This window comes from Bacillus cereus group sp. MYBK245-2, assembly GCF_051916145.1.
In the GTDB taxonomy this organism is placed as follows: domain Bacteria; phylum Bacillota; class Bacilli; order Bacillales; family Bacillaceae_G; genus Bacillus_A; species Bacillus_A pacificus.
On sequence record NZ_JBQAGB010000023.1, the window covers coordinates 1 to 57,671 of the forward strand.

The following is a 57,671-nucleotide window of genomic DNA, read 5'->3' on the forward strand; positions in this document are numbered from 1 at the left end:
ATACGAAACGGATTAAGGCAAAATTAAAAATGAGCCCGGTACAATACCGGACTCATTTGGATCAAGCTGCCTAATGAAATAACCGTGTCTAACTTTTAGGGGTCACTTCATAACAGTTACTCTTTCCTATATATCAAAAAAATCATTATTTATTTCGTTATTGCTTTTAAATTTCAACTTCTCTTTCCCGCACTTCTCACACCTATACACATAAGCTACACCTAACTTACCACTTTTGAAATCTTCATTATCCTGCATCTTAATAAAACTATATTTATGTTTACAGTGAGATTCGTCTAAAAAATTTTCAAACCATTTTTTCAACATAGAACTGTTCACCTCTATGAAAGAATCTTCATCTTGTCTTATTACATACTTTTACTTAAATACTCAATCTCATGTTGCAACTTTTTAAATTGTTCAAAATGCATAGTGATAGATTGACTGTTTCCATACTCAGCACTATGCTTCACCAATAAAACACCCGTGTCATGAAAAAACGCGTCGAGCTCTTTTCTGATGGATACTTTCATTATATGCGCCGTTTTAATAGCCGATAAAATTGCAATTTCATTAAACTTTAATTTTATTTCATTTGGACAAAATGCTTCTTCAATCAATATAACTTCATTGCTATAAATAAGTGCAACAAGATTACTTGACTTTGCATCTGTTAAATCTACTTTTTTTATAACATTATTCATTACATTTTGCCTCCTTTGTTTTCATATATGATAATTATACAATTTTCATTTTTAATTACGTAACCTTACATTCAGTTTAACACACTTTTATTATGGGATTAAGCTACACTTCAAACGTTTTACTATTCCGCAATTTTTGTTAGATGAACCATTTGGACTATAAGACCATATAGTAGTGTTAACAAATGATTGTAAAGTGGGTGAAAACTATGCCCTCAGTTGTAGGGAATTTAGTTGTACAAAATAGTAACGGTTCATTTAACTTAGGTGATTTCTACAACGTTTCTCCAAAAGAAAATACGAAGGCTTATAATGGATCTGGCGCTTCCAACGTTGGTTTTGTTGTTAATACTTTTAATGGTGTGAGTGCGACTAATACGTTTGATTCTGACCTTGCGGATCAAAACCAAGTCGGTACAGCTTAACCCTATTTTTTCATCGTTCTGTTTAAGAATTTTAAATTTGTCCATACTATAATCAGGCTGTTATACAGCTATTGTTGATTTTTGGAGTACCCTATCTTTTTCTCCCTTTCCCTGGGGCTTAGCAGCTAGTATGAAGCTAGCTGCTTTTCCGTTTCATTTTTTCTGTTCCACATCTAACATAACGTAAAGTAAGCTAAAAGTTAAATTTTAGCTTACTTTACGTTATTTCAATAATATCCGTAGTATTAAATACGTAAGTTTTATAAAACGCGTCAGTACACATTACAATGCGCTTTAGCGGATTTATATGTACAACTGTCATATAGCTTGTAAGTATGTACCCATCTTCAAAATATGTCACCAATATTTCTTTCTCAGACAATAATGACATTAATAATTTATCAGAAATTCCCTCTTTTGCTTCTTTTGTTAAGAATGGTTTTTGTACTTTAAATTTCTCTCCAATAACCTTTCGCATACTTAATAACTGTTCCGACATTACTGTAAATGGAACCCATTCTCTTTTTGCTCTTTGCATCTTTACATCATTCATTTCTCTATCTCCTCGATTATTTATCCATTCTATTTCAAACATATTGTGCTTCGATTATTCTTTAATAATTGCTCGGCTCATATTTCTCCCGCATGAACAGGTAAGAAATCTCCTACCTCAAAATTCAAGACATACAAGGAAAGTAAGTCGAAAATCAACTCCCCGTAAACACCCGCTAATTACAGTTTCACTTTATTTCTAAATCTTATACTATCTACACTAAAAAGAACATTCGTTCTAATTATACACGAACTTACGTTCTTTTGAGAAGAGATTTATTTTTTCTTCATCAAATGATCTTTTCACTTCCTATTAAATGGGAGGTGAAAAGATCAACTAAAAAGTTTTAATTTTTTCGAGTTTATTAACCATCTATAAATGAAAGCATATATTATAAAGAACGAACTCACAAAATTTAAGGGATTTATAACGGACCTCCATTCGTTCCTTATGAATTTCTATGAAAAGAGAGCAATTTAAACACTCTCTTTTCGTACATACTGCATAAAACTATTCATTAATAATTCACTCTAATTATTAAATATATTTTGGTTGTACTATTATATGTAACTCCCTCTCTGTTACTGCTTTTTTCGGGTTTCGAAAATACTCTAATTCGTATTTTAATACCTCATATTCAACCATCCCGATTTTAATCCCTTTCGTTTCTTTTAAAATAGCTAATAGGTTATTTATATCTTCATCATACGATTCAAAAATTTTTCCTCCGTCTTCTCTTTGAAAAATTACTTTCACATTTTCTCCCCCTACATAATTTATTTATCTATTCAATAATTCATTTAAAAGTATTCATTCTTCTCCTTAAAATTTCATACTAAAAAGAACATCCATCTTAATAGAATGCTCTGCTTTTCACTTCATTTAACGTCAATATATTTCAATCTTATTGTATGTTTCATTCTGCAAATTATGTTTATCCACTTCTATAAAATGAAACTTTAATCAGTGGGGGTTTTCTTCATCCCCCACTGATTATTAGTTGAACCAATCGGACTTTTATGGGCAGTTGATCCCCACCTAACTTCTTTGCTTTCGCTGAATTTTGAGATGGGGGTCTTACTGCCCATTAAAGTGGGGTAAAGTGAAACTTTAATCCACTCAAGCTTTGTTCATTCCTGACTAATAATTAGCCTACGCAAATCTTACTGCCTACAAATAATGGGCTAAAATTAATTAATTCGTTTTATATTTAATGAGATGAAACAAAACATTATAATATCAATATTCTACGAAGTAATGATTAACCTACTCCAAGACAATTACATAAATTTCCATTGTAATTCTTAATATTTATATGTAATATTGTATTGTCTTACTATCTATTTATAACTCACACACTAACTAGAAAAGGGAACCTTTAAAGGTTCCCTTTTCTAATTACAGTCATTATTTCTTTTCTAGAAATTCAAATGTCTTTTTAAACTCTTTATCATTCACCTTAATATCAGCATCTTTCAATAAATCATTGACTACTTGTTGCTTCCATTTACCTGTCGTGTCTTGTAGTCTTTGCTGTTCTAAATCTTTACGAATATCATCTTTCACTTCATCAAATGGCTTCAATTCTTTTTTATCTGTCACTTTAATAATATGGTAACCGTAAGTTGTTTTTACTGGATCACTTACTTGTCCTGCATCTAATTTATATGCAGCTTCCTCAAATTCTTTCACCGTTTGCCCTGGTGCAAAACCAGCTATTTCTCCGCCTTGTGCTTTGGAACCGGTATCCTCTGAGTATTGCTTCGCTAAAGCCGCAAAGTCTTCACCATTATTTACTTTCTCTTTCACTTCTTTAGCAGTCTTTTCATCTTTCACTAAAATGTGACTTACTTTCAGTTCTGGCTTATAGTTATCTTTGACATCTTTTTCTGTGACAGTAGCTTTAATCGCTTTTTCAAATGCAATTTCTGGCTTCATTTTCTCTTTTAATTCATCTTCATTTTTCAATCCAACTTGCTCTAAAGTCGATTTGAAATTGTCACCCATTTTATCTTTTGCTTCTTCTACTTGTTTTTTTGCTTCTTCATCTGAAACTTTATATTTATCTAGCAATGCCTTACTTAACACCATTTGATATAAAGTACTTTCCCCATATTTTTGTCTTAACTCTTTACTTAACTCTTTCTCTGTAACATTTCCTACTTTTGATGTTACTACGTTACCTGAGGAACCACATGCAGATAATGCCAGTACTACGCATGAAATAATTGTTCCTAAAAATAGCTTTTTCTTTTTCAATCCAAAATACCTCACTTTTATTATTATATAAAAATAACTATACAGTGTTGTTGTGTATACAATGTGTTTTCTAGATGTAATTCATTTCATGTGAAAAAACTATGTATCAGTAGATAACATTAGTTAATCAATCTATCTTTTGCGCTAATATTAGAACCATTTTCTCTATTACTAATCTTCGTTTTTTGTAATTAATCTTCTTTATACTATGAAACATATGTATGAAAGTTAATTTACTGTATTTTTTGTGATTATTCTATATTAACGAAAACAATTTATCTCTCATTTCTTTTATATTTCAATTCAAAAATACTATCTTTACACTCTATATAAGATTCAGTAACAATTTTATCAGTGGAAGCCTCGTTTATCGTCCGCAATAACTCTACAAAATAACGTTAATGCATACGAAAAAGACATTTTCTATTAATGAAAATGTCTTCTCACAATTTAATAAAACAGTTTTGGTGTTAAATCTGTATTTTGTAATTGTGCACTTTCACTGCTCGGAACACAGCTTGTGGAGAATAATATTGGGATACCACAAACATCATCGTTCATTACATCATGAAATACATTTGCAGCAACACCAGTAAATGTTTGACATAAATTTGAAATGTCATCATTAAAAAATTGAATTACTTTTGCAGCAAAAACAGGAAAGACAACATTTGCCCCACCAGGGAGTTGAGGCTGTACAACAACTTGTTCGAAATAAGGATTATTTTCTAGCGCCACTTGAAATAAATGGGCAATTTCAAATGCATCTAGTGGACATGGCAGTGGATTTACAATGTCATTTTCATTATTAGTTACAATAACTGTTACACTTACATTCCCAAATTCCACAAAAGATTTTAGAAGCGTTGCTAACGCTCTCGCTTTTTCATCACTTAACGCGTGCACTAAAATAATATAATTCCCGCCAACTGGAATTAGCGGACCAACTGTAACTGTTGGATCAGCACCAATTGAATTTTTCAACTCATTGAAATATGTGATCCATGGTGGTGAAAGCTGAGGTTGAGCTTGTACATTTTCTTGCAATCTTTCATTACCTCCTAATACAATTCTTACTACTATAATATGTAGCAAGAAAAAAAGCGTATTAGATAAATTACTTATTTTTTACTTTTACCTATTATATTGATTATACATTGTATAGAACATTCTCAGTTTTTACTGTATTTTCCACATTTCCCCATGCCATAGAACTCCATATCATTATCAACTCAACTAAAAGTTCATATTATATTAGTACGTCTTTATAATTATGAACGAAAAAACGCAGTATACAATACTGCATCATAGGAGCTGATTTCATGGAGAAAAAACCTATTGTTTTCAAAGTTCCACCAAATTCAAAATTAAAAGTTACATTTTTCGGCCCTTGTAACGAGGTAATTACAAATGTTTCTATAATTAATCAACTTTCCACACCTAAATGTCAAACTATTACGCAATATCCAAACTATACGAAATACGAAACTGAAGTACAATCATTATCGAGTTGTTAATCCGTTCTATACACAATCCTTACAATTTGGTTAACTACACAACTTGATTAATAGACTAAAATTACTTATTTCATGATATTCCATTGATAATTTATTGATTTTTCACACATTTTCATTAACCAAGCATATATTATCGTATGGAGATTATCCACTCATAAAACCTATCTTTCTTTAGAGCGTACTTTTTATGTATGCTCTTTTTTTATTTATCCCTTATTCTGTACATATAAATCTGATTACTTTTATATTTCACGTAGTGTAGTAAATCGACCTGCCCTTTATAAACAATCTAGTCAAGGTGCCCCCATACTTCTTTATTATACATTCACTACTCTTTTAAATTAGTGTATCCATTCAAGCACCATTCACCTAATATATTTTCCTTCTAAATTGACCAAAGATGTATTAAAATTCTTTATATACTCAAGGAGGTCAAATATGTTCAAGTTGCACCCCATACTACTCATCTTAGGATTTATTTTATTTTTATATAGTGTACTTGCCTTAATGTTATTCCTTTCCATACAATAGTAATACCTGCGCAAACCGATGTTAAATATGTAATTTCTATATAGTAATGAAAAAGCCTGTAATTATACGGACATAAATTAAGATGTCTTTTTATACCGTTAGGCAACTAGCAAATGTAATGCCAAAGAACTTTTACAACCTTGTTACTTACTCTTTGTATTACCTGTAGAAGATCTCATACTTAAAATAAGATAGCCCTTTCGACATCAAAACTGTAAAAAATAATTTTAAAACTTTACCTTTCATCATTACATCTTTAGCATGTGAAATTTTCATGAAACAAACTATGTTTAATCGATTTACTTATATATTTTTAAAAAACAATAATAATCCCCCACCATTCGGTACAGGGGATTAACTAGACCTACTGAAAAGTATTTTATTCTCTTCGTTATTTAATTGGAGAAGGGAATCTTGCTGCTTCAAAATGTGAGACGTCTTCCGAAGTACTTAAAACTCCGTCTATGAAGCCAATCGGTGCTACATATATCCCCTCATCATTTATTTGCTTCTCCTCTAATCCTGTATTAACGGCATACCAAACGATATCAATAGTAGGAAACATATTTGTTACCTCTCGTCCTGGTTCGCGTTAGTAAATGTTCATGTATCCTTTCATATAGTGTCACTATCCATCATTTGTCATGATAAGATAATTCTCATTCTTTCTTCTATCGATATTTTCTTATCAAAAAAACACTTGTAGAGTATGTATAAAGTTTCTCTCATCAGCTATTTACAAATTGTAGATGGAACGATTTGACGCTTACATATACACTCATCCCCCTCAATTGTTTCCGCTATTTGCGGCTACCTAAAAATTCGGCATATGCCATAAAGGTAGGTGGGAGCTGGGTTTCCCGTATATATCCAATTGATGATGGTTAATACTCGGTTTGAGTTACCAGCTCCCTACTAATTAAACTTTCCATTTATAAATTAAATACAGTTCCATATGGGATTGTAAGAAAAGAACTTCCATACGGTGTGATTTGATACACTGGATAAAAATACTCCATGGATGAATAATAAGGCTGGATACCTTGTTGCTGCATTTGCATTTGTTGTTGCATTTGTAACGCTTGTTGAACAGCTTGAACTGTACTTTGTGCTCCGCTAAACGTGATTGATGTACCATACGCTGGTCGCATACTAGGTTGATTAGCAAAATATGAATAAAACATTATTTTCAACTCACTTCCATATAAGCTATTACAAATCATAGTATGATTCTTTTTTTAGGAAGTGCTGAAAACTAGTACGTTAACTTTTAGTAAGTTTCTCATTTTATTCTTTCTTTTAATATCTTCAATTTCATATTTCAATTACTCGTTTCAATTATTAAACATGATTGAATTTTTAAAGCATAATAAAAAAATGAATAACCTTACATAAAATTCTAAATGGAACTTCATTAGACTCTAACTTAATTAACCTTATAATTATCATCAAATTTTTACAATATTACTAGTCTCATAAGAACACCTCCATTTTATTTACATATACTTAAAAAAAATGTTCCTGGGTATTTCACATATAACTTATACTCATAAACACATTACAATTAGAAGCAAATATTGATTATCAAATGTACTTACTATTTAAATTTTTTAAAAGGAGGTAATTATGAAAAACAATCAAAACTCAAACGACCCGTGCAAAAAGTTCCAATTTCCCTGTTTTATTTCTATATCCTCTTGCAATCAAAGTAATTGTTGTACACCTGTTTTTTTCTCATTTTCTCAACAACAAGAATTATTGTCCCTAATTAACCGATTAAACCAAGCTATCCTTTCTTTCTTTACCACGCCAAATCCGACAACTATACAAATACTCCAATCTGCATTACAGGCATTAAACGATTTAATTATTACAGTGCAACCAAATACTCCAAATAGAAATTTAGTTATACGAACTATAACTCAATTAATTAATTCCTTACCTACTGCATCGCTTACTCAAATCTCTGCGTTATTTCAATTTCTATTCCAAAATTTATCTTCGCTCATTAGTTGTTCCAATATATCAGACCCATTGTTACAACAAACATTCAACTTAATTTTGCAAGGAATATTGAATAGTTCTCTATTAAATATTACCGGAATACCCGGTCCTACTGGCGCGACTGGACCTAGAGGATTTCCAGGACCTAAAGGAGCGACTGGTCCTCAAGGTGTCCAAGGTATTCAAGGGCCAGAAGGACCAGAAGGAGCGACTGGTCCTCAAGGTGTCCAAGGGCTTCAAGGGCCGGAAGGAATTGCAGGAGCGACTGGTCCTCAAGGCGTGGAAGGGCTTCAAGGGCCAGAAGGACCACCGGGACCGACTGGGCCCCAAGGTGTGCAAGGTATTCAAGGACCACCGGGACCACCAGGGCCAACTGGATCCGGAACCGGAATGGGAGTTCCTGGACCACCAGGGCCGACTGGACCTCAGGGGGTACAAGGAATTCAAGGGCCGGAGGGACCAGAAGGACCAACTGGACCTCAAGGTATCCAAGGTCTTCAAGGGCCAGAAGGACTCGAAGGGCCGACTGGACCTCAAGGTGTCCAAGGTATTCAAGGACCGGAAGGACCACCAGGGCCGACTGGACCTCAAGGTGTGCAAGGTATTCAAGGACCGGAAGGACCACCAGGGCCAACTGGAGAGTGTGAATGTCCACCTGGACCGACTGGGCCGACTGGACCGACTGGGCCGACTGGACCGACTGGACCGACTGGACCTGCATGTAATTTCCTTGTTTATGTTACAAATGCAGGAGCCATAGATGATCCAACAAATGATACAGTATCTGTAATTAATACCGGAACAAATACAGTTGTTGCTACAATCACTGTAGGTAATGCACCTCTCGAAGTAACCGTTTCTCCAAATGGGACTCGCGCTTATGTTACTAATATTTTTTCTAATACCGTTTCTGTTATTAATACGGCTACGAATACAGTTATTGCTACCATCCCTGTTGGATCTAATCCAATCGGTGTAGCTGTTTCTCCAAATAACACAACTGTTTATGTTGGAAATCACGGTAACAATACGGTCTCTGTTATTAATGCTGCTACTAACACAGTTGTTGCTACCATTCCTGTTGGCAACGCTCCACAAGGAATCACTGTTTCTCCAAATGGGGCCTTTGCATATGTTGCAAACGAATTAAGCAACAATATTTCTGTTATTGATACTGCTACGAATACAGTTAGCGCTACCATTCCTGTTGGCATTCGTCCTAGAATAATCGTCTTTACACTAGATGGCACTCGTGCCTATGTCACAAATCAAAATAGCAATACTGTTTCTGTTATTGACACCACTACGAATTCCGTTATTAATACAATTAGCGTAGGTTCTGAACCGGTTGGTATAGATATTACACCAGATGGCACTCGTATTTACGTTGTAAATAAAGTAAGTAATAATGTATCAGTAATAAGCGTGGCGACAAATACTGTAATCGATACAATTCCTGTTGCTTTATCCCCGGATCAAGTAACGATCATACCAGACGGCACTCTCGCATACGTTACAAACCAAGGTAGTAATACTGTTTCTGTTATCAATACTGCTACAAATACGGTTATAGATACGGTTCCAGTAGGTGTTGCCCCAACTGGTATAGCAACCGGAACTATTTGTGAATAATATAAAAAAACAGAGGGACAAAATATGTCTCTCTGTTTTTTTATTTTTTGTGCTCCTTAAAAATTTCATATTTATAGCCGCCTTCTCTACGTACTTCTTGTTAATTGTAATATACATGAAGAGGATATTATTCGTCTCATTTCATATTATCTTATGTATACTTCTATACATTTGTTTGTAAACCCCATTGTATTAAAAGAAGTAACCGAGTATCTTTACGAGCTTAAATACATTCACAAATTCTCTATATCACGCTCTAACCTTATTTTCCTAACCTCCTATTCACCACCCTATAAAATTTCACAAAATAAAAAAGCAGCTATTATGCTACATTATATTCGTTTTATCCCCAAGAAAAATGATAAATATATTCTCCCGTTACACTTTGATTAATCCCAATAATTCTAGCAAACCTCATTAAGTCCGCTCCTTGAAGAAAATACATCGCAAGTGTAATTGGCACTTGTGACCACATGAATTGATAAAACTCTTCGACTCTTTGGTTTGTTGAAACAATTAAATCAGTTACAGGCCCTTGATTCCATGCAGAAGTTCTAACTGAATTAAACGGAAGATCTTTCCCATTAACCACTATTCGCGCCATACTTTGAGTTATGTCCACATCAATTCCCTCCATCATTACAAAAATCGGACCTGTGTATTTACTCCTTTCTTTATAAATATTCTTAACCTTCATAAATGTCTAAGGCAAACCTCTATTTTTGCTTCTATTCAAATGAATTTATTTCACACAGTAAACAGGCAAATGAAATTTCAGTATTACTCTCCTTCAACTTCCGTATCATTTACCCCCTTATTCAGCTTGACAATCCGGTATGCAAAATTACATATCTTATTATCTCAATATCACTTTATTTACTACAAGTTGATAGAAAAACATTCAAACCAATTGATAAATCAACGTTTGTAATTTAATTCCTTATTTTAAATTCCACCCCTTTATTTTTAAACACTATATTCGAATAATTATATTGGAATTTCTTGTTGTATACACATCTATCTTTTTCATGTATTATATACGAGAAGAGTAAGGTAAGAGTTACTCTTTGCCATTTTAGGAAAGGTCTTGTTGGAAATAACAGGACCTTTTTTCGTATTTGCAAAAGCAATCTTAATTTTCTCATTCCTTACATCTATCGCTTCCCTAAATACATTTTCAACCATTTCAGATTTAATCTCCCAAATATAAGATGCTATACGGACTCTTCTGAGTAAACGGCTACTCGTACTATGTGGGCTTCTCTTTACATACCCAACTTTACAATCCATCCCTACCGATTTATTGTCGTTAATCTTTTTAATTACCATAGATTGTTTGACTATTTCTTGAACATGATTTGTATCAACTTTCATTACTAATTCCTTTCTAACATAATTACTCTCCGTGTTAATTCATTAATCGTTTGTTGCAGTCCAGTAACTTGAATTCTTAATTCAACAATTGCAAATTCCATTTTTTTATTTTGATTATCCATCCTTCATTCTCTTCCAAAATTACTCTAATTCAGTCTTGAAATTCTCTAAAACTCATTGTATTATATTTTTGTATTTTCTCAGTTCCCAAGCCGAGAAAACATCATCACTTCTGAAAAGGACCCGAACTCCAGCGGGTTCTTTTCATTTACTTGAACTCATTTTCAAATCATTGTATTATATTTTCGGGTCTTACTTCATAAATCATTATCAGGAGAATCTGCATGTTTGCAGGTTCTTTTTGCAAAATAAAAAGCATCCACTACGTGAACACTTCATGTTATTGTGCTTCAGCTGCTTTAATTCAGATTGATATGCAGGTGAAACGAATGGAAAATAAAGAACATGAACAAAAATACGATTTAAGCAAAATATACACATACGAAGAACATCCTGATAAGATTTAAATAGACTAAACTAATAAGAGGATAGTATGTTCAATATAAGAGCATGCTATCCTCTTTCTCGTATATATTAGAATTATTAACATGATATTGGAAATATAGTTTAATATGTTTAAAATATCAAGCAAGAATCTGTGTTCTTTTTATGGAGGGTGTAGTGTACATTGAAAGGTGTACTGAAGTCTTTAAACTGTAAATTTCGTGATTGAGGAGGAATTGTTATTAGAGTACAAGAGGTTCTTATAGAGGGTAAGAAGAAAAGATATATATTGCTGAATCAAGATGGATTTCCAGTGGTACCAGTTATGAAGTATATCAAATATTTAGATAAGACTGGGAAAAACCCAAACACTCAAAAAACATATTGTTATTCCTTAAAACACTTTTTTACGTACCTGGATGAAACCAAAAAAGATTATAGCTGTACAAGGTTCGAAGATTTAGTTCAATTTGTTGGTTGGTTAAGAAGTTCTTATGAAAGTTCGAAAGCTATTCCCTTTAAGAAGGAAAAGGCCAAACGAACCGAAAGAACCATTAACTTAACAATCACTGTTATTGCTAACTTCTACGACTATTTATTTCGAAATAACGAAGTACAAAATGACATTATAGAAAAATTAATAAAACAAGTATTTGTAGGGGGACGCTCACATTATAAAAGTTTCTTACACCATGTCAATAAGGATAACCCTTCAACAAGAAATGTACTTAAATTAAAAGAACCAAGCAAGAAGGTAAAAACTTTGACAAAGGAACAGGTGCAGCAAGTATTAAAAGCAACAACCAATATAAGGGATACGTTTTTGATTCAGCTGTTATTTGAAACTGGTTTGCGGATTGGAGAGGCATTATCTCTATTTATTGAAGATTTTGTTTTTGACCATGCAAAAGGACACCGCATTCGTTTGGTAGATAGAGGAGAATTAGAAAACGGTGCTATGTTAAAAACAGGAGAACGGGAAATTCATATATCACAAGCTTTAATGGATTTATATGACGATTACTTGTATGAAGTGATCGATGAATTAGAAATTGATTCAAATTTTGTTTTTGTGAAACTCTGTGGGGTAAATGCCGGGAAACCAATGGAGTATTGGAACGTGAATTCCCTTATTAAACGGTTAAAGAAAAAAACAGATTTTAACCTTTATCCACATTTATTTCGTCACACTCACGCTACAATATATTATCAGAAAACAAAGAATATTAAACAAGTGCAAGAACGTCTAGGGCACTCTCAAATTCAAACAACAATGAACCTTTACCTTCACCCTTCAGATGAGGAAATAAGAGACGAATGGAAAAAAGCACAGAGTGCTTTTCAAATTAATCAATAGAAATGATGTGAGCATGATACAAATACAACAAATCAACCAAAAACGAGGATTTCACGAGGTTTTACTATCTGAGATGCTGAGCTATCCTAGTAAAACCATACAAGACGATGGATTAATAACAACTCATCAAATTAAAGATGCTTATTTTATAAAAAATAATACTTGAAATCTTAGTTTCTTGAAAACTATTCCTCAATTTAAGGAACCAATAAAGAATTATAAAAGTAATGGCCAATATCTGCATTTTAACATCAAGAACCCTGCCATTAAGCTTGAAATAAAATTTGTGTTTCATCAGAAGTTATTTAGGGAGATGTGGTCAATTACGACTATTTTTAATGCGTACAAATCCAACTTAAACAAGTTATCGGTATTTATTAATGAAACCTACCCAAACCTTTCTTCTCTTCAAGATTTGGATATAAATGAAGCTGAACATGAATGGATTATTTATTTAGAGCGAAATGGCGTTGTCACAGAGCAAACTAAAAACGATATAACTTACGGGAAAATTATATCTAAGAATTCTACTTCCAAGTTCTTACGAACTATTTATATTAATTTTATTTCATTAATCGATGTTCGAGAAGAATGGGAAAAAGATCGCTGGGATGTACGAATACTACATGATAAATATGGCATTTCCTATAATAAGAGTAGATCTGACTATTATTTAAATTTCACAAAAATTAAACATGAACATATACGTCAACAAATAAAAAAATATATTCGTCAACGTTTACTTATAGATTCATTAGCTCATAGTACGGCAATAGATTATTTAAAAGTCATAAGTATGTTTCTATCTTTTATACTTAAAAACGAACCAAAATGGAATGATTTAAAGAGTTTAGAACGATCCCATATAGAACTATACTTAATTTGGTTATACGAATATTCTAATAGTAATTTAAAGCAAAAAAATGCAAACCCTAAAAACTATATACGTCTGTCTTTAGCTTATATTGGGAAATTTCTACAAGATATACAGCGATTCGAATATGATATTGCGCCTAAGACGCCTTATCAGCAACTACTTTTTCCTGAAGACAGACCAAAAATAGCAAAGAAGCCAATAGAACAAATTGATTATATTCCTGATTACGTGTTGTCTCAACTTTATGCTTGCCTCAATGATTTGCCTGAAGAAACCATACCAGTGGTATGGATAGCCTTTAAAACTGGTTTGCGAATTTCAGATATATTAGGTCTAAACCAAGAGTGTCTAATACAATTGAACGGTAAATACTCAATTATAACTGATATTGAGAAAACATTTGTCAAAGGCCATCGAATTCCTATCGACAAAGAACTTGCAGATATCTTGGCAGTTCTCATTCAGCATTCTATAGAAAAAAGTAATAAAGATAATAATCCTGAAAGATATATTTTTATTCGCTACAAAGGTGTAAGGAAAGGTAAGCCATTTAATCAAAAAACTATTCGTGATCACCTAAATAAATTAGCACGTAAAAATAAAATTCTCGACGAAAATGGTGATATTTTTCATTTTAAAATCCACCAATTTCGTCACACATATGCTGTCAAAATGTTAAACGGCGGTGCAGATATTCTAACAGTACAGGAGTTATTGGCTCATGCTTCTCCAGAAATGACATTAAGGTATGCAAAACTTTTAGATGATACTAAAAGAAAAGTCTTTGAGTCAGTCATAAAGCAAGGTGTTTTTAGCTTTGACTTAAACGGTGAAGTACAGGAAATTAAATCAGGAGAAGATATTCCAACAGACATATTGGATGCATTATGGCAAGACCACAAGCTAAATGCGATGGACAACCCTTATGGAACGTGTCACGCTCGTTTAAACGGAAACTGCCCTCATATGGAAGCCCCGCCCTGTCTAACTTGTGGTGATAATCAAACTCCTTGTAAAGACTTAGCGGTTGGTTTTTCAGAGTTAGATAAACAAAAATATGAACTTCACATTAAAACCACTATGAAAGCAATTGAAATAGCAAAACAACGTGGTAGAGAGGATATTGCGGAGAGGAACCAAAAGAATCTACAACGTTACCAAAATATCTTAAATACCCTCCAAGATGGAAATGTTATCTTTGGTAGACAAGATCGGATGAAACGAAAGTTAGGTGTTAAAAATGTCTGAATATGACCGTTCTACACATTTGAAAGAGATTCACGCCAACCGTAAGGCTAACACCTATCAGAAGGTAGATGAAGCTATTAAAAGGCTTATAAAAGCTAATGAAAAGATAAACTTTAACAGTGTATCCAGTGAAGCGAATGTATCAAAAGCAACACTCTATAACAACAAGAACTTCCGTTCCATAATTGAAACATTACGAAATCAACAATCACAGGCACCTACACCGAAACAAGTAAAGCGAGAAATGAATGAAAGCAATAAGGATGCACTTATAGCATCACTTAAAAGAAAAAATCAAAAGCTGGAAGAGGAAAACAAGCAATTAAGGAAACAACTGAAAGTAGCTTACGCAGATATTTACAACAAACTATAAGGGGTACCACCACATCACCATCAAGCTAATATTTTAAAGTACTCCCAAAATAAAATTGCTATCTCTCCACAGTTATTTACGTGAGTTCAGCTCGTGTTTTGGGGTTGACCTGTTTTCTTAACTTGATGGTCATGGGGGAGCGTCAGAAAAATGCGGGTTTAAAACGTTAAACTAAATTGAGAAAAATCGATTCCTTTACAAATTTCAGGAGTCGATTTTTTAATTTGGTACTTTAAGCTAACTTCTCGGATTGTTTAAGTGTAACCCACAACAATCTCTTCTACACCTCGATATAACTTATACAATAATGACCAGTTGTGTTATCTTTGTAAAAGCATATCGACGTGAGGGATATTATCTTCTAAATATGTCTGGGAAATGGTTTGAAAACCAAAGGAACTATAGAATTTTCTCAAATAATCTTGGGCTTGAATTTTAACAGTTTTTTCTTTTAATTCGTTTTGGATAAAATCTAACCCTTTATTTAAAAGCTCCTCCGCAATTCCTTGTCCCCTGTATTCTTTCTTTACAAAGACTCTTCCAATAGAAATTTCTTGATAAGAAACACCTGCAGGTACAATCCTTAAATATGCAATAATTTCTCCATTATCTTCTTTAAAAAGATGATATGAAAAAGGATCTTTACCATCAACTTCTGGGTAAGGGCAATTTTGTTCAACCACAAAAACTAAAGTTCTTTCTTTTAAAAGATTGTATAGTTCAATATTTGTTAACTCGTCAAATTTCTTTAAATTCCAACTCATAAAATTTCACCTCTTGATTTTTCGTTGCAAATGCAACGAATTTCATATAATTAATAATTTCTTTTGTTTCCTTTTTTAACAAAATTCCAATCAACTTCCACATTTCCCCTTACTCTTTGAAGAAGGTTAAAGAGGGTCTTCACTTCCATATCTGTAAATCCATTTAATGCAACGATATTAGAATAATCATTTTCTCTTTTTATAAAAGGATAAACATTCTTGCCCTTCTCTGTTGGGAAGAGTTTTTTTATTTTTTTGTTATGCTCATCATTTTTCTTATCGATGAATCCATTTATTTCTAGTTTTTTTATAGCGCGTGCTGCTGTTGTTCGGTCTACTTTTATCATCTCAGCTAACTTTTCTTGAATAATTCCGGGATTTTCACATATTCGTACAAGGTACAAATATTGTCCTTTTGTGAGGTCATATTCTTTAAATTCCATATTACTAATAGAATCTAATGCCCTTGCGATCATTCCAATTTCACGAAGAATTTCTTTCATAATTAACTCCTCAACCGTTTTTTATTGCAAATACAACAAAAATTCTGTGTATTAAATGTAACTCATTATTATTGTATTTGCAATAAAAATATAAAGAGGTGAGTAAAGTGAAATATATTTTTATGTATTAGGGGGCGCCATACATACCCATCAACTTAAAGGTTTTATAACACCCCAAAATGAAAAAATGGCTTTTTTAATACAAGTTAGCACAAAATTTCGTTTTGGGGGTAGTTGTATTTTCTTAGCTTGATAGTGATGTGTTGTTACCACATATTAAGAAAAATTTAATAAAAATCAGCTAAAAAAGTATTGTAGGTTTAAAAATTTTATGTTACATTATCATTACAAAAACGTTACAAAATGTTGTTTTTGTTTCTAAAAGATTTCTTATTGTTTTCATTTTGTTACAATCTATAAACTTAAAATGTATTTCTATGTGTATAAGAGTATGTGTAGTAAAGCGACTGAGTTAAAACCGTTCTGCATATTATTAAAATTCCTTTCTGTCTTAAATGAAGAATACCAACTATCTAGGAATTTTTAAGTAATGGCATTGAATAAAATGTACTTCCTTTCCCACACACACAATTTAGTACAGATTTATAATTCGGCCTAATTGCTACACGAACTCTTATACATATAAAACGTTTTATTGGAATAAAAGAAAGAATTTACAACAAAAATAGCGTTAGTTAGCTAAACTAAAAAAATATCATCTAAGCATTTTTATTAATCTTTGAAATGCTTAGATGATATTTTTTGTGGAGGGATTTATCTAATGATAACTGGTTTTTAGAAATTTTATTGTTCTTATCCTTTTTATAATCGATAAAACCATTTAAATGATTTTATCGATGGTTATATATTCAAAATTAACTTATATATGGTGAATGAGGTTTTTAATATGAAGTATAGTTATAAAGTGTTTGTATTTATTTGGGCAATTATTTTATTATTTTTTCTAATTTATTATGGCTACAAAAAAATTTCTGATATTAATCAGGTACCTGTAGTAACAAAACCAGTAAAAACTGAAAATCAAGAGATATCGAAAGAACCTAATGAGAAAAAAACAGAAACATTGGAAATACTACCACAGGAAGTTATTAATAATACGGAGTTAGATGAATTATTAAAAGGTAAAAACTTTAATGGTACAGCAGTGATTGTAAAAAACGGTAATATCCTTATAAATAAAGGATATGGAATGGCAAATCAGGAACAGCAAATCCCTAATAATTCACAAACATCGTACTATCTTGGATCGCTAACAAAGGCTATAGTAGCAACGGCTATTATGCAATTGAAAGACCAGCAAAAGTTACAAGTTAATGATGAAATAGCTAAATATATTCCCGATTTTCCAAGGGGAGACGAAATTACATTAAAACACCTTCTTACACACACTTCAGGAATTCCAGAGCATGATGAAGGAGAAGAAGAAATTTCGCATGATGAACTTATAAAAAAGATTGGTAAACAAAAGTTACTATTTGCTCCTGGATCTAAATGGAAGTATTCAGATTCAAATTATGCTATTCTTGCATATATCTTGGAGAAGGTAAGTGGGCAAAATTCAGAAGTATATATACAAGAAAATATATTCAATGCTGCAGGTATGAAACATTCGGGATTTGGAGAAAAATTTACCCAAGAAAAATATCCTTCAACTGGATATAAAATAAAAGACGGTACAATAAAAACACCATCCTTACCCCATATGTCACAACTTTTTGGTTCTGGAGATATTTATACTACTGCACATGATTTATATTTATTCGATGAAGCTCTATATACAAATAAATTGATTTCTAAAGAAAGTTTTACTGAAATGTTTACACCAGTAAAAAAAGATTATGGATATGGTTGGTATGCTGAAAGTAGTTATTCTGCTCATGGTGTTATGCCTGGTTGGAACCTTTTAAATAGCTTTACTAGAAATGGATCTGTTTATGTTATATTGCTTTCTAATATACAAAATAACCTTAACTTAGGTTCTTTAAATAATGATGTATATATATCCTTACAAAATATAGCATAATTCATATGATTATTTTTTTGTTTTACAGGTTTAATTAAGGCAAGCTTATAGGTTGATAATTAAATCACTACAAAGATATGCCTCAAAATTTATAAGAAAATGTTCTACAAATCCGCAATTTGAGGCAATATTATGTTTCAAACTGAGGTGATTTTATAGTTCAAGTTACATGGGATAGGGATGTTATTTATACTAGGGGTATCGTCACATCGCCATCAAGCTAAGGTTTTGCACTATCCATAAAAAAAGACGTTATCCTTTCTGTAGAATTATAGGAAAGGATGGCGTTTTTTTATGGGGCTTTCGATTCTTAACGAACTTCAACCGATTGCCGAAAAATTACAACGATATATGTCTCCTCATGTTCTAGAACACCTAGCTAAAGAAAAAGGATTCGTTCGGCGAAAGAGTAAATATCAAGCAAAGGAGTTAGTTGCTTGATGTATTTGGATTAATCAGGATATAGCAAGTGATTCTCTCACTCGATTTTAATTAATTTATTTGAGTTCAAAATTGGGAAAGAGCAATTAATCCAATGTTTTAAGGATTTAAATGAAGGTAAAGTTAATCCATTAAAAGTTTTAATAGAATATTAATGAGAACTTAATATCTGTTTTTATGCTTTTTTAAATTTTTTGAAAGAGTGAGCTTTAGTTTCAGAAGAAAGAGCATAACATATTAGACATATAAAATATGTTATGCTCTTTAATTTATTGACTTTTTTCAATTTAGGTCTTGATAATAAAATCAGCGGTCGCTGTGATAATTGTGGTAATTCCGTATTCAAAAGTTCCATTAAAAATTTCATCTTCTCAAGAGAATGCCGTCATTGTAGCATGAAGAAAATCATCTAGCCCCAGATAGGGCTTTTTTCTTTATAAAATAAAAAGCAGCGAATTCGCTACTTTATAGTAAATGATTTAATCTTGAATTTCCTTTACCTTCCTTCCCAGTTAAGGAGTACATTATATCTTGATGTTTAATCATCCTTTTATAATTCCATGGTACTTTAAACCCTTTTCTATATTCTTTAATTGTAATTATAGTTTGGCAATCTATATTCAATGCTTTCGATAACAAGTAAGGGTTATATCCACTATCTATCAATGAGATAACCTCATAAAACATAACTTTCCCATCAACCATCCTTAATAAATCTTTTTTTTATTTTTCTCTTTTTCTAGCTCTTTTGTTTTATAGATCACGTACTTCTGCTGCGAACTTCTGTCTCTTTTCCTCTTCTAACCTTTGTTTTGCCTGTTCAATTCGTTGAGTTCGTTTGTTTTGTTTAAATGGACTAATCTATCAATTCTATAAAATCAATTAATTCAACTATTACATATTAATAATCCGTTCATATACTATAGTAGATTGCTAGAAAGGAGGCGTAACCATGGATAGTTGCGTTGTGTTTGTAAATGGACAACCTTTTTTAGTTCTTTCAGTAGCTGGTATCGAAATTGCTAGATTAGAGATTTCGCTTCAAGTAGCATTGGCTCTAAGAGTGCTTGGAATACCAATTTGTGATTAATTACCACATCCAAAAAAAGAGAGCATTAGCTCTCTTTTTTTATTTTCCCTATTATCCCTGAACAAAAAAGAGCGCTTTTCTTCAAAGCACTCTTTCCAAGGAATTTACCAATTTCGACGATCATCATGATCATGATCACGATCACGTTCATGATTACGTCTGCGACGACACTCATCACAATCGCAGTCACGATCACGTCTACAACGACGGTCATCACAATCTCTGTGTCTGCATCTGCCAAACATTAAATCATCCCAAAATCTATCACAATCTCGAAAATTATTATTCCATCCCATAAATATGATTACCTCCTCTATAAATAGAATTCATTATATTCTATGAATAAAAGGGGAAACAGCTTGTTTACTAGCCTATGTTTTGTGTTTTAAACTAATAATATTCCTATTTATTCTTCAAATTGCTAGTCTACCTCTTTATCTTTCCTTAACAACAAACAAGACGCCCACCAGATCACAAGCAACGCCTACGATAATTGATATTGTTTTAACCATTATCATCATTCCTATCTCCTAAATGAAACTAAATCAATGGCTGTTATATTTACTCTTTTTCTTTATTGATTAACTGAGTACTTTCATAGACACCGTTTATCAAAGATTCCCTATGTCTTCACCCCTTGAATATTTTTCAAATAAAAATACATACTATTTTCAAGCCGCCGTATCCACGGCTAATACTTCTTTCTTTTGTTACAGCAGAAGCAGATAGGTTCTTCACTTATCTGCTTTCTGTGTATATTTTTTAAAATATCGAAAATAATACTAACAAGCTGTTTGAACTAGCAGCTTCACTCTTCTCGCAATGGGAATGCAATTTATCACAATTAGCTAACTCATTCGACTCACTGGCAGACAACCAAAATCGTTGTCTGCTTTTTGTATGAGATTTTTTCGTTTTACATATACTACTTTTGAACCTGTAGACCAATACGAGCCATTTTGGTGCTTGGGATTTCCCTTCCTAGAGACTGTCCCAAAAAGTGCTTTTTAGTCAAAATCGAATAAAAAGTGAAAGGCAGAAACGTTGATTTAATAACGTTTCTGCTTTTTCAATTTCATGTGATTTTACTTCCAAAGAGACTTATGAGACAGCTCCTTTTTTTGTATAGACACGTACATTTAGGTTAAAACTAATTACAAGCAGATTTTCTGTTTATTCGTAGTTTTAACCAAGAATACTTTTCTCCTACTAAAGGACGGCAGGTACGACTGCTAGTCCTCTTTTTCTTATATCGCATACTCTCCCTTCTGGTAGCTTCGAACCACGTTCCCCTCATCATTATAGTAAGCAATTTCCCAATAAGGATGGCAATTATGCTTCTCAATTTCCCCATCGAACAAAACGAATAGATCAGTTTTCCAGTTTCCAACGATCGCGTACCCCACATGCCAGCTACATTTTCTTAAACGCTTGTTCTGCGCTATACATTCGCTTGCTATCAAAAACACCTTCATTCTCGCACGTTACAAACTTCATGAATTCAGCCATCGGCATTATTAGAAACTTTGTTCTGAACTTTCGCCAATACAGGAATCTTGCCTTTCCTTCAGTTTCTGCTACCACATATTCTTCATTCGGCCATTGTTCGAAAATGGTAGTGAGTTTGAATTTGTAAAGGACCACTAGCCTTTCACCTCCCCCTTAATTCGCAATCAACTTACGGAACAGTTTTTCATTTCTTTTGTCTAGTGCGTAATCAATGAGTTGGTATTTTATTGACTTGTCAATTTCATCGTGATCTTCCCCATCAATATACGTTTCAAGTGAACACTCATCATCTTCATTTGAGCTGTATAAAATCGGCAAATCATGGCGATACCGCTAATCAATGATTTGATAGTAATGGAAGGATATTGATTTTGAAGGAAGAACTTTATCTATTAATCGTTCCCTCTCTCATATCACAAAAAAATTTCATAAACCTAAAACATCTATAGGAAATAGATTGCTGGTTTTGCCTGACATTACTTTAATGGCATTAAATGACCATCTGCAAAAAATTTCTGAGGAAAACGAGCAATATGGTTGAAGGCTATAACAACTACGGTTTGGTTTGTCCGCCATATAACGGTAACCCATGTAATTTCAGAAGTTTGACATAGCTCATGAAAAAGCTTATAAAGAAAAGTGAGGTTCCTAATATTCGTTACTAGGATTTAAGGTGTATATCCAAAAATCACAAATGAATGATCAGGACATAGAAGCAGTCGAAGATATTGCAAACAATCTATTTCATCAAAACTATTGTTTGCAATTACGGATTTTGCATAAAAATACTAGCATATCCGATTGACATTGAGAGGAGTCAAAAACATGAAAGAAATCAAATCAGAACAGGAATTCAAAGACATCATCGCAAGCGAGGAGCCAGTAGTTGTTAAGTTCTTTACTACATGGTGTCCAGATTGTGTACGTATGGACAACTTTATCGGAGATGTAATGGAAGAGTTCAATAAGTTTGAATGGTATTCTATTAATAAAGATGAGTTCCCAAGTATCGCTGAAGAGTATCAAGTAATGGGTATTCCAAGTTTACTTGTATATCAAAATGGCGAGAAGCTAGGCCACTTACATAGTGCTAACGCAAAAACTGAAGAGCAAGTTACTGAGTTTTTAGAAGCATACTAAGATGAAAACCCTCTGAAAAATATTTTCTAGAGGGTTTTTATTTTTTCAAAAATCAGCTGTCAGAATTGAACATATTTGAACTCCCTTCTCCTCCCTTAAAAAATCGCGTTCATATCCTAACTTTGCACTTTACAACATATTTTTCCTTCACGAAACTTTGTTATCCCCTTCTTAAAAAGCTAAAAAACGTCAACAATGTTTGTATAGACCCACACGACTTTCGTTTGATACTCTATTTATAGAAAGAAATTCCTTGTAGAAAGGTGAGTGATTAAAATGGATACTCTTTCTCATAAAGAAGCTGATAAAGGTGCGATTGTCAGCATTATGGCCTACATATTTTTATCCTCTATGAAAATCATCATCAGTTATATTACCCTCTCTAGCGCATTACGTGCTGACGGTTTAAATAACTTAACGGATATCGGTGCTTCTTTAGCTATATTAATTGGTCTAAAAATCTCTCGGAAACCTCGTGATCCAGATCATCCTTATGGGCATTCGCGTGCAGAACAAATTGCATCACTTGTTGCTTCTTTTATTATGGCAACGGTCGGATTAGAAGTTGTTATTAGTGCCATTCAATCTTTTTTAAATCCGAAACAAGCTGCACCTAATGTACTTGCTGCATGGGTAGCTTTATTTTCTGCTGTCGTTATGTACTGTGTGTATTTGTATACGAAAAAGATTGCAGCACGAACAAGAAGTAAATCATTAGAAGCAGCTGCAAAGGATAATTTATCAGATGCCCTCGTAAGTATTGGTACAGTAGTAGGTATTGTCGGTTCGCAGTTCCAAATGCCTATTTTAGATCCTATTGCTGCTTTAATTGTCGGTCTTATTATTTGTAAAACTGCATGGGAGATTTTCGTAGAAGCTTCTCATATGTTAACGGATGGAATCGATCCAGATAAGATGGAAGAGTACGCTGATGCGATTGAACATATTGGTGGCGTGGAAAACATCGTAGATATTCGCGCTCGTATGTACGGGAATCAAACGTACGTTGATATTACAATCGAGGTAGATGCTCGTATGGATGTTGGAGAAAGTCACTGTATTACTGACAACATCGAGGCAATGCTTCGGAAAAAATTTGGCATTTATCATGCGCACATTCATGTTGAACCAATGGAAAAAGAACCTATTATGACATAGGTTCTTTTTTAATGAACGTTTTATGAAATATAACACATAAAACGAGCCAGCTACCGCCAGCTGCCCATCCTGCTAATATGTCAGATGGATAGTGAACGCCAAGATATATTCGGCTAACTGAAATAGATAATACAACAAAGCTCGCTATAAAAATAATCAACAATTTTTTATGCAACGTAATACGTTCTTCTGTAATCGTGACGTATGCAATAAATCCTAAAAAAGCAGTAGCATTCATCGTATGACCGCTCGGAAAACTATATCCAGTTGCAGTAACAAGCTGTGTTACATCAGGTCTTGCTCGCTCGTACCATAGTTTAAGCATACTGTTTAAATAACGAGATCCATAATAATTAATTGTTAGAAGTAAAGCACTAAGCAACTTTTTTCTAACGAGAAAATACATTACAAGAATAATGAGTAACGGAAAATATATTCTTTTGGAACCGATAAAAGACACCCAAGTAAAGTAGGCTGTCAAATAATCGTTTCGAAAACTTTGAATAAAATGTGCGACTATATTGTCAAATTTCTCAATACAAGCGGTATGATACGAAAGTGATAATACGACAAAACAAATGAGTAGCGTAAAACTTAACAAGTATAAATGTCGATATCGTTTCACATACATAACCTCACTATGCAAAAAAATGGAGCGGTTGTTTTAGTTTTCCTCTCCATTTCTTTTTTATGCATAGTTTATTAAAAAATATAATTGTTAATTGTTTCTTTCATCGTTGGAATATCTTCATTCGCTACTGTAAAGCGACTCACTTTCTCATCAAGATCAAGTGCTTCTGCAAATAAACCTGCTAATCCGCGAGATTTTCTGTCTACTTCCATAATAATCTCTAGGCGATCGTAAGCACTTGGTAAAATTAATAATTCTAGTTCATCTAATTTTCCATAATACTCTCCGGAAACAGGAACAAACTCAAATTCTTGTGCAAATGGAACTTGCTTACGTAATCGATACGGTAATTCTTCACATTCTATATGACGCGCTTTAAAACCTAATACCAACGCTTGCTAAAAACTTTTGAAACATGGATTCTCCATCCTTTCTAAAGCAAAAGCTACATCTTTTTTTAAATCTTGTACATTCTCATAGTACGGCGTTTTTATTTGTAACATACGCATCAACATTTCACGGTTGTAATTTTCCAAAGTTAATTCGTCATACCATGGCTTTTCATGTTTTTCATTAGATTCATAGCCTGCATATAATAAAAATAATGAGAAATGACCAAGCGCATAAAAATCGCTACGAAAGTGAACTTCTCGCATCAAAGCTTGTTCACCCTCATAAGTTGTAGCTCGTTCATCCCCCTCGCCTTTCAATTTCGCCAATCCAAAATCAATAATACTAATTTCGTTTTCTTTCATTAATATGTTTGGAATGCGTAAATCTCGGTGAATAATACCTTTACTATGAAAAACTGATACAATTTCTAATATTTCATATAAAATTTTAAAAACTTCACGTTCTGTATATACATGCCCATCCGAGAAAATATAATCCTCGAAATTTTTACCAGGCATATATTCCATCACAAAAAAGCTTTTTTTCTCCCATACGAAATGATCATATAAACTAGGAATTGCATGATGGTTTAATGTTTGTAAAATCATTTTCTCATGCTCAAATGATTTTCTACCGGACTCATATCTTTGTTTACTTTGTCTTAATTGTTTTAAGACTTTATATCTATTTATTTGTAAATCATTAACGACATATGTAACCCCATAACTGCCCATTCCAATTACTGATTCAATTTTATAACGTTCTGCGACAATTGTGTTTTTTCGTAGTGGTCTATCTAATAAAGCTAGTATACGACGCCATTTCATTAGCTACTTGAAAAGAAGCTACGGCTTTTACGTTTTCTTTTATAATGATGATGCCCATAACCAGATGAACGTCGTTTATAATCGCTACTTGAATAAGAGCGACCTCTATGGCGATAATCACTACTAGAATACGAACGATATTTTTTCTTTCCTAATAAAGAATCAATAATTTTTTTGAACATCCCTTCACCTCTTGAGTAAAATTTTCTTTTAATTATACCAACTATTGCTGGCTACATTTGTGACAAGTTTGTAAAGAGTAAAAAACGACGAGTTAGGCCCGTCGTTACTTTCACTCATCCTCTTCATCAAAAACTTCATCAATCATACATTTCTCTAATAAGTACTCGAATGTAATATCTGCAAGATCTTCAATTTCTTCTCGTTTTGGGACGTATCCTCTTTCAATTAGTTGCTCATAAAAAAACTCCGCAATCTCTTCCGTATCAATTACGACTTCAATTTCCTTCATGAGCATCACTCCTTTATTTCTGTTTTATGAAAAAATCTCAAAATTATGTATATGAGATTAGAAAAATAGTTTTTCTTTTTTTATAGGTCATATCCTTTGGACGAGATGCATACGATGGTAGTACAAGCTATCAAAAGGGGGAAATAATTATGGAATATCAATACGAGGTAACGCAAGAAGTAGGGCAAACAAAAGAAGAGTTCATGCATGAAGATCAATGGGCAGACTCTCTTATTAAATGGCTTTTTATTTTTTTAATAGTTGTAGGCATACCTTATACTGCATATGTTGTTGTTCAATTCATTCTCTCTTTCTAGTTAACTATTTTTTCTCTGTCAATTTAACTAAATAATTATGAACAACATCCATAACAATTTTGTATTCTTCATCTTTAAATGTATCAAATAACAATTGGTAATCGTTATAAATATCAAGTAATCCATCAATGATTTCTTGACGATTTGTCTTAACACTCACTTTTTTTGAGTTGTTAATTGACTTTAATTTTCCTAAATCTAATTTATTCATACCTGCTTTATCTTGTTTCATTTTCTTCAAAATTGCATTTGCCGTTTGAGCATTAGCAAGTAACGTTAAATCTGACTCATCCGCTTCTAACCATTCACCATCCGTAATTCGTGATAGTTCATATATTGTATCTTCCCATGCGTCATTTTTATATCTCCATACTTCTGTACGAAAACCAACAATTCGAAACACATCTTTATCGTATCCTGTTACTTGCACGAGATCACCAAATGTGAAATTATAGTTTAATTCAATCCACTCAGTTTCACCTTTTTTCATATCTTGCTCAGTAACATGCTGCAATGTTTGCTCTACGTAAAATCCATCATGATTATTGACTTCGTATACGTAAACTCCATCTAAAACCTTCATATTTGTGATTTTACCAACGGTTCCATATAGCGTAATCACGACTATGTCCCCTACGTTATATTTAGGTTGCTTTTTCCTTGCCATCTATATCTCTCCTTTTTTTGACGTCGTGATTTTGATAACAGTATATGCAACCTACATAAAAACGCTTATCACAGAAGCGTATATTCATAAATTTTTTCAATAAAAAATATCACCATATGAAAATTTATTTACAACGTAAAAAAAGCTAGCAAATAGACTAGCTTCACGTCAAAAAAGTTCATATAGTTTTTATCTATCTTGTATGTATAACTCCCACGCTTCATCAAATATAGACATACTTGCTAGCATTCCACTTAGCTCTAAGTATGAACTAATTTCATCGTAATCTTCAGATTGCTTCGGAAAACTTAAATCATCGTACATTGCCTCTGCTAAATTCGATATTTCATTACTAAATAAAGCTGCACGATGCTTCATCATATAGTGGTAAAATGTCTTTTTCAAAAATATTCCCTACCTTTCTAACTTGGGTACATTATACAAGGCAAAAAAGAAAAAAACCAGCATAAAAGCTGGTTAAAAGTCAAAATAATTTCTTTTTAATAGACGGGGTCTTCCCATTAATTCTTCATATGTTAGTTGTTTTGGTAAATCTTTCGTATAAATTAAAAACAATTGATCTTCTATTTCTTTCACTGTTTGATCTGATTGATAGTCCATACCACATGAGGAACAAGAAATGCATGGTGTCTCTTGGATTTCAATGGCTTTCGTACCATCTGGCAATTCCCAATATACAGTATTTAAGCTTTCTTTTGCTTCTGTACTGTCACACCACATACAATTCATACTGCATCACCCTCGGTTTTTTTGTCGTTTTCTTCTAATTTAGCCATTTGTGCTTGATATTTTTTATCTTTCAATTGGTCCCGCTTATCACGTTTATCTTTTAATGTTGCATGCGTTTCATTCTCTTCATAGTCTTTACGACGGTTCATACGCTGTAAGTCGTCTGGAACAAGGTTGAATTTCTTATCACTCATAAGGCCTGCGATACCAACATCTGAACGTTTTTCTTCGTAGTTTGGATAAATTTCTTTAAAGTACCCTTCTGCTCTTCCTGGAATGTAGCTTTCTGGCTCTGGATACGTTGTGATAACACCTTCAAAGTTACGAAGTACAACTTTATCTGCACTTTGCGAGATTAAATAGTTTGGTTGAAGCGCAATTTTACCGCCCCCTCCTGGTGCATCAACAACGAATGTTGGTACTGCATAACCAGACGTATGTCCGCGTAAACCTTCAATAATTTCAAGACCTTTAGAAACTGGTGCACGGAAATGACCAATACCTTCAGATAAGTCACATTGATAAATATAATATGGACGTACACGGATTTTTACTAAGTCATGCATTAGTTTTTTCATAATTGGAACGCTGTCATTAATACCAGCTAAAATTACTGCTTGGTTTCCGACTGGAACACCAGCATTCGCTAACATTTCACATGCTTTTTTCGATTCTTCAGTAATTTCAATAGATGTATTGAAATGTGTATTTAACCATACTGGATGATATTTTTTAATAATGTTACATAAGTTTTCTGTAATACGCTGAGGGAATACTACCGGCGCTCTCGTTCCGATACGAATAATCTCAACGTGCGGAATCTCTCGTAAATTTTTTAATACATATTCTAAAATTTTATCGTTAATAAGAAGACCATCACCACCAGAGATTAATACATCTCGTACTTGTGGTGTTTCACGAATGTAAGCAATTGCATCATCTAATTGTTTCTTCGGCACACCCATTCCAATTTGTCCACTAAAACGACGGCGTGTACAGTAACGACAATACATAGAACATTGATTCGTTACTAAGAATAGTACGCGGTCAGGATAACGATGTGTTAACCCTGGAACTGGTGAATCTTCATCTTCATGAAGCGGATCTTCTAAATCATATTTTGTTTTATATAACTCTTCCGAGATCGGTACAGATTGCATCCGAATCGGACAGCGTGGGTCATCAGGATTCATTAACCAAGCATAGTACGGTGTAATATTTAACGGGATCGTTTTCGTTGAAATTTTAACGCCCTCTTCTTCATCAGGTGTTAAGTTAATCACTTTCTTTAAGTCATCTAACGTTTTGATCGTATTCGTTAATTGCCAAACCCAATCATTCCATTGCTCTTCAGTAACATCTTTCCATAATTCGATATCCTTCCAGTGACGATTTGGTTTGTATACATCATGTAACATTGCTATTCCCCCTTTTTATACGCTCATCCTTTATATAAGCAATAGTTATGCCAACTTTACTTTATTGATAAGTAAATGTACGGATAACCCTATTATATAAGCGAAAAAAATATTTTTAAGCACTGTTTGAAATCCATACATACTATCATATTCATTACTTTTTATATATGTAAACGCTCTTTTATTGGTGCAAACACACAAAAACCGCCAATTATTCGGCGGTTTTGTCGTACTTACTCAGTTTATATTGAAGCGTCTGACGAGGGATACCTAACATTTTTGCAGCTTGTAATATATTCCCTTCTGTTTCAATTAACGCTTGATCTATTAATTCTTTTTCCGTTTGATGAAGTGCTTCTCTAAGAGGCAATATGCCCTTCTTCTTTGGAAAACTCTCTTTCCGAAATGTACGCGGTAAACAATTAGCTGTTAATGTATTCCCTTCTGCAATAATGACAGCATGTTCAATCGTATGTTTTAACTCCCGAACATTTCCAGGCCATTGGTAAGCTTGTAGTCTTTCTTTCGCTTCCTTATCCATTTGAAGTACACCTTTTTTATAACTTTTATTATATTCTTTCAAAAAATAAGACGCTAACAATAATACATCCTCCGTTCTTTCACGGAGCGGCGGAATATATAATGAAAAGACATTTAATCGATAGTATAAATCAGTGCGAATTTTATTCTCTTTTAAACATATTTCTGGTGGCTGATTCATTGCGGTAATAACGCGAACATCTACTTTTCTCGTCTTATTATCACCAATACGACGAATAACACCATCTTCTAATACACGTAGCATTTTCGCTTGTAAATCGAGTGGCATTGAATTCAGTTCATCTAAAAACAATGTCCCTCCATCTACAAGTTCAAATAAGCCCGCTCGTTCAATTGCCCCCGTATAACTACCTTTCGTCGTTCCAAACAATAAACTTTCTAATAGAGACTCTGGCAAAGCTGCACAGTTTTGTGCAATAAACGGCTTGTTCTTTCGCTTAGAGGCTTCATGAATCGCTTGTACAAATAACTCTTTCCCTGTTCCTGTTTCCCCATATATTAAAACATTCGCATCGGTTGGGGCTACTTTTTGTGCTAATTCTTTCGTCTGTTTAAACCGAGCATCATTCGTCACGATCGTTTCAAATGCAACATCCTTTTTGACCGCTTTTTTTCTAGATGACCGCTTTATTTTCGACTGCAAATCGACTATTGTATCGGTAAGTTTTTGTACTGTGGAATAATCTTTTGCAATTTCAACAGCTCCAGCAATATTTCCATCTATGAAAATAGGTAACGTCGTATTTACTGTACAAATGTCTTCCCCATTTAAGTTTTGATAATGCTGCACTTGATGAACGATTGGTTTTTTTGTATCTAATACTTTCATCAACGTACTTGTTTCCCTAGATAAAGAAGGAAACGCTTCTAACAAATGTTTACCTAACACTTTTTCAATTTTTGATCCATCGTGTTTTGCAGCTACAGTATTATAGAAAATTGTAATACCATTTTCATCTACTGCGTGTATAGCCTCATCAATACTGCCCAAAATCGCCTCAATGACTTCTTGTGTCGAAACTGCTAGCAATGTCATCCCCCCTCTTGCCGAAAATCCAGCAAATACTATGCCGAATTTCCGGCACACCTATGTGCGATTATAAGCATGACGATTCCGTTCTATTTTTATAACGTACTATTTAGACAAATCTTTTACCCATATATTCATATCTTCTAGCTTATCAAAAATGTAGCAATTGTTCGCCAATCTTCCTGTATACGTATAGCCTAACTGATGAAAGGCTGCATTCATTCCGAAAGAAAGCGATCGAGCAATTGTATAAGAACAGAAAATCGATTTTTCTTGAAGTTCTTCTTCTAACTTAATTAATAAACTTTTCATAAACCCATGTTTACGATATTCGGGTAAGGTCGCACAATTCGTTAATTCTGCATTTCCTTCTTTTATATTCATTTCTGCAGACGCTGTACTAATTATTTTCCCCTCGAATTCATACACATAGTAAATTGTATCGTCTTCTTTCATCGTTTGTTTTACATAACTCGCTTCGTTTAAAGGAGTCGGATACACTTCAAATACTTCTCCAAAGACAGCTGCTAATTCTTCTGCGTCCTCTTCTGTCGCTTTTCTTAATAGGAATTTTTCCGGAACTATTTTTTCCTTTACTTCTTTTGCTTTTACACCGCTTAAAATAGTATCTTCCTCAGCCCAATGAATACTATTTCGTCTTTCATCATTATTAAATTTCACGAAGAAGTATGCATCGTGACCTTGAAAATAATGTGGTATTGTTGCTTCTAATAAAAAACCGAAAGAGAGCCATGTTGAAACATGCTCTCCCTTTCCTTTAACAATACATTTAGTGAAAGAATGTTTCTCTGCTAATTCGTCAATTGTTTGGATGATTCTCTCAATATTTCCTGTGTAGTGGTCTACTCGAATACGTTTATTAAAATAGTCCAAAACGCCTTCTACTGTATGGCCATTCGTCTGTTCTCTAAAAGATTCATAGTATTTCATTTTTTCACCTCACACCAATCTAGTAATGTACATGCAATAATTTTTGCGGCAGCTATCATTTTATCAACTTCTATATATTCGTTTGGATAATGCGCTACTTTCGTTTCTCCTGGGCCAAATACTATCGTTGGTACACCGGCGATTTGTGTAAATAAGCCTCCATCAGTCCCCCACGGAGATGCTTCAATAATCGGTTTATTCCCTTCGATTTCAACGAAGTTATGCTCGAGCGTTGTAATTAACTCATGATTTTCTTCTAGTTCACCTGGAACCCATCTTGCTCCAAACCATTCCACTTCTACAGGATTTTCAACAAACCAATTGTTCACATCATTTAATTCAGCGATCCAATTCTCGAACTCTTCTTTTGCTGCCTCTATAGTCTCATTCGGCGCAATACCGCATCTTCCTTCTAAAATTAACGAATCAGGAACAGAACTTGGCCAGCTACCGCCTTCAATTTTCCCAATATTAATTGGAATTGGGATCGGGATTCCTTTAAATAATGGATCTGTAATTCGGTCATTTCTCTTCTCTTCCAGCTTTCTCAAATGATCTACAACAAACATACTTTTTTCAATTGCACTTACTCCTTCATAACGCGTCCCACCGTGTGCTGCTTTCCCTTTCACATGTAGACGAAACCACATGGATCCTTGTTGTTTCGGGAAAAACTTCATATTTGTTGGCTCCGGAATAATAACACCATCTGCTTTATATCCTCGTAATATAGTTGCTAATGTTCCTGCTCCGCCGCTTTCTTCTTCTATTACACTTTGAAAATAAATATCTCCTTTTAATTCAATACGAGATTCAATAATTGCTTCCATCGCAAGCATTAATGCGACATTGCCGCCCTTCATATCTGTTGTTCCACGACCATATATACGATTTCCTATTTTCTCACCACTATAAGGATGATGATCCCACTGATTCACATCTCCTTCTGGTACGACATCAATATGCCCATTTAATATCATAGATTTCCCGTCGCCGCTTCCTTTAAGGGTTGCCACAATGTTCGGGCTATCTGAAAAACTTGTACGCGGTGATACAAAATAAGGATGATCTTTCATTTTAGAAAATGATGGCTCCCATATATCAAGATCTAAACCTAGCTCACGTAATTTTTCAATTACAATTGCCTGCGCACCACTTTCCTCACCAGATACGCTCTTTTCTTGAATTAATCGTTTTAAAAATTTTACGCTTTCTTCTTCATGACTCTCAATATAATCACAAACTTGTTTTTTTAATTGCTCCATATATTACATCTCCCCTCATTCAATTACTAGTAAATTAGAACCAATTTTAAAATTTGCTTCTGTATGTTGTTTTATATCTTCTACTGTGTATGGGCTCATTAATTCTTGCAAAATAAGTCCATCCTGCGTCACTTCCATTACTGCCATATCCGTAATAATTAAATCTACACATTTTTTTGAAGTTAATGGTAATGTACACTCCGAAACAATTTTTGCATTTCCATATTTATCGACATGATTCATCACAACAACGACCCGCTTCGCTTTTTGAGCTAAATCCATTGCTCCTCCAATACCTGGAACGCGTTTCCCTGGAACAATCCAGTTTGCTAAATCACCATTCTCACTTACTTGTAATGAACCAAGAATCGTTATATCTAGTAAACCTTTTCGAATCATCCCAAACGCTGTGCAACTATCAAAATAACTTGCTCCTGTAATAAGAGAAGTTGGCAAACCTGCTGCGTTACATAAATTTTCGTCTTCATTTCCTTTACTTGGCGTAGGTCCCATACCTACAATTCCATTTTCTGCATGAAACATAACGTTTATATCGTCAGGCAAATGATTCGGTACAAGCGATGGTATACCAATTCCCAAATTTACAATCATACCATTTTGTATTTCTTTCGCCGCACGTCTAGCAATCTTATCTCTCACTTCTACGCCCATACCCATTTCCAATTCACTCCTTCCGACGGTACGATATAATTTACAAATACTCCTGGGACAACAATTTCTTCTGGATCTAAACTTCCAAGTGGAACAATTTCTTCTGCTTCTACAATCGTTATATCCCCGGCCATAGCTACGTGAGGGTTCATGTTACGAGCGCTCTTATCAAACACAAGGTTACCGAATGGATCCGCCTTTTTCGCGTATACAATCGCAACCTCAGCAGTTAATGCTGTTTCAACTAAATATGTTTTACCATTCATTTCAACAGTACGTTTTCCTTCTTCTACAATCGTATCAACACCTACATCAACTAATACGCCACCAAGTCCTACACCACCAGCGCGAATACGCTCTGCTAATGTTCCTTGAGGAGAAAACTCAATTTGTAACCTTCCTTCGTTTAACTGTCTTCCTGCATTTGGATTTGATCCAATATGAGAAGTAATTAATGATTTTACTCTTTCATTCGTAACGAGACGACCGATTCCTACATCAGGAAATCCTGTATCATTTCCAATCAAATTTAAATTTGTAACTCCTTTTTCTAAAATCGCCTGTATTAAAGATGGAGGGGATCCAATCCCCCCAAATCCCCCAAACATTAATGTCATATCATCGTGGAATAAAGAAATTACTTCCTCTATCTCTTTTAATTTACTGAATGTATTCGTAATAGTTGTCATGCGATACTATGCCCTCCTTTTTGCATCATTTCTTCAACACTTTTTGCAAAAATTGAAAGTAATTCATCTAACTCGGAATATGTAGTTGTCATTGGCGGTGCTACAAGCAGTGCACTATCTTCTTTTCCTGCTTGCCCTGAAACAGCTTGGTATAAAAGAAGACCATTTTTAGCTGCAACCGAAATAAGTTCCGACGCTTTTGTAAACGGTTGCAATTCTACTCCAATTAGCAACCCTTTTCCGCGCACATCAGCAATGATTGTCGATTGTTGCTGAACTTTCTGTAATCCTTTTATTAAATACTCTCCCTTTTCAGCTGTTTTTTCAGGTAGATTATGTTTCTCCATATATTCAATAACAGCTAGAGCTGTTGCTGCAGATAATGGATTTGCACTTAACGTATGCCCACTCATAACAGAACGCGATCCTCGTAAAATTGGCTCCATTACACGGTCACTTACAACCGTCGCTGCCATCGGTGTGTATCCAGCTCCTAAACCTTTACCAAGGGTCATAATATCCGGTTCTACACCCCAATGCTCCATCGCAAACCATGCGCCAGTACGACCAAGCCCAGTCATTACTTCATCAGCAATAAATAAAATATCGTAATGACTACAAATATCTTTAATAACTTTATAATATTCTTTCGGCGGAACGACTGCGCCTCCAGCTGCTCCGATAATCGGTTCAGCGATAAAAGCTGCGATATGTTCTGCACCAATTCTTTCGATTGATCTTTCTAGTTCAGTCGCACAAGCAAGCTGACAAGTTGGATATACTTTTTGCACCGGACATCTAAAACAATATGGAGCTGGAATAGTTGGATAATCTTCTAAAATTGACACGAAACGTTGTCTACGCAGTGGATGCCCAGACATTGATAAGGCGCCCATCGTAATACCGTGATAACTCATCCATCGTGACAAAATTTTATGTTTCCCTTGAATACCTCGCTCTTGAAAATGTTGAATTGCAATTTTCATAGCTGTTTCATTTGCTTCCGTACCACTATTTACAAAAAAGCTCCAGTTCAAATCTCCTACACTTAAATCGCTTAGTTTCTTAGCTAATTTTTCAGCTGGTTCACTCGTAAACTGTGATCTATAAACGAAAGCAATCTCCTCAGCTTGCTTTTTGATAACGTCCGCAATCTCCTTTACGCCATGCCCAATACCTGCCGTAATTGCTCCTGACGAGCCATCAAAATATTTATTTCCGTTTTGATCATACAAATACACACCTTTTCCATGTGAAATCATTGGATACGGCTGACCAACAAGTGGTTTAATTAAGTAATCGCGCATAGCGCTCCCCCATTTCTCCAATTTGTATATATATATGAAGAAAATTGACGTTTCTTTCATAAAAAAGAACCCTCTGCGAAAGCAGTGAATTTATCAAAAAACTATTATAAAATATACAAATGAGTGCTAAATATCAATTTAAAAACAGAAAATTCAGAACTTAAATTAAAGACCAACCCTTATCTATACGCTCAAATAACCCTCCCTTATATAAAATTAACGCTTCACTAAATATTTTTCCAACATAATGTCAGCTTCCCTCAAATGCCGACATTGTGTAAACTTCGACGAAACTCCCTTTAAACTCCTTCCTGTTCTCCTACTTTATATTGCATATTTTCAAACAAATCTCGACAATTAATCCTACTAAATGCATAGCAATTATTTTTATAGAACCCAATATTTCACATACATTCTCCTCCATTTATACAATAAAGTGAAACTTTAATCAGCCCTCACCAATCGGACTTTTATGGGCAGCCCGCCCCCCACCTAACTTCTTTGTTTTCGCTGAATTTTGAGATGGGGGTCTTACTGCCCATTAAAATCGGATAAAAAAAGAACCGATTAACCACATTAATCAGTTCGGCACGACGCTCTTTTATTAGTTAATACCGTCACTTGCTAACGTAAATAGAAACAATAGTATTACAAAATCACAATTCATCCTACAGTATAAAGCACAACACCGTCCATAACTCCATTCACAATTCCTTGCGGGATATCCCCATCCCAAGGTTTCATTCCTTTCCTTAATTTCAAACTACCTTTCCTTTATAATTTATGTAGGACAATTATTACTTTGTATGTGTATTTGCCCATAATTTAAAAAATCCCTAGTTTCCTAAGGGTTTCAGGACATGGTTTCGACATGTCACGTATTATGCTCTCAAATTTTTCATTTCGAAATATACACTTCCTCAGCCAATATGGATGATATATTTTTGTATCCTCTAGAAAATTATAACTCTCGTTCACCTAACCTTAACTTATCCTTAAAAAATACTTATTATTAATTTTCAACCTTTCTCTTTTAAAAAACAATTTTTTTCGCATAACCTCATTCTTGCTAAGCATATAGTTTTAATGATGACAAAGGAGGAATGTTCATGTCTCAATCTGAAATCGAAAAATATGGACAAGAAGCTGCACGTTACGAACAGCTCGCTCGTTACTATCAATTTCATAATCCAAAAAAATATGCAGAACTATATATGAAATATTATGATGCGCTTACGAATCTTGTACAGGCATACGAAAAAAGAGATTCACAAGAAGCTGCTTTACCATCGCACATAAGATTTTTTCACTCTGCTTCAAATACACCTGCCGTTGACATTTTAGTAAACGGGCAAAAGGTAATTAAAAATATTTCATTTAAACAATTTAGTCCCTATTTAACATTAGTACAAGGTAAGTACCGAATAGATATTGTTCCTGTCGGAAATGAAACGCCCATCTTTTCAGCTTTAGTACCAATAATGGGAAATCACACTTATACTTTTGCTGCAATAAATAGTGATAATCATCTACAATTACAACCTATGCTTGATAATACTCATTTACCAGCAGGCCAGGCAAAAATACGCTTTGCGCACTTTTCTCCCGATACCCCTGTTGTAAATGTAAGTTTAAAAGGTGGCGATCATTTATTTGAAAATGTACTCTTTAAACAAATAACAGATTTTTTAGAAGTTAGCCCTGGTACAGCGGATATAGAAGTTTCACTCGCAGATCATCAAAGTGTCTTACTAACTATACCGGATTTCAAAGTCGAACCGAACATTATTTATACAATTTCAATTTTAGGTTATTCAACGAAAGATCCTAAATTAGAAGCCGTTATACTTACGAATTAAAACAGTCTACACCATTCATTTGGTGTAGACTGTTTATTTTTGAAATGCAATTTGAAATTCTGTCCAATCATTATCTGAACGACACATGATGGACCCATTATGCTTTTCTACAATTTGTTTACATACAAATAACCCAATACCAGTTCCTAACTTTTTAGTAGTTACAAATGGTTCAAAAATCGTTTCTACATTTTCAGCTGGAATCATTGGCCCGTTATTTTTTATTACAATCCGAATCGATTGATCTTCTTCAAATACATCAATGATAATTTTTCGTTCTTCTTTCATTGATTCAAGAGCGTCAATTGAGTTCATTAATATATTTAAAAATACTTGTCTCACTTCACTCCGATAACCAGTAAGCGGAATTGGATATGGCAAATTCTTTTCAATAGAAACATTTGCATTGACCAAACTTGGATATAAGAACTGTATAATGTCTTGAAACAAATCATTTAGCCAAAACCGTTCAGATTCAGTCCACATTTCTTTTTTCGATACGAGTAAAAATTGCGAAATGCGAAAATTTAATTGGTCTAATTCATGAGAAATAATATCTAAATACGATAAACTAGGATGGTCTGCCTTTAATAATTTGACAAACCCCATAATGGAAGTAAGTGGATTACGAAATTCATGTACAAAACTAGCTGACATTTGCCCTAAAATCGTCAGCCTTTCTTTATGTGTTTCGTTAATATATTGCTGTTTTTCCTCTAAATTTCTTGATATAATTTCCGAGTATTTTAAAACAGTGTAATAAATTAATTTGTCAAAACAAGTATGTATTTGGGCCATAATTGGTTTCAATTCACGTGCACTAACATCTAATTCACACATCGCTTCGAAAAGCTCATTTCTTCCCACATTTGCATTATAAACAAAATCACCTATATTCGCATCTGCTCCTGCACGTTCAATAGCAATTTTCTCGCATAATGGCTGAAGATAATTTATATCTTTTTCTTCCATAGTAAGTTCAATAATAAACTCTAATAAATCCTCTCCATTTTGAACTGCTTCTAGTCTAAATGGATCTTTATCGGAAATTATCATTTTGTTTTTCCAGTTCTCAACGAATTGGTGCCTGTTGTTTTTCAAGTGCGAACAAAATACTTCTTTAATATCCTTATCGATTGGAAAAACCTCCATTCCTCCATTCCTCCATTTCCATGCGACGAACACCCTTTATATTTTGAATATTAACACAAAAAACATGATTCGTTAATAGATTATTGTCACATTTTGTTAATATGTGTTGATAAAATTTTTATAACTTTATTAATTGTTTAGATTGTTACATTCCATTTTCCTTCCTTTCATTCAAATTTTTTATATTCGATGCGACTTTTTTTGCATCCTGCTTCATTCTTTCGTACAATAGAAAAGGAAAGGTGTGAAAAATATGGTAAATAAAAATGTGGAAGATTATCTCCAAGAAGGCATTTACGGCCAAAAGCAAAACAAACCAGAAGAACGTAATATGTATTTAACTACATTACGTGAGCGTGTAGAAATCGCTTTAACTATCGGTCAAGTAATGCAAAGTAATGTATATTCTGAAGTAGCTAGTAGCATGCGCTCTTCTCAATCATTACAAATATTCCTAAATGGTGGCATTGCTTACCCACATTTATCAAAATACATTAAATTAGCGAATGAAAAAAATGTTCCTTTTACAATTGTTCAAAATAAAGGTATAGAAACACCAATCGGTTTAGTATTATCTCATAGCACTGCTGTCGACAAAGAACAAATTTATGTAGAAGATGCTATTTTCAAACAAGAAATGAAGTAAAAGGTACACTTGATTAAATGAAATCATTCTAAGAAACGTCAAATAAACAAAAAAACGAGTATGGAATCGTAAACAGTTCCTACTCGTTTTTTTGCGATGTTTAAGTTCTAGTTACTTTATTTTTTAATACACACTAATTTCATTTCTGTCATTTCTTCGATTGCATATTTAATTCCTTCACGCCCCGTACCACTTTCTTTCACACCACCGTAAGGCATATGGTCTACTCTGAACGTTGGAATATCATTTATCATGACACCACCAACTTCTAATTCATCAATTGCACGCATTGCTTTAAACAAATTATTTGTAAATACGCCTGCTTGTAGACCGTAACGCGAATGATTTACTTGCTCTATGGCCTCATCAAATTCTTTAAATGTATTTACTGTCATAAGTGGACCGAATACTTCTTGGCACTGTACAGATACATGCTCTGGAACATTCGTTAATACAGTTGGTTTAAAAATCCTTTCATCACGTTTGTTACCACCATACAAAACGCTCGCTCCTTCTTTAACTGCTTCTTGCACCCAGTTATCGATACGCTCGACATCTTTTTTCGAAATTAAAGCTGATACATCCGTTTCCTCAAGCAACGGATCACCAACAACAACTGTTTCCATCGCTTTCTGTAACTTAGATAAAAATTCATCCATTCTCTCTTCATGTACAAAAACACGTTGTACCGAAATACAAACTTGTCCATTATTAACAAATGCTCCCCATTTTACTCGTTCAATTAATTCATCTGTTAATTCAACATCTTCATCAATAATAACAGCAGCATTCGATCCTAGTTCTAACGTAACTCGCTTTAACCCAGCCTTTGCCTTAATTCCAAGTCCAACTTTCGGACTTCCCGTAAAAGTAATGGAAGCAACATCATCATTTGTAACTATTGCTTCTCCTACAGTTGAACCAGGACCAGAAATAATATTTAAAGCCCCTTTTGGCAATCCTGCTTCTTCAAATAGTTCAACTAATGCATAAGATGATAGAGGCGTTTGATCAGCTGGTTTTAACACAACTGTATTTCCAGCAGCAATTGCAGGGCCCACTTTATGTGCCACTAAATTTAATGGAAAATTAAATGGTGTAATAGCTCCTATAACCCCAATCGGTTTTCGTATTGTGTATGCAATGCGCCCATCTGCACCAGGTGCTGCATCAAGTGGCAGTGTCTCACCGTATATACGCTTCGCTTCTTCAGCTGCAAATTTGTATGTCTGAACGGTACGATCTACTTCTCCCCTTGCAGCACGTATTGGTTTTGCAGCCTCTTTTGCAATAATCTCTGCAAATTCTTCTCTTCTTTCATCCATTTTTTGTGCGACTTTCTCTAAAATAGTCGCACGATCATATGCAGATAATCTATTCATTTCTTTCATTGCATTCTTTGCAGCAATAACAGCCTCTTTTACATCTTCTTCCGTTCCTTGCGCGATTTCCGCTAATGTTTCTTCAGAATATGGTGCATATAATGGTTTATACGTATTTACAGACTTCCAATCTCCATTTATATATAAATGCTTTTTCATAATTCTTCCCCTTTCAAATATATGTATACAACAATACTTCACCTAGTGAAAGGTCTGACTTATGTCATTGTAACATAGCCCTTATTCTGCAAAAAACATTATGCTCAAAAAAACTCTGCCATCTAGCAGAGTCTACGAACTAATTTGTTCTTGCAATGAAATTTGTTTTTCATCTTCTAAAATAACAATTGATTCTACAGTTTTTGTAACTTCTAGTCTCTTTATATAGTGTCCATCTAATTCTTTTACGCAAAACTTATAATTTTCGATTTCAATGAAATCCTCTTCAGCAATTTCTATATTCTTCGTTAAAATCCATCCACCTATTGTGTCAACACCATTATCATCAATCGTTAAACCTAATAACGTATTTACTTCACTAACAAGTACTTTTCCCTCTAGTATTGTTTTCGTTTCACTAACTTGTTGGATTTCTGGCTGTTCATCTGTATCAAACTCATCTTGAATATCTCCAACTATTTCTTCTAAAATGTCTTCAACAGTAACAAGTCCAGACGTACCACCATATTCATCTATCAATATAGCAATATGTGTTCTTTCTTTTTGCATTTTTAAAAATAAGTCGTGTATTGGGATGGAGTCGATAACTAAAATAATCGGCCTAATATATTGCTCTACTTTCTTATTACTAACCGCATTATGCTGCACAAAATCTGTGAAAATATCTTTAAAATTCACAAAGCCTATTACGTGATCTTTGTCGCCATCAACAACTGGATATCTCGTATATTTTTCCCGAGACATTTTTTGCAACGCTTCTTCAGCAGGCATTTCTTTACTTATAATATGCATCTCAGTTCGGGGTACCATTATCTCTTTTGCTATACGATCATCAAATTCAAAGATTTTATTTACATATTTATATTCAGACTGATTAATCTCTCCGTTTTTGTAACTTTCTGAAACTAATAACCGTAATTCTTCTTCTGAATGAATTTCATCGTGCCCTTTCGGTGGTTTCAGCCCTAGCAACTTCATAATTATTCGGGCTGATCCATTTAATAGCCAAATAAAAGGAAACGCCATACGATAAAAGAAAGTTAACGGTTTAGCAACAAATAAACTCACCTGTTCAGCTTTTTGAATCGCAAATGTTTTTGGAGCCAATTCCCCTATTACAACATGTAAAAATGTAATAAACAAAAACACTAAAATTACAGCAAAAATATCTGCTAGTTGAGTAGAAATGTTCAAATTCACAAAAAATGTGTCAAACATTTGCTTTAACGCAGGTTTACCGAACCACCCAATTCCCAGTGCTGTAACTGTTATTCCTAGCTGACAAGCAGATAAATATTCGTCTAAGTTTGTAATGACTGTTTTGACAGATGTTGCGCGATTATTTCCTTCTGCAATTAAATAGTCAATTCTTGAACTTCGCACTTTAACAATTGCAAATTCTGCTGCAACGAAAAATGCCGTTAAGGCAATTAAAACAATCACTATACTTATACTATATATGTCCAAATACTTTTCCTTACTTACATTGTAAGCAAGGAAGCCACCTCCTACTTAATTTTATTCAAGTGAAGTAAGCATTCTAATACTCTAACAAAATTCTACATTAGCAACCACCTTTTTATATATTATATGCATACATAAAAAAGATATTTATCATTATGATAATCTAATTCATTTCCCTCAGTCAAATGATTCTAAATTTTAAGATAAAAACTTTTATATTCACGATATATTCTTCCTAACTTCATTTCGTGAAAAAACACTTTCTTTGCCGATTCCACACTTCTTTTGTCACACTGGAAGGGAACTTACTTCATAGATCGAAATCATTCAACAGGATATATATAGGAGGGATTATTTTGGAATATAAAACACCATTTATCGCAAAAAAATTAGGTGTTAGCCCAAAGGCTGTTGTCCGGATTGCACAACAATTAAATCTTACTATAGAAAAAAATAAATATGGTCACTTTATTTTTACACAAGATGATTTAGACCAAATGTTAGAATACCATCTTTCACTAATAGAGAAGTCCCAAAACACTCACCCTACTCAAAAAACATCATCAAATGATGTTGAAGAATTGAAAACTCAAGTAAATACAATTGTTCAAAACATATCATCACATGATTTTGAGCAATTAACCGCTCAATTAAACACAATTACGAGAAGACTAGATCGAATGGAAGAACAAATGCAAGATAAGGCAAATGATGTTGTTACGTACCAACTTTTACAACATCGCCGTGAAATGGAGGAAATGTTAGAGCGAATTCAAAAACTAGAAGCTACCCTCAAGAAAGAAGAACCAATCTATATTACTCCCGATACAAAGCCAATATATGAACGTGAAAAGAAACCGAAGCGCCGTAAAATGATTTTTAGTATATTTGGATTATAATTTTTAGACCCTTATTAAAATAATAAGGGTCTTTTTCATGAAGAATGATTTCATTTTAAAATCGCATTCTCTTTATTATACATATTCATTTCGTTTTATTTGGTTAACATAATATTCTTACTGTATTCTGCGATTAATGCCTGTGCATGGGCATTTCCTTGAATTACATCTCGAAATTCTTTTAAAGAATACAAATGCGTAGCCCCTTTTCGGGCATGAATTCGTACTGGTACACCTTGTAAAGTATCATGAAATTGAAATGGCTTATCTATCGGTTCAATTGGGAAACCGAGTGTTAATAAATACATATACATTCTTTTTGTAACCGCTGCAATATACCATTCTGCTTTCGTTTCTAATGCATGCATAAATAAAATAGCTGTTAGTCTTTTGAAGTGTCCTCTCCCACGAGACGTTTTCGCGATACTTAACTTGCCTATTTCATATACATTTTGCAAATCTTTCACTAAATCATTTTTAGAAAACGGATAGAAAAACTCAGAATTTGATTGTTCTGGTACCGTATACTTAATACATTCTACTGTACCGATATGATGTTCATCTTCTATTAATAAAAATCGTGATGGATTTAAATTACGTTCTACGAACATTAAGTTTCTTTCTTCACAAAAATCTCCCCACAGTTGCTCGAACCAAAAATGTTCTTCCTTTGTTTGAACACGCTGGAACATATTTCCCCGCCTTTCCCATCGCCGCTCTGTTTTTGATAACGCTTTCACTATCTATCATATAAGAACAAATCTTCGTATGCAACTAAAAACATTTACGCCTTATTATATTCTGCAAAATAAATTAAATTCCATCATAATCGCCTTTTATCCCTCATGTACCGTTCTTCTCAAAATATATTTCTATCACTTGCAAATTCATATCATATGAAGCTGTCTCCCATACTGCATATAATTCTTCTTAATCTAAAAAAATCCTTTATAAAAAAGGATTTCTTTTACTTCTTCATGCTTTTTAACCACTTCTCAAAAATTTGTACCATTCCATGTTTTCCCGCTAATTTCTCTTCTCCTTGTTTCGTTTTATATGGGTATAATTGCAAGAAAACACCGCATCCAGACTCAATTTTTTTACTATGCATATGACTTCCTGGGTATACACAAATGACTTCATAAATGGCCCTTCGATGATAGATTCGCTTTCCATCCTGTTCTTCTACAAATTTTATAGACCAGTACTTATACATTTGCTCAGTTGCTTTCGTATTCCCAACGTGCTGAAAAATATTGTACATTGGGCTATACTTCACTTCAATAATAATAGAAGATTGATATACGTATTTCTCTTCCTCCTTTACATAACAGTCTAATCGAATATCTGGCTTCTTCGTGTCTTCTCCATTATAAAAATTACTCCCTTTACTTAATGCAATAAGAGGATGTGTTTCAATTAAATCATTAAATGCGACATGGACTTTCATATCATCTCGATGTAAAACTACTGTCGTTCCATCTTGTAATCCATCTACATAAAAATGTTCTTGTATTTGTTCACGAATGGAATTTCTAGCTTCAAAACCAATTTGCTCTAACATGGAAATAACGATAAAGAAAGCGTAATATTCATACACTAAAAAAGTTGGTTTATAAACAAATAATAAAGATGGAGATTGATCTGTATATTGTGGAAGTAAATCTAAATGCTGTAGTAATTGTTGATGTGGTATCGGTAAATTATGTGAGTTCATCTTACCCGTTTCAGAAACTTCTCTCCAAAATGGAGAATACATTAAAGTTTGAAAGTATTGTACACTATCATGTACAAAATGCGCTAAAATTTTATATTCTTGTATCTTCATAGAACTTTTTCGTAAATCCGCCTCTTTTAGTAAATGTATATTTTTATATTTTTGTTTCTCTCTATCGGTCACTGATCCATTACGCTCAATTGTTTGTATAATCGTTTTTACAGCTTGAAATTCTTCTGATTTCTTCTTTTTTTCTCTTTCTAATATTTCAATTGTTTGACGCAAAAAATTTTCCGCTTCAAGTAAATAAAGATAAAATTGCATCGCTTTAAATTTAAGAAATGCATTTTCCATACTATTTTTTTGTTCGATAAACTTACGATTATAATATTTTGCATACGGTTTTCTTTCCGCCACTACCGCTCCTTTCCTCGTTGCTTTCCGCTCCTTTTCTTCCCATTTATATTCATGTATAAATTTTGAACTCGATTCTATTTTCTTAAAAATTTGCTTTATCTTTTTCATTTTTTGCGGCAACTTTCTAAGTAACACTAAATAAGAAGAATCTTCAATATCGCTAAGTGCAGAGAAAGTCTTTTTATAATAACCTCTATCTAAAATCAACTCATTTAAAATCGACTTCACATAGTTTTGAATCATTTCAAATTGATCATCAAAAAAATTTTTGGGGACGACTTGAAAAGCGCCATAATACGTTCGATCTTCTATATTCACTTCAAAATGATATAAACCACAACGCCATGGATAAAAGAATTCCGTTTTTCCATGTTCATATATTAATACCTTTTGTTTTTGGTCATTTATTTCATATTTTGTCTCTTTTATATTCTTCTGTCCCTCATAGACTTTATTCCATATAAAAGTAATATTCATTGGATTTTCATAATGGTATTGCAATCTAATTGGTTTTAATTCTTGCACTTTATAAATACATTGAGCTAATGCTGTTGCAGAGGTACAAAGACGATTTAATAAAATATATTCTCCTTTTGACTCCGTTCCAATAATTAACTTTAATACAAAAGGAAGCGTTTCTTTCGTATCAACGATTTCTGTTTCGTATCGTCCATCATTTTGCATAACCATACAACTCCAGTTCTCTACGCTTTTCTCTTATATATGCTAAAGAGTGTTCAAATGTAGATACTCTGTTTGCAAGTGGAGATTGCAAAAGAGGTACTAATGTTGCCCCCCTTTTTACTTCCTCTGAAAGTAAAGACCCAACCATCATTTCAGTCCCTCTTATTTTCGTCAATACACGTTGCTTTATTTGTAAATCAAATCCTTCCTCTCTACTAATCATATAAGAATGATTATTTTGGAACGGTATATTTTGCAAATAAGTAGCAATTGCATTTGCACATCGAAAAGAAATTCCCTTTGACGTATCGTGTGATGACAATACACCATGTAACTTATCTAATAGCTCTAACTCTTCTTCAGAAAACACCTCAATCATCGTTTTATTCCTGACCCAATTTATGCGAAATTCTCCTGCAGTTACTTTCAGAGGTGGTTGTAATACAACTTTCTCTTGCTCCATACACATCTCACAAAACGGAATCTTTCGTAAAGTTATTACATTCGTCCGATCTAATAATCGATCTGAGAGTTCCTTCGTCGTTTCATCAAAATTCACAGTACCAACAAATATAATATTTTCTCCAATTTCAATTGTTGGCGGAATTGGATTTTCTTTTTCTTGCACACCTTCATATAAATTTAAAATACGATTTTGCTTTTCAAGTTGAAGAACAGATAGAAATGGAGTAAACCAATGCTCAATATGTGACATATTCATTTCATCAAAAACGATTATATACAGCTGATTTTGATTTTCTTTTGCCTTCATTAACGCCCTAACTAATTTTGTTTCACTTTCAATAAAAGTACCATTTGGGTGAAGGTAACCAAGTAAATCATGTGGTTCTTGATATGATGGTGAAATCGGGATCCAAACCAATTCTTCCCCGTATTGTAATCCAAGTGCTTCTGCATAAGCTTGCACAAAACTTGATTTTCCAGCGCCTGGTATACCACCCAGAATCGTCAACATATTTGTTTTTGTACTTATATGAAAGTTATAAATATCTGTTTCATCCAAATATAGCCCTTTATTACGTACAAAACTTTTCACATACTGTAAAAAGACGGATTCACGCTCATCCCATTCCCATTCATCCTTTTGCACTTTTATTTCCTCTACCTCTACAAGCTTACCTTCTTCAGTTATTCGTTTTTTTAATTGCTCATACACATGATTGCTTACAAAATATAATTGATCTTCTACCGCTATTTCTACATACTTCATCCAGTCATTAAGTTCTATATACTTACATTCCCGCTGCTGTTCAAAATATGCGATTGAACTAATTGACGATGACTTTAAAGATATATTTCCATATAACCTTCCCTCATGCCACAATAACTCAGGAGGCTCAAAGTCTTTCGGATATTTTGGCATTAGAAATGACAAATAACCATTACTAAGTTTTCTTTCTAAAGACTCTCCCTTTTTATAATCGGAAACTTTAGGTACTGGAATCATTTTATAACCGTTTGCTATTTCTCGCGCTTCTTCTGTACAAATTAACTCCACGTATATATGTCCTCTTTCATAATAGAGACGAAACATAATCAATTGCTTTTCTAGTTTTCTTTTCTTTAATTCCAAAAAGACTTTTTCATTCTTTTTATTGCTACATAAACCTTCAAATACATATGGTTCATTTTTCAATTGCTCTTGCAATGTGAATGGTATTGGCGATAGGCATTGTACAAAGAAATTCTCTCCACTCTTCTCACTCTCTGCTTTTGTAAACTTCCCAATAAACCTCATATAGTACATTCGTTTTATAAAACTTGGCTGAAGAGCTTTATGTAATTTCACCTTCGTCACCTTCTTTTTTTCATACTATTCTTAGTGTATGAAAGAAACGCAAAACTAGAAACAAAAAACCTGACGTTATCCGCCAGGTTCAAAATGAAATCGTATATTAATGAGATGGAAATGCGTTTTTCTCTTGTAAGATGGCATTATGAGCAATTTTCATTTTAGCAAGTACATATCGTAAACGATCTTCAGCGTTTTCATCTTTATGTTGCTGTAATTCCGCCAAATTCTCTACCGCACTCGCTAAATTTTCAATCACTCCTCGCAGTTCAGGATGATGATTAAAAAAAGATTCTTGCACTAACACTTTCCTTACTTCACTCGCTAAATCAACAATTCTGTTCAACTGTTCTTTTCCTTCCATTTTCATCCCTCCTGAATATCTTATGTATTAAATATTCTATAGACAAAGAAAAAAGCCCTTTAAATGAAAAGGACTTTTACATTTTTATATTTCCAGTCAATAACATATAAAGAGATGTAACAGCTGCTACAACAATTGCCCACATTACATATCTCTCTATACGAGTAAAACAACGATTTCCTTTTTCTTTTCTTGCGTACACATAAACAATGATCCCAATTCCGTATACGATTGAGACGAGCAATAAATTCTTCAAACCAGCTGCATAAATAAGCCATACAGAGTAAAGTGAAGCAATTAAAGCTAGCGAACCATTTTTCACTTTTGCATCTTTTAGTTCATTTGTAATCACTAATTTGAATTGGAATAACGCTGATAATAAATATGGTACTAAAATTGATGTTGACGCTATGAAATACATAATTTGATATGTTGACTCTGAAAACAGAACGATTATAAATATAACTTGGGCAACGCCATTTGAGATCCATAATGCCATATGCGGCGTTTGTTTTTTATTTGTTTTCGTAAAGACTTTCGGAAACACGCCATCTTTTCCTGCTACATGGGAAATTTCAGAAACAAGTAAAAACCAACCTATTAATGTACCTACAAGTGAAGCAACTAACCCGATGTTAATCGCTACTGCGCCCCACGTCCCAACAACATGTTCTAATACATGTCCCATTGACGGCGTTTCTAAAACAGAAAGCTCTCCTCTTGTCATCGCTCCCATTGACAAGACAGAAATTAAAATATAAATAGACATTACTAAAATAAGTCCTAATACTGTCGCTTTACCGACGTCTCGACTATTTTTCGCTCTTCCAGATAATACTACCGCTCCTTCAACCCCGATGAAAACCCAAAGAGTTACAAGCATTGTATTCTTCACTTGACCAAGTATAGAGGAAACTGAAATAGTTCCTTCTCCCCAAAAATCATGTGTAAATGTATCCCAGCGAAACGCTGTTACCATTACAACAATAAATAATACGATTGGTACCAATTTCCCTATTGTTGCAATCACATTCATAATAGATGCTTCACGAATTCCAAATAAAATTAGAAAATGAAGTGTCCATAATAAAAGTGATGCTCCTACGATAGACGCAACACTATTTCCACCTTTAAAAATTGGGAAGAAATAGCCTAATGTACTAAACAGTAACATGATTGTTGCAACGTTTCCTAAAATTCCTGCTAGCCAGTATCCCCAAGCACTGTTAAATCCAATATATTCACCGAAACCAGCACGTGCATAACTATAAATTCCGCCCTCAAGCTCTGGTTTTTTTCTTGCTAACGTTTGATATACGAGCGCGAGTGGAATCATTCCCATCGCTGTAATACACCAGCCAATTATTATAGAGCCACTATTTGCTCCTACTGCTAAATCATGCGGTAAACTAAAAACACCGCCACCAACCATTGTTCCAACTACTAATGCAATTAATGGAAAAAAACCTAACTTCTTTTCTATTTGTACCACCCCATCTGTCATTCTAGGTGTTATGTTCGTTCAACTATTAAAGTCACCTTTTTCTCTAATAGACGCTTCTCTTATATTTTTTCAGGAAAACATTACTTATTCTAAAAGAAAATGAAGAAAAATGGAATACTTTTTTGAAAAAATGTATAAGTATGCACAAAAAAACCGTTCATTTTGTAATGAACGGTCATTTCATACATATAAATTTGTATATTTCTTGTAAATTTAACGAAGTAAGTTCTCTTTTTGTAAAAATTGTTTCGCTACTTCTTCACTACTTTTACCATTTACATTTACTTCATAATTCATTTTTCGCATTTCTTCATCTGTAATCTTTCCAGATAATTTATTTAATACTTTTTCAAGTTCAGGATATTTTTGTAACGTCTCTTTTCTTAATAAAGGTGCACCTTGGTATGGTGGAAATAATCCTTTATCATCTTTTAGCACTTTAAGTCCATATTGTTCCAATTCACTATCTGTTGAGTATGCATCAATTACATTCACATCCCCTGATTGAATTGCACTGTAACGTAATTTTGGTTCCATCGTTTTCACATTTGAAAACTTATAGTTATATAATTTTCGCATTCCTTTATAACCATCTTCACGATCAGCAAATTCTAATGTGAATCCTACTTTCGCATTCTGTGCAATTTTTCCTAAATCAGAAATTGTACTTATATTATTTTGATCTGCTATTTTTTTCGGCATAGCTAGTGCATATGTATTGTTATACTCCATCGGCTTCAACATAACCATATTATATTTCTGTTCCATTCCAACGCGAGCCTGTTCATATACTTCATCCCGATTTGTACTTTTTGGCTCTTCTTTCACAAAAGTAGATAAAGCTGTTCCCGAAAACTCAGGGTATATATCTACTTCTCCTGATTTTAACGCTTCAAATACAAATGCTGTTTTTCCAAGACCTGGTTTTAATTGTACGTGTAAATCGGTATCTTGTTCGATAAGTTGCTTATACATTTGAATTAAAATTTCAGGTTCTGATCCAAGTTTGCCCGCAATAACAATATCTTTCTTTTCTGTATTCCAAAGAAATGGAGAAGCAACCATTATACAAACAATACATATCGTCAATATAACACGCTTAGACGAGCGTTTTGGCCTCTCAAGCACTCGAAGTACTACATCAAAGAATAAAGCGAGTAACGCGGCTGGTACGGCCCCTAAAATGATAAGTGCATGATCATTCCGATCGATACCGAGTAATATGAGTTTACCGAGCCCACCAGCACCTATAAGTGCTGCTAATGTAGCCGTTCCAACAATTAATACCATTGCCGTACGAATACCGGCCATAATAATTGGTAAAGCAAGAGGAAGCTCTACCTTCCACAGTCTTCTCCAGCTATTCATCCCCATAGCTTTCGCTGCTTCGATTAAAGATTCATCTAACTCCCGTATTCCTGTATATGTATTGCGTAAAATAGGTAATAGTGCATACACAACTAATGCAATAATGGCTGGCAGTTTTCCGATTCCTACTAACGGAATTAATAATCCGAGTAATGCAAGTGATGGCACCGTCTGCATAACTGCAGAAGTTCCTATAATAAACTCAGCCATTCGTTCTTTTCTCGTTAATAAAATGCCAAGCGGTACCGCAATAATTACTGCAAAAAATAATGAAATAAGCGATATTTGTAAATGCTCACTTAATGCAGTTAGTAATTCTATTTTTCGTTCTTGAAACGTTTGTATAAAATCAGTCACTGTTTAGCCTCTTTCCTTCATTTGTTCAACAATATAATTGACAATATGACGACTTGTTAAAGCTCCAACATATCGACCATTTTCTTCAACTGGAACGACTTCATCAGCTCGCAGGCGAACTAATGCTTCTTGTAAAGAAGAATGTAATGATAGTGCTTCCCCTTCTATCCGCATACTTTCATCAAGTGGCAATACATCTTCTATACTTTTCCCCTCATACCAAGGTCGCCCACGATTTCCAATGAACTCTTCTACAAATTCATTTTTTGGGTTATGTATAATTTCTTCTGGCGTATCTAATTGAACAATTTTTCCCTCTTTCATAATACAAATGCGATCTCCAAGTGATAATGCTTCTTGCATATCATGTGTTACGAATACAATTGTTTTTTGAATCTTCTTTTGCAATTGTACGATATCCTTCTGAAGCTGTTCTCTACTTAATGGATCTAGCGCACTAAATGGTTCATCCATAAGAACGATTTTCGGATTTGCGGCTAATGCCCGTACAACACCAATACGCTGCTTTTGCCCACCTGATAATTCATCAGGCATGCGATCGCGATATACGTCTGGATCTAGCCCGACCATCTGGAGCAACTCATCGACACGAGCTTTTATTTTTTCTTTGCTCCACTTTCTCATTTCAGAAACAACTGCAATATTTTCAGCAATTGTCATATGCGGAAACAAAGCGATTTGCTGCAACACGTACCCTATATCCCAGCGTAATTCATTAATATTGTATTCTTGAATATCTTTTCCATCGATTAAGATTGAGCCTTCTGTCGTTTCAATTAAACGATTAATCATTTTCATTGTCGTTGTTTTCCCACAACCACTCGGACCAATAAGGACAAAAAATTCTCCCTTTTTAATTTCTAAATGCAATGAATCCACTGCTTTTGTGCCACCTTCATATGATTTTGACACTTGATTAAACTGAATCACAAATACAACTCCTTTATCGTTGTTTCCTTTATTTTGATGGAATATGGAATTCATTTCAAATGATACGCATTATTCAACAAAAAAAGAGCTCACACTTGAGCTCTAACGGTCTAACAATATTGTTTTCATTATAGCGGCATATTCACGGACATACATTTTTCTCTTAGAGCGCATTGGCGTTTCAGCAGCTAGTGCCTCCATCCTCATGCCTAAACGCTTCGCAATTATTTTCGTTCTATATAAATGATACGTATTGCTTACAACTACCGCATGTTTCACATCATATAAATCTATACTAAACTTTAAATTCTCATACGTATTTGTAGATTGATCTTCTATTAAAATACGACTCTCATCTATACCATGTACCATTAAATAGTTCCTCATACTATGAGCTTCCGGTATATCTTCATCTTCTCCTTGACCACCTGAAACAATTACTTTCGCTTCAGGATGAGAAACTAAATATTCCAATGCTACATCCAAACGGTTTTGAAGAGATAAAGACGGTCTATCTCCAAATAACTTTGCACCTAATATAAGAACGTACGGAGAGTGATGGCTCAACTTTTCACGAGCAACTTTCTTCATTCGAAAGGTCATATAAAGAATGTATAGTGGTGGTAATAATAAGATTATAAGTAATATCCATTTGTTCATATATACGTTTGCACTCCCTTTTTTTTAATTATATAGAAAAAGATAGGAAGGCAGAAGTATTTTTTATATGATTGATTTATTAGAAATGTTCGTTCTTACTTTACGTTGTGATAGTACATAATAAATAGCGATACCTAATGAGAAGATTAATATGCAGCTTAATACGTAAAACGGCAGCATTACCCCAGCTTTAGATACACCAGCTGTAAACAGCATTAATAATACAATTCTTATTCCTGTACCAATTAATCGAAATAAGCTGTCAACACGTCCCATTACTTCGTTTGGGATTTCCTCCATCATCAATACATTTCTCGCCACTCTTGTCCCCGCATTTCCAATCGCATGAAAAATCGCTAGTCCATATAACAACATTACGGAAGGTTCAATAATCATTGCGGTAATTGAAATTACATAAATGCACATCGTCATAACGATTGAAACTTCTGTTTTGACATATTTCATTATGAGTGGAATACAGATCCCTGCAACAACCGCTCCGACACCGTACATCATGCCCTCTATTGCGTATACAGAGGCATTAGCTTTGAGTATATCCGAAATATAAACCGGTATTAAATAATTTGCCATCATGACACCTATAAATGGCATATAAGTAGCAAGTAAGAACCAAAAGAGTTTAGGATATTTTTTCATAAAGTGAATTCCTTCGAACAATTGCTTCTTAAATGTTACTTTCCTTTTCACTTCCTTTTTCTTTACGTACGGTATACATAAGAAAAGGAAAAATGCACCTGCAAAAGTTAACATATCTACTAACAAGATCCATCTTAAAGAAATGATTTCAATAAGGAAGCTAGCAGCGGCTCCTGAAATAACTTGCGTTAACTGTCCTTGTATCTCCATTGTTCCGCTTAAATTTTTATAATGTTCTGCTTGAAATATCTCTTGGTTGAACGCAAATATTGTAGGATAAAATAATAAATAGTAAAATGATCCTGCTATATATATTAGAATATAATGAATAGAATGATAAGGTTGCCCAGCAAATCCCCATATAGCCATTATTCCGATTACGGCTATCCCAATACCTTCATTACATAATAATAAAGATTTTCTTGAAAAACGATCAATACTTTGCCCGATAAACGGAGTTAACAAAAACATAATCAGTGTTGAGATGATGGAAACATAACCAAACGTTGTCTCTCCTCCACTCTCTTTAATTATCAACCATGGAATCGTTATCATTACAATACCGGAACCAATAGCTGATAGACTATTGGCCCCTAGAATGAAATACAAGCGTGAATCTTTATAAAGAGATGACATATCACTCAACCCCTAGTTGCTTTTTCACCTCTTTATATACACCCATATATGCTTTTAATTCTTTAACTAAATCATGAATTAATGGTTTTGCATCTTCTCCCAGTTCACCGTCTTGTACATGAAGTCCATCAAGCACAACTTGTTTTGGGATAGCATTGGCGTATACCCCTCTAGCAACAGTACGCATACTGTTTAATGCGTTAATTCCACCTTTACCGCCTCCTGCAACTGCAAGTAATGCGACAGGTTTATGAACAAATTCACTACTACTTAAGTAATCTAGCGAATTTTTCAACGCCCCACTCATTGCATTATGATATTCAGGTGTACATAGCACTACGCCGTCTGCATTTTTCACTAACGCCTTTAATTTTTTTACCGCTTCTAATTCACGTTGTGATTCTTCCCCATTATATAAAGGTAGTTCTTCTACTGCTAAATCGAATAACTCCCCTTCAAATTGGTCAGCAATATATTTTGCCACCACACGAGTTCTACCGAATTTTCTTGGTGTACCGTTAATAACAACTAGTTTCATCATCATTTCTCCCCTTTGTTTTCAAGTTATACTTATATATTATCAGAAATTTCTATACAAAACACAATATAAAGAGGGAACTAGCTTAATAAAATAGTATGATAGACGAAAAAAGAACTCATACGAAAGTATGAGTTTTTCACATTTACTTTTCTTTCTCTTTATTGCTCAGTATGCCATTGCTTCTTTTAGCTTCAAAATGGTTATACGCTTTTTCTGCTAATTTGATACGTTCTTCTGGCAATTCTACATATTTCATAATATTTTCTATTATTTTTTCATACGGAGTAAATACAATTCCCGGCCAATCTATTTCGTCCTCTGGGTTGCTATTTTCCGAAATAATAAATTTCTTATTTGCCACTGCATAAGAAACTCGAGGAGTTTCAAGAATACCAGATAAGTAAAAGTGGATATTTAATATAATTTTAGATCTGGCAATTAACTCATTTCTAACAATTCCCCACGCATTATTTTTAAAAACAATATTTAAATTCGGGGCAACGACTTTTAATTGATCCAATATAGCTTGCCGTCTTGGGTTAAGAGCACCTATAAACAGTATATCAATGTCTTCAGTTAATTCTTCATCAAATGCATCTTTTTTTATTTCTAAAGTTGGTGCATAGTTCATGCCTACATGTTTTATTTCTTTTCCTACTCCTCTTTGTTTTAACCATTCTATATTTTGTTTACTATAATCCCAAATTTCCTTATCTTTTAATAACATTAAATAAAGAGGATGCGCATAAGGGCTTCCTTCATATAGCTGTTCTAAATTATAAATAATTGCATTTTTCGGAAGGAGATGTGGGCTATGTGCATATGTATGCGCTCCAAAAACAATTGTATTCCCCACATTTTCGAGTATTGTTTCTGATATGATTGCTGTATTTCCCTCTTGCTCCAATCGCCATTTCAAAGCTCGCGCAACATCTATAAAACTCCCATACGTCTTTGGGCATATAAACAAACAATAATCATATTCTTTATTCAAATACGCTTCCATTAGCCTTAAATTATTCTTATATAAATCCACATCCGGATATTTCAGTAAAAGATCCTTCGCATGTTTTTTTGCTACTTTATATAGTCCAGCATAATAAGCAGCAATGCACCTTCTTAATTCGATTCTTTGCTGATGTTCATCTGATACGTCCATGTTTAACAGAAGATTTGCGATACAATACGCTTTTAAATGATCACGATCATAATAATAATCTAGTAGTGGCAACAATTCTTCATACGTATTTCCATGCACAGATTCTCCTAGCTCTAGCGCCCATCGTATTAATTCCATTATTACTCCACTACTCCTTTAACCGAAATTGTATTCAATAAAATTTCGCATTACTTTCTACCATATTTGCTATATGCAACGGTAGCTCTTCTTTTTTCGATTCCAAAAATTTTTGTGATACTGCACCTAAATGTTTTTTATGTGGTATATAAAATGCACTTATAGAAATTTCATAGTCAAATAAGTAATCATACACATGATAATCTACAAATAGAAGATCATCTTTTGGAAAAGGAATTTCCTTCCCTTGCAGGGCATACATCAAAGCAATATTATTTTGAGATTTTAATCGATACATTCTTGCAAGTTGGTATAATGGCTCAGCCCGAGTTGGTCTATATTCCCACGCTTTTTGAAAATAAAAAATAGCTAGCGCTGAATATTGCTCTTCTTGCGTCTTAGCATTTTCCATTTCATCTGCTTCTGTTACTTCATGTTGTTTATTTGCTGCACGGTTTGCTAATTGTTCATAACAAAACCCTATTCGCAACAACGAATAGAACACCTCTTCAACCCATCCTCCTGCTTCCACTCGTTTTTTATACCATTTAATCGAATCTTCAAATTGACTTAAATGAAAATAAGTTTGGGCTAAATAAAATAAATATCTTATATGCAAATCTGGCGTTGTTTCTGGATCACTCAACCCTTGTAACAACAGCCTCTCATCTCTTTCAAATTTATCCGCTTTACTCCCACCATCACCAGGGTCATTAACGACAAGCGTCTCCAGTCTAGCTACTCTCGTATTGTAATTCTCTCCAACTTTGGAACGATCTATATCCCAATACTCATGAGTAACACCGACAGATTTCCATGGTAAAGAAGCTTTTAACAGACGTGTAAGCCAATATTTAATATGAACATCATATTGCAATGTAAGATAATGATCTTCCGTTAAGCTCGTTTTATCGAAATTCGGATCAACCTCTAAAATCATATCCGCATCTAATATTAATAAATAATCTGCTTCTGGGTATGTTTTTTGCGCTAACGAAACAGCTAAGCTTCTGTTATAACCAAAGTTTTGAAACGGCTCATGATGAACCGTCCCAGGTATCTCATTTTCCTTACACCAATTTTCAATAATTTCAGGTGTATTATCCGTCGATCCAGTATCACAAATAGAAACAAAATCTACAATTGATTTCGTAGCATTTAAACAT

At 33.7% G+C, this 57,671-nt stretch carries 57 protein-coding genes and 6 pseudogenes (1 of these 63 running past the window's edge); 17 read left to right on the forward strand and 46 right to left on the reverse strand.

Going from position 1 to position 57,671, the window contains the following annotated elements; all coding sequences use genetic code 11:
* Positions 1-126: 126 nt before the first annotated feature.
* Both ACTFRN_RS25595 and ACTFRN_RS25600 read right to left on the reverse strand, forming a co-directional pair.
* Positions 127-327, reverse strand: a complete 201-nt coding sequence (locus ACTFRN_RS25595; RefSeq protein ID WP_000915130.1) for a hypothetical protein — start codon at positions 325-327, stop codon at positions 127-129.
* A gap of 41 nt (positions 328-368) precedes the next feature.
* Positions 369-704 carry a hypothetical protein gene (locus ACTFRN_RS25600; protein WP_001066864.1) on the reverse strand — a complete coding sequence of 112 codons (336 nt, stop codon included), beginning with the start codon at positions 702-704 and terminating at the stop codon, positions 369-371.
* Between the two features lie 209 nt (positions 705-913).
* On the opposite strand from ACTFRN_RS25600, the gene gerPF reads away from it, so the two are divergent.
* The gene (gerPF, locus tag ACTFRN_RS25605) at positions 914-1,129 is read left to right on the forward strand and encodes a spore germination protein GerPF (RefSeq protein WP_001141565.1); all 216 of its coding nucleotides are present in this window, start codon (positions 914-916) and stop codon (positions 1,127-1,129) included.
* Between the two features lie 217 nt (positions 1,130-1,346).
* Here the strand turns inward: gerPF and ACTFRN_RS25610 are convergent, their stop codons facing one another.
* The 4 genes from ACTFRN_RS25610 to ACTFRN_RS25625 all read right to left on the reverse strand — a co-directional run bounded on the left by ACTFRN_RS25610 (position 1,347) and on the right by ACTFRN_RS25625 (position 4,988).
* Positions 1,347-1,682 carry a YolD-like family protein gene (locus tag ACTFRN_RS25610; protein WP_001000621.1) on the reverse strand — a complete coding sequence of 112 codons (336 nt, stop codon included), beginning with the start codon at positions 1,680-1,682 and terminating at the stop codon, positions 1,347-1,349.
* A 537-nt stretch (positions 1,683-2,219) separates the two neighbouring features.
* On the reverse strand, positions 2,220-2,438 hold the full coding sequence (locus ACTFRN_RS25615; protein ID WP_000864286.1) for a hypothetical protein: 219 nt from the start codon (positions 2,436-2,438) through the stop codon (positions 2,220-2,222).
* Between the two features lie 651 nt (positions 2,439-3,089).
* On the reverse strand, positions 3,090-3,941 hold the full coding sequence (locus ACTFRN_RS25620; RefSeq protein WP_088106742.1) for a peptidylprolyl isomerase PrsA: 852 nt from the start codon (positions 3,939-3,941) through the stop codon (positions 3,090-3,092).
* A 450-nt stretch (positions 3,942-4,391) separates the two neighbouring features.
* Entirely contained in the window at positions 4,392-4,988 is a 597-nt protein-coding gene (locus tag ACTFRN_RS25625; RefSeq protein WP_014893767.1) for a hypothetical protein, read from the reverse strand.
* A gap of 275 nt (positions 4,989-5,263) precedes the next feature.
* Here ACTFRN_RS25625 and ACTFRN_RS25630 point away from each other — a divergent pair, with 275 nt between their 5' ends.
* A complete protein-coding gene (locus tag ACTFRN_RS25630; protein ID WP_000412566.1) occupies positions 5,264-5,458 on the forward strand; it encodes a hypothetical protein in 195 nt (64 codons plus the stop codon).
* Positions 5,459-6,380: 922 nt separating this feature from the next.
* On the opposite strand, the pseudogene ACTFRN_RS25635 reads toward ACTFRN_RS25630, so the two are convergent.
* From ACTFRN_RS25635 to ACTFRN_RS25645, 3 genes and pseudogenes are all read right to left on the reverse strand, one after another.
* Positions 6,381-6,455: pseudogene (locus tag ACTFRN_RS25635) on the reverse strand (ABC transporter permease); the annotation flags it as partial.
* Positions 6,435-6,569, reverse strand: a pseudogene (locus tag ACTFRN_RS25640) (anti sigma factor C-terminal domain-containing protein); the annotation flags it as partial. The pseudogenes ACTFRN_RS25640 and ACTFRN_RS25635, both read right to left, overlap by 21 nt.
* A 352-nt stretch (positions 6,570-6,921) precedes the next feature.
* A complete protein-coding gene (locus ACTFRN_RS25645; RefSeq protein ID WP_014893769.1) occupies positions 6,922-7,173 on the reverse strand; it encodes a DUF3947 family protein in 252 nt (83 codons plus the stop codon).
* 442 nt (positions 7,174-7,615) lie between these two features.
* On the opposite strand from ACTFRN_RS25645, the gene ACTFRN_RS25650 reads away from it, so the two are divergent.
* Positions 7,616-9,625, forward strand: a complete 2,010-nt coding sequence (locus ACTFRN_RS25650) for a beta-propeller fold lactonase family protein (RefSeq protein ID WP_074567775.1) — start codon at positions 7,616-7,618, stop codon at positions 9,623-9,625.
* A gap of 343 nt (positions 9,626-9,968) precedes the next feature.
* Here the strand turns inward: ACTFRN_RS25650 and ACTFRN_RS25655 are convergent, their stop codons facing one another.
* On the reverse strand, positions 9,969-10,322 hold the full coding sequence (locus ACTFRN_RS25655) for a hypothetical protein (RefSeq protein ID WP_074567774.1): 354 nt from the start codon (positions 10,320-10,322) through the stop codon (positions 9,969-9,971).
* Positions 10,323-10,651: 329 nt separating this feature from the next.
* Positions 10,652-10,999, reverse strand: coding sequence for a terminase small subunit (locus tag ACTFRN_RS25660; protein WP_074567773.1), 348 nt, complete (start codon positions 10,997-10,999; stop codon positions 10,652-10,654).
* A gap of 344 nt (positions 11,000-11,343) precedes the next feature.
* Here ACTFRN_RS25660 and ACTFRN_RS25665 point away from each other — a divergent pair, with 344 nt between their 5' ends.
* From ACTFRN_RS25665 to ACTFRN_RS25680, 4 genes and pseudogenes are all read left to right on the forward strand, one after another.
* Positions 11,344-11,526: a hypothetical protein gene (locus ACTFRN_RS25665; protein ID WP_074567772.1), complete on the forward strand. Its 183-nt coding sequence runs from the start codon at positions 11,344-11,346 to the stop codon at positions 11,524-11,526.
* A 218-nt stretch (positions 11,527-11,744) separates the two neighbouring features.
* Complete coding sequence (locus ACTFRN_RS25670) at positions 11,745-12,860, forward strand: tyrosine-type recombinase/integrase (RefSeq protein ID WP_074567771.1); 1,116 nt, start codon at positions 11,745-11,747, stop codon at positions 12,858-12,860.
* Positions 12,861-12,873: 13 nt separating this feature from the next.
* Positions 12,874-14,985: pseudogene (locus ACTFRN_RS25675) on the forward strand (tyrosine-type recombinase/integrase).
* A complete protein-coding gene (locus tag ACTFRN_RS25680; RefSeq protein WP_074567770.1) occupies positions 14,978-15,358 on the forward strand; it encodes a DUF6262 family protein in 381 nt (126 codons plus the stop codon). The pseudogene ACTFRN_RS25675 and the gene ACTFRN_RS25680 overlap by 8 nt, the downstream one beginning before the upstream one ends.
* Before the next feature lie 320 nt (positions 15,359-15,678).
* Here ACTFRN_RS25680 and ACTFRN_RS25685 read toward each other — a convergent pair whose 3' ends face one another.
* Positions 15,679-16,122 (reverse strand): GNAT family N-acetyltransferase, encoded by a 444-nt coding sequence (locus tag ACTFRN_RS25685; protein ID WP_074567769.1) that lies wholly within the window; start codon positions 16,120-16,122, stop codon positions 15,679-15,681.
* 50 nt (positions 16,123-16,172) lie between these two features.
* Positions 16,173-16,625: a MarR family winged helix-turn-helix transcriptional regulator gene (locus tag ACTFRN_RS25690; protein ID WP_074567768.1), complete on the reverse strand. Its 453-nt coding sequence runs from the start codon at positions 16,623-16,625 to the stop codon at positions 16,173-16,175.
* 907 nt (positions 16,626-17,532) lie between these two features.
* Between ACTFRN_RS25690 and ACTFRN_RS25695 the strand changes: the two genes are divergently transcribed.
* The 3 genes and pseudogenes from ACTFRN_RS25695 (at position 17,533) to ACTFRN_RS25705 (ending at position 20,200) form a co-directional block, all read left to right on the forward strand.
* A complete protein-coding gene (locus ACTFRN_RS25695; RefSeq protein WP_074567767.1) occupies positions 17,533-18,669 on the forward strand; it encodes a serine hydrolase domain-containing protein in 1,137 nt (378 codons plus the stop codon).
* Between the two features lie 294 nt (positions 18,670-18,963).
* Positions 18,964-19,107 (forward strand): annotated as a pseudogene (locus ACTFRN_RS25700) (IS4 family transposase); the annotation flags it as partial.
* A 955-nt stretch (positions 19,108-20,062) separates the two neighbouring features.
* Entirely contained in the window at positions 20,063-20,200 is a 138-nt protein-coding gene (locus ACTFRN_RS25705) for a DUF3956 domain-containing protein (protein ID WP_000376554.1), read from the forward strand.
* Between the two features lie 104 nt (positions 20,201-20,304).
* Here the strand turns inward: ACTFRN_RS25705 and ACTFRN_RS25710 are convergent, their stop codons facing one another.
* The 3 genes from ACTFRN_RS25710 to ACTFRN_RS25720 form a co-directional block, all read right to left on the reverse strand.
* Positions 20,305-20,496, reverse strand: coding sequence for a hypothetical protein (locus tag ACTFRN_RS25710; RefSeq protein ID WP_071713387.1), 192 nt, complete (start codon positions 20,494-20,496; stop codon positions 20,305-20,307).
* A gap of 1,117 nt (positions 20,497-21,613) precedes the next feature.
* The gene (locus tag ACTFRN_RS25715) at positions 21,614-21,844 is read right to left on the reverse strand and encodes a hypothetical protein (protein ID WP_071713386.1); all 231 of its coding nucleotides are present in this window, start codon (positions 21,842-21,844) and stop codon (positions 21,614-21,616) included.
* Between the two features lie 18 nt (positions 21,845-21,862).
* On the reverse strand, positions 21,863-22,027 hold the full coding sequence (locus ACTFRN_RS25720; protein WP_308196941.1) for an IDEAL domain-containing protein: 165 nt from the start codon (positions 22,025-22,027) through the stop codon (positions 21,863-21,865).
* Between the two features lie 94 nt (positions 22,028-22,121).
* Here ACTFRN_RS25720 and ACTFRN_RS25725 point away from each other — a divergent pair.
* The 3 genes and pseudogenes from ACTFRN_RS25725 to ACTFRN_RS25735 form a co-directional block, all read left to right on the forward strand.
* Positions 22,122-22,320, forward strand: a pseudogene (locus ACTFRN_RS25725) (site-specific integrase); the annotation flags it as partial.
* A 214-nt stretch (positions 22,321-22,534) separates the two neighbouring features.
* Positions 22,535-22,849, forward strand: a complete 315-nt coding sequence (locus ACTFRN_RS25730) for a thioredoxin family protein (RefSeq protein WP_000658777.1) — start codon at positions 22,535-22,537, stop codon at positions 22,847-22,849.
* Positions 22,850-23,125: 276 nt separating this feature from the next.
* On the forward strand, positions 23,126-24,007 hold the full coding sequence (locus tag ACTFRN_RS25735; RefSeq protein ID WP_000380386.1) for a cation diffusion facilitator family transporter: 882 nt from the start codon (positions 23,126-23,128) through the stop codon (positions 24,005-24,007).
* Here the strand turns inward: ACTFRN_RS25735 and ACTFRN_RS25740 are convergent.
* The 5 genes and pseudogenes from ACTFRN_RS25740 to ACTFRN_RS25760 form a co-directional block, all read right to left on the reverse strand.
* A complete protein-coding gene (locus ACTFRN_RS25740; RefSeq protein ID WP_000833365.1) occupies positions 23,997-24,632 on the reverse strand; it encodes a phosphatase PAP2 family protein in 636 nt (211 codons plus the stop codon). The genes ACTFRN_RS25735 and ACTFRN_RS25740 overlap by 11 nt on opposite strands.
* Positions 24,633-24,709: 77 nt before the next feature.
* Positions 24,710-25,024 (reverse strand): annotated as a pseudogene (locus ACTFRN_RS25745) (sporulation protein); the annotation flags it as partial.
* Between the two features lie 12 nt (positions 25,025-25,036).
* Positions 25,037-25,858: a serine/threonine protein kinase gene (locus ACTFRN_RS25750; protein WP_049111072.1), complete on the reverse strand. Its 822-nt coding sequence runs from the start codon at positions 25,856-25,858 to the stop codon at positions 25,037-25,039.
* Positions 25,858-26,040 carry a hypothetical protein gene (locus tag ACTFRN_RS25755; RefSeq protein WP_000473370.1) on the reverse strand — a complete coding sequence of 61 codons (183 nt, stop codon included), beginning with the start codon at positions 26,038-26,040 and terminating at the stop codon, positions 25,858-25,860. Before ACTFRN_RS25755 ends, ACTFRN_RS25750 begins: the two co-directional genes overlap by 1 nt.
* Before the next feature lie 110 nt (positions 26,041-26,150).
* The gene (locus ACTFRN_RS25760; RefSeq protein ID WP_000658451.1) at positions 26,151-26,330 is read right to left on the reverse strand and encodes a YozD family protein; all 180 of its coding nucleotides are present in this window, start codon (positions 26,328-26,330) and stop codon (positions 26,151-26,153) included.
* 149 nt (positions 26,331-26,479) lie between these two features.
* Here ACTFRN_RS25760 and ACTFRN_RS25765 point away from each other — a divergent pair, with 149 nt between their 5' ends.
* Entirely contained in the window at positions 26,480-26,647 is a 168-nt protein-coding gene (locus tag ACTFRN_RS25765; protein ID WP_011040294.1) for a DUF3930 family protein, read from the forward strand.
* Between the two features lie 4 nt (positions 26,648-26,651).
* Here the strand turns inward: ACTFRN_RS25765 and ACTFRN_RS25770 are convergent, their stop codons facing one another.
* The 10 genes from ACTFRN_RS25770 to ACTFRN_RS25815 all read right to left on the reverse strand — a co-directional run bounded on the left by ACTFRN_RS25770 (position 26,652) and on the right by ACTFRN_RS25815 (position 35,957).
* A complete protein-coding gene (locus tag ACTFRN_RS25770; RefSeq protein ID WP_000101501.1) occupies positions 26,652-27,314 on the reverse strand; it encodes a hypothetical protein in 663 nt (220 codons plus the stop codon).
* Between the two features lie 189 nt (positions 27,315-27,503).
* Positions 27,504-27,719: a YozE family protein gene (locus ACTFRN_RS25775; RefSeq protein WP_000750723.1), complete on the reverse strand. Its 216-nt coding sequence runs from the start codon at positions 27,717-27,719 to the stop codon at positions 27,504-27,506.
* 72 nt (positions 27,720-27,791) lie between these two features.
* The gene (locus ACTFRN_RS25780) at positions 27,792-28,064 is read right to left on the reverse strand and encodes a YokU family protein (RefSeq protein WP_000995764.1); all 273 of its coding nucleotides are present in this window, start codon (positions 28,062-28,064) and stop codon (positions 27,792-27,794) included.
* A complete protein-coding gene (gene ablA, locus ACTFRN_RS25785) occupies positions 28,061-29,482 on the reverse strand; it encodes a lysine 2,3-aminomutase (protein ID WP_000902137.1) in 1,422 nt (473 codons plus the stop codon). Before ablA ends, ACTFRN_RS25780 begins: the two co-directional genes overlap by 4 nt.
* A 211-nt stretch (positions 29,483-29,693) precedes the next feature.
* Entirely contained in the window at positions 29,694-31,079 is a 1,386-nt protein-coding gene (rocR, locus tag ACTFRN_RS25790) for an arginine utilization transcriptional regulator RocR (RefSeq protein WP_011040293.1), read from the reverse strand.
* A 99-nt stretch (positions 31,080-31,178) separates the two neighbouring features.
* Positions 31,179-32,024 carry a putative beta-lysine N-acetyltransferase gene (gene ablB / locus ACTFRN_RS25795; protein WP_000878610.1) on the reverse strand — a complete coding sequence of 282 codons (846 nt, stop codon included), beginning with the start codon at positions 32,022-32,024 and terminating at the stop codon, positions 31,179-31,181.
* Positions 32,021-33,289, reverse strand: coding sequence for a peptidase (locus tag ACTFRN_RS25800; RefSeq protein ID WP_000436704.1), 1,269 nt, complete (start codon positions 33,287-33,289; stop codon positions 32,021-32,023). The genes ablB and ACTFRN_RS25800 overlap by 4 nt, the downstream gene beginning before the upstream one ends.
* Positions 33,290-33,304: 15 nt before the next feature.
* Positions 33,305-33,967 carry a CoA transferase subunit B gene (locus ACTFRN_RS25805; protein ID WP_000525281.1) on the reverse strand — a complete coding sequence of 221 codons (663 nt, stop codon included), beginning with the start codon at positions 33,965-33,967 and terminating at the stop codon, positions 33,305-33,307.
* Complete coding sequence (gene atoD / locus ACTFRN_RS25810; RefSeq protein WP_000208119.1) at positions 33,952-34,650, reverse strand: acetate CoA-transferase subunit alpha; 699 nt, start codon at positions 34,648-34,650, stop codon at positions 33,952-33,954. Before atoD ends, ACTFRN_RS25805 begins: the two co-directional genes overlap by 16 nt.
* Entirely contained in the window at positions 34,647-35,957 is a 1,311-nt protein-coding gene (locus ACTFRN_RS25815; protein WP_001205894.1) for an aspartate aminotransferase family protein, read from the reverse strand. Before ACTFRN_RS25815 ends, atoD begins: the two co-directional genes overlap by 4 nt.
* 1,109 nt (positions 35,958-37,066) lie before the next feature.
* Here ACTFRN_RS25815 and ACTFRN_RS25820 point away from each other — a divergent pair.
* Complete coding sequence (locus ACTFRN_RS25820) at positions 37,067-37,816, forward strand: DUF4397 domain-containing protein (protein WP_000083249.1); 750 nt, start codon at positions 37,067-37,069, stop codon at positions 37,814-37,816.
* 33 nt (positions 37,817-37,849) lie between these two features.
* Here the strand turns inward: ACTFRN_RS25820 and ACTFRN_RS25825 are convergent, their stop codons facing one another.
* The gene (locus ACTFRN_RS25825) at positions 37,850-38,968 is read right to left on the reverse strand and encodes a BA2291 family sporulation histidine kinase (protein ID WP_000451748.1); all 1,119 of its coding nucleotides are present in this window, start codon (positions 38,966-38,968) and stop codon (positions 37,850-37,852) included.
* A 253-nt stretch (positions 38,969-39,221) separates the two neighbouring features.
* Here ACTFRN_RS25825 and ACTFRN_RS25830 point away from each other — a divergent pair, with 253 nt between their 5' ends.
* Positions 39,222-39,614 (forward strand): YueI family protein, encoded by a 393-nt coding sequence (locus ACTFRN_RS25830; RefSeq protein WP_000247570.1) that lies wholly within the window; start codon positions 39,222-39,224, stop codon positions 39,612-39,614.
* 116 nt (positions 39,615-39,730) lie between these two features.
* Here ACTFRN_RS25830 and ACTFRN_RS25835 read toward each other — a convergent pair whose 3' ends face one another.
* Together ACTFRN_RS25835 and ACTFRN_RS25840 are read right to left on the reverse strand one after the other, a co-directional pair.
* A complete protein-coding gene (locus tag ACTFRN_RS25835) occupies positions 39,731-41,155 on the reverse strand; it encodes an aldehyde dehydrogenase family protein (RefSeq protein ID WP_000716444.1) in 1,425 nt (474 codons plus the stop codon).
* Between the two features lie 132 nt (positions 41,156-41,287).
* Positions 41,288-42,643 (reverse strand): hemolysin family protein, encoded by a 1,356-nt coding sequence (locus tag ACTFRN_RS25840; RefSeq protein WP_014893776.1) that lies wholly within the window; start codon positions 42,641-42,643, stop codon positions 41,288-41,290.
* Between the two features lie 353 nt (positions 42,644-42,996).
* Here ACTFRN_RS25840 and racA point away from each other — a divergent pair, with 353 nt between their 5' ends.
* Positions 42,997-43,539, forward strand: coding sequence for a chromosome-anchoring protein RacA (racA, locus tag ACTFRN_RS25845; protein ID WP_000456004.1), 543 nt, complete (start codon positions 42,997-42,999; stop codon positions 43,537-43,539).
* A 95-nt stretch (positions 43,540-43,634) separates the two neighbouring features.
* On the opposite strand, the gene ACTFRN_RS25850 is transcribed toward racA, so the two are convergent.
* The 12 genes from ACTFRN_RS25850 to ACTFRN_RS25905 all read right to left on the reverse strand — a co-directional run.
* Entirely contained in the window at positions 43,635-44,231 is a 597-nt protein-coding gene (locus tag ACTFRN_RS25850; RefSeq protein ID WP_000487803.1) for a hypothetical protein, read from the reverse strand.
* A 275-nt stretch (positions 44,232-44,506) separates the two neighbouring features.
* Entirely contained in the window at positions 44,507-46,357 is a 1,851-nt protein-coding gene (locus ACTFRN_RS25855) for a hypothetical protein (protein ID WP_014893777.1), read from the reverse strand.
* Positions 46,347-48,167 (reverse strand): AAA family ATPase, encoded by a 1,821-nt coding sequence (locus ACTFRN_RS25860; protein WP_049112171.1) that lies wholly within the window; start codon positions 48,165-48,167, stop codon positions 46,347-46,349. The genes ACTFRN_RS25855 and ACTFRN_RS25860 overlap by 11 nt, the downstream gene beginning before the upstream one ends.
* 106 nt (positions 48,168-48,273) lie before the next feature.
* Positions 48,274-48,534 (reverse strand): hypothetical protein, encoded by a 261-nt coding sequence (locus ACTFRN_RS25865; RefSeq protein WP_000398576.1) that lies wholly within the window; start codon positions 48,532-48,534, stop codon positions 48,274-48,276.
* Positions 48,535-48,610: 76 nt separating this feature from the next.
* Positions 48,611-50,038 carry an arginine-ornithine antiporter gene (gene arcD / locus ACTFRN_RS25870; protein WP_000129464.1) on the reverse strand — a complete coding sequence of 476 codons (1,428 nt, stop codon included), beginning with the start codon at positions 50,036-50,038 and terminating at the stop codon, positions 48,611-48,613.
* Between the two features lie 213 nt (positions 50,039-50,251).
* Positions 50,252-51,763 (reverse strand): ABC transporter permease/substrate-binding protein, encoded by a 1,512-nt coding sequence (locus ACTFRN_RS25875; RefSeq protein WP_000129130.1) that lies wholly within the window; start codon positions 51,761-51,763, stop codon positions 50,252-50,254.
* A gap of 3 nt (positions 51,764-51,766) precedes the next feature.
* Positions 51,767-52,714 carry an ABC transporter ATP-binding protein gene (locus tag ACTFRN_RS25880; protein ID WP_000614104.1) on the reverse strand — a complete coding sequence of 316 codons (948 nt, stop codon included), beginning with the start codon at positions 52,712-52,714 and terminating at the stop codon, positions 51,767-51,769.
* A 102-nt stretch (positions 52,715-52,816) separates the two neighbouring features.
* Entirely contained in the window at positions 52,817-53,374 is a 558-nt protein-coding gene (locus tag ACTFRN_RS25885; protein ID WP_001045793.1) for a YdcF family protein, read from the reverse strand.
* Between the two features lie 63 nt (positions 53,375-53,437).
* The gene (locus tag ACTFRN_RS25890; protein WP_000097174.1) at positions 53,438-54,667 is read right to left on the reverse strand and encodes an MFS transporter; all 1,230 of its coding nucleotides are present in this window, start codon (positions 54,665-54,667) and stop codon (positions 53,438-53,440) included.
* Position 54,668: 1 nt separating this feature from the next.
* A complete protein-coding gene (locus ACTFRN_RS25895; RefSeq protein WP_014893779.1) occupies positions 54,669-55,205 on the reverse strand; it encodes an NADPH-dependent FMN reductase in 537 nt (178 codons plus the stop codon).
* Between the two features lie 145 nt (positions 55,206-55,350).
* Positions 55,351-56,505, reverse strand: a complete 1,155-nt coding sequence (locus ACTFRN_RS25900; RefSeq protein WP_041184531.1) for a hypothetical protein — start codon at positions 56,503-56,505, stop codon at positions 55,351-55,353.
* A 34-nt stretch (positions 56,506-56,539) separates the two neighbouring features.
* Positions 56,540-57,671, reverse strand: partial view of a tetratricopeptide repeat-containing glycosyltransferase gene (locus ACTFRN_RS25905; protein WP_000526234.1) — the 3' portion only. The gene runs 89 nt beyond the window's last position; only the last 1,132 of its 1,221 coding nucleotides appear in the window; its start codon lies beyond the right edge, outside the window; its stop codon occupies positions 56,540-56,542.

Coding starts and splice junctions, on each gene's coding strand:
- ACTFRN_RS25595 (WP_000915130.1), bottom strand. CDS start 327: ATGTTGAAAAAATGGTTTGAAAATTTTTTAGACGAATCTCACTGTAAA.
- ACTFRN_RS25600 (WP_001066864.1), bottom strand. CDS start 704: ATGAATAATGTTATAAAAAAAGTAGATTTAACAGATGCAAAGTCAAGT.
- gerPF (WP_001141565.1), top strand. CDS start 914: ATGCCCTCAGTTGTAGGGAATTTAGTTGTACAAAATAGTAACGGTTCA.
- ACTFRN_RS25610 (WP_001000621.1), bottom strand. CDS start 1,682: ATGAATGATGTAAAGATGCAAAGAGCAAAAAGAGAATGGGTTCCATTT.
- ACTFRN_RS25630 (WP_000412566.1), top strand. CDS start 5,264: ATGGAGAAAAAACCTATTGTTTTCAAAGTTCCACCAAATTCAAAATTA.
- ACTFRN_RS25645 (WP_014893769.1), bottom strand. CDS start 7,173: ATGTTTTATTCATATTTTGCTAATCAACCTAGTATGCGACCAGCGTAT.
- ACTFRN_RS25650 (WP_074567775.1), top strand. CDS start 7,616: ATGAAAAACAATCAAAACTCAAACGACCCGTGCAAAAAGTTCCAATTT.
- ACTFRN_RS25655 (WP_074567774.1), bottom strand. CDS start 10,322: ATGAAGGTTAAGAATATTTATAAAGAAAGGAGTAAATACACAGGTCCG.
- ACTFRN_RS25660 (WP_074567773.1), bottom strand. CDS start 10,999: ATGAAAGTTGATACAAATCATGTTCAAGAAATAGTCAAACAATCTATG.
- ACTFRN_RS25665 (WP_074567772.1), top strand. CDS start 11,344: ATGTTTGCAGGTTCTTTTTGCAAAATAAAAAGCATCCACTACGTGAAC.
- ACTFRN_RS25680 (WP_074567770.1), top strand. CDS start 14,978: ATGTCTGAATATGACCGTTCTACACATTTGAAAGAGATTCACGCCAAC.
- ACTFRN_RS25685 (WP_074567769.1), bottom strand. CDS start 16,122: ATGAGTTGGAATTTAAAGAAATTTGACGAGTTAACAAATATTGAACTA.
- ACTFRN_RS25690 (WP_074567768.1), bottom strand. CDS start 16,625: ATGAAAGAAATTCTTCGTGAAATTGGAATGATCGCAAGGGCATTAGAT.
- ACTFRN_RS25695 (WP_074567767.1), top strand. CDS start 17,533: ATGAAGTATAGTTATAAAGTGTTTGTATTTATTTGGGCAATTATTTTA.
- ACTFRN_RS25705 (WP_000376554.1), top strand. CDS start 20,063: ATGGATAGTTGCGTTGTGTTTGTAAATGGACAACCTTTTTTAGTTCTT.
- ACTFRN_RS25710 (WP_071713387.1), bottom strand. CDS start 20,496: ATGGGATGGAATAATAATTTTCGAGATTGTGATAGATTTTGGGATGAT.
- ACTFRN_RS25730 (WP_000658777.1), top strand. CDS start 22,535: ATGAAAGAAATCAAATCAGAACAGGAATTCAAAGACATCATCGCAAGC.
- ACTFRN_RS25735 (WP_000380386.1), top strand. CDS start 23,126: ATGGATACTCTTTCTCATAAAGAAGCTGATAAAGGTGCGATTGTCAGC.
- ACTFRN_RS25750 (WP_049111072.1), bottom strand. CDS start 25,858: ATGAAATGGCGTCGTATACTAGCTTTATTAGATAGACCACTACGAAAA.
- ACTFRN_RS25755 (WP_000473370.1), bottom strand. CDS start 26,040: ATGTTCAAAAAAATTATTGATTCTTTATTAGGAAAGAAAAAATATCGT.
- ACTFRN_RS25760 (WP_000658451.1), bottom strand. CDS start 26,330: ATGAAGGAAATTGAAGTCGTAATTGATACGGAAGAGATTGCGGAGTTT.
- ACTFRN_RS25765 (WP_011040294.1), top strand. CDS start 26,480: ATGGAATATCAATACGAGGTAACGCAAGAAGTAGGGCAAACAAAAGAA.
- ACTFRN_RS25770 (WP_000101501.1), bottom strand. CDS start 27,314: ATGGCAAGGAAAAAGCAACCTAAATATAACGTAGGGGACATAGTCGTG.
- ACTFRN_RS25780 (WP_000995764.1), bottom strand. CDS start 28,064: ATGAATTGTATGTGGTGTGACAGTACAGAAGCAAAAGAAAGCTTAAAT.
- ablA (WP_000902137.1), bottom strand. CDS start 29,482: ATGTTACATGATGTATACAAACCAAATCGTCACTGGAAGGATATCGAA.
- rocR (WP_011040293.1), bottom strand. CDS start 31,079: ATGACATTGCTAGCAGTTTCGACACAAGAAGTCATTGAGGCGATTTTG.
- ablB (WP_000878610.1), bottom strand. CDS start 32,024: ATGAAATACTATGAATCTTTTAGAGAACAGACGAATGGCCATACAGTA.
- ACTFRN_RS25800 (WP_000436704.1), bottom strand. CDS start 33,289: ATGGAGCAATTAAAAAAACAAGTTTGTGATTATATTGAGAGTCATGAA.
- ACTFRN_RS25805 (WP_000525281.1), bottom strand. CDS start 33,967: ATGGGTATGGGCGTAGAAGTGAGAGATAAGATTGCTAGACGTGCGGCG.
- atoD (WP_000208119.1), bottom strand. CDS start 34,650: ATGACAACTATTACGAATACATTCAGTAAATTAAAAGAGATAGAGGAA.
- ACTFRN_RS25815 (WP_001205894.1), bottom strand. CDS start 35,957: ATGCGCGATTACTTAATTAAACCACTTGTTGGTCAGCCGTATCCAATG.
- ACTFRN_RS25820 (WP_000083249.1), top strand. CDS start 37,067: ATGTCTCAATCTGAAATCGAAAAATATGGACAAGAAGCTGCACGTTAC.
- ACTFRN_RS25825 (WP_000451748.1), bottom strand. CDS start 38,968: ATGGAGGTTTTTCCAATCGATAAGGATATTAAAGAAGTATTTTGTTCG.
- ACTFRN_RS25830 (WP_000247570.1), top strand. CDS start 39,222: ATGGTAAATAAAAATGTGGAAGATTATCTCCAAGAAGGCATTTACGGC.
- ACTFRN_RS25835 (WP_000716444.1), bottom strand. CDS start 41,155: ATGAAAAAGCATTTATATATAAATGGAGATTGGAAGTCTGTAAATACG.
- ACTFRN_RS25850 (WP_000487803.1), bottom strand. CDS start 44,231: ATGTTCCAGCGTGTTCAAACAAAGGAAGAACATTTTTGGTTCGAGCAA.
- ACTFRN_RS25855 (WP_014893777.1), bottom strand. CDS start 46,357: ATGCAAAATGATGGACGATACGAAACAGAAATCGTTGATACGAAAGAA.
- ACTFRN_RS25865 (WP_000398576.1), bottom strand. CDS start 48,534: ATGGAAGGAAAAGAACAGTTGAACAGAATTGTTGATTTAGCGAGTGAA.
- arcD (WP_000129464.1), bottom strand. CDS start 50,038: ATGACAGATGGGGTGGTACAAATAGAAAAGAAGTTAGGTTTTTTTCCA.
- ACTFRN_RS25885 (WP_001045793.1), bottom strand. CDS start 53,374: ATGAACAAATGGATATTACTTATAATCTTATTATTACCACCACTATAC.
- ACTFRN_RS25890 (WP_000097174.1), bottom strand. CDS start 54,667: ATGTCATCTCTTTATAAAGATTCACGCTTGTATTTCATTCTAGGGGCC.
- ACTFRN_RS25895 (WP_014893779.1), bottom strand. CDS start 55,205: ATGAAACTAGTTGTTATTAACGGTACACCAAGAAAATTCGGTAGAACT.
- ACTFRN_RS25900 (WP_041184531.1), bottom strand. CDS start 56,505: ATGGAATTAATACGATGGGCGCTAGAGCTAGGAGAATCTGTGCATGGA.